Origin of the sequence: Streptomyces sp. NPDC016469, assembly GCF_040632905.1 — a bacterium.
Lineage (GTDB): Bacteria > Actinomycetota > Actinomycetes > Streptomycetales > Streptomycetaceae > Streptomyces.
Window position 1 is genome coordinate 1 of sequence record NZ_JBEYCQ010000043.1, and the last position, 48,337, is coordinate 48,337.

Here is a 48,337-nt window from a genome sequence, read left to right on the forward strand (position 1 = left end):
AGGCGCGCACACTACCACCGTCCTGGCATTCGAGCCGTCAACACCGGCCTACGATCGTCACACGAAAGCACTGCCGGGGTGCCTGCTCGCAGCGTAACTTAGCCACCGAACCTCATCGCCGCCCGCAGCCCGCAGCCCGACCGTCCGCGCCCAGTTGCCCATGCACCGCAGAACCGCACGAGGGGTCCCGTGACCGTCCATCCCAGCCTCCAGAACTACGCCGACGCCTGGACCCACTCCATCGAGTCGATAGCCGAGCTGGTGAGCCCGCTCGCCGAGGGGGAGTGGAACGGCCGCACGCCCTGCCCGAACTGGTCCGTGCGCGACATCGTCTCGCACATCATCGGCATGGAGTGCGAACAGCTCGGCGACCCGCGCCCGATCCACACCCTGCCGCGCGACCTGTTCCACGTGCAGAGCGATTTCGCCCGCTACATGGAGATGCAGGTCGACGTCCGGCGCCACCACACCGCGCCGGAGATGACCTCCGAGCTGGAGTACACGATCATCCGCCGCTCCCGGCAGCTGCGGAACGAGACGCGGGACCCGGAGACCATGGTGCGGGCGCCGCTGGGCGCCGAGCAGACCCTGGAGACGGCGCTGCGGATGCGCGCGTTCGACGTCTGGGTGCACGAGCAGGACCTGCGGACGGCCCTGGGCAGGCCCGGCAACCTGGACTCCCCCGGCGCCCCGGTCGCCCGCGACGTGCTGCTGCTGGGGCTGCCGAAGGTGGTGGCCAAGAGGGCCGGCGCACCGGCCGACTCCGCCGTGGTGCTGGACGTGCACGGGCCGCTGGAGTTCATGCGCACCGTACGGGTCGACGCCGAGGGGCGCGGTTCGCTGGACGTCGCCCCGTCGCTCGGGCCCGTCGTGACGCTGTCCATGGACTGGGAGACGTACCTGCGGCTGGCCTGCGGCCGGGTGCGGCCCGCCGCCGTCGCGGACCGGGTCAAGGCCGAGGGCGACCAGGAGCTGGCCGACGCCATCCTCCGGCACTTCGCCGTCACCCCGTAGCCCCCTGAGAGCCCCGGCACACAGCGGCGCCCGCCCCCGCGACGGGGGACGGGCGCGCCGCCGTTCACCGGGTCACGCCGGCACGTGCACCGCCTCCACCCGGCTGATCACGTGGTGGTCGCGCTCGCGGCGCGCGGCCCTCCCGCGCAGCCGCAGGATCTGCGTGACGCCCAGCGCCTCCAGGACGAAGACGGACGAGAACGCCACCCGGTAGTTGTCCCCGGTCGCGTCCAGCAGCACGCCGACCGCGAGCAGCGTGGTCATCGAGGCGACGAAGCCGCCCATGTTGACGATGCCGGACGCGGTGCCCTGGCGCTCCGGCGGGTTGGCCGGGCGGGAGAAGTCGAAGCCGATCATCGAGGCCGGGCCGCACGCCCCGAGCACCACGCACAGGACCACCAGCAGCCACATCGGCGCATGGTCCCCCGGGTGGAAGATGGTCACCGCCCACAGCGCGGCCGTCGTGCCGACCGTGCCGAGGGCGAGCGGGACGCGGGCCGCGTGGTGACGGGCGATCACCTGCCCGTAGACGAGCCCCAGCGTCATGTTCGAGAGCACCACGAGGGTCAGCAGCTCACCCGCGGTCCCCCGGCCGAGCCCCTGGTCCTCGACCAGGAAGGGCATCCCCCACAGCAGCAGGAACACCATCGCCGGGAACTGCGTGGTGAAGTGCACCCACATCCCGAGCCGGGTCCCGGGCTCGCGCCAGGAGGCGGCGATCTGCTTGCGTACGTACGCCCCGCCGGCGTGCTGCGCGGGCGGCGGCTCGTAGCCCTCGGGGTGGTCCTTGAGGAAGAGCAGGAGCAGCACCAGCACCACGACCCCGGCCAGCGAGCTGCCGACGAAGGTGGTCGTCCAGCCGAAGCCGTGCAGGGCGCGGGCGATGACCAGCGTGGAGATCAGGTTGCCCGCCATCCCGAAGAGGGCGGCGACCTGGCCGATCAGCGGCCCGCGCCGGGCCGGGAACCAGCGCGTCCCCAGCCGGAGCACGCTGATGAACGTCATCGCGTCGCCGCACCCCAGCAGCGCGCGGGACGCGAGCGCCGTGCCGTACGTGGGGGAGAGCGCGAAGCCGAGCTGGCCGAGCGTGAACAGGACGGCTCCGAGGGCGAGGACCTTCTTGGTGCCGAGCCGGTCGACCATCAGGCCGACGGGTATCTGCATGCCCGCGTACACGAGCAGCTGGAGGATCGAGAAGGTGGAGAGCGCCGAGGCGTTGACGTCGAACCGGTCGGCGGCGTCGAGTCCGGCGACGCCGAGGCTGGTCCGGAAGATGATGGCGACGAAGTAGACGGCGACCCCGACGCCCCAGACCCGGACGGCACGCCGGCCGCCGGGCGGGTCGCCGGGCAGGGGCAGGGTGGGCGCGGCGGCGGAACTCACCGGTCCTCACCCCGGACCAGCACCTTGACCCGGCCGACGTGGCGGCGCACGACCTGGGCGGCGGACTCCGCGTCACCGGACCTGATCGCCTCCAGCAGCTCGCCGTGCTCCGCGATGTTGGCGGCGATCCTGTCCGGGTGCGCCTCCATGACGGCGACGCCCATCCGCAGCTGGCGGTCGCGCAGCTGGTCGTAGAGGCGGGACAGGATCTCGTTGCCCGCGTGGCGGACGATCTCGGCGTGGAAGCAGCGGTCCTTGACGGAGACGGTGGCCAGGTCGCCGGCGTCGGAGAAGTGCCGCTGCTCCTCCAGGAGCGCTTCCAGCCGGCTGATCAGCTGCGGGGACGCGGGCACCGCCTTGCGGGCGGCGAACTCCTCGACCAGCAGCCGGGTTTCGACCACGTCCGCGATCTCCTGGGCGGAGACGGCGAGCACCAGGGCGCCCTTCTTCGGGTAGAGCTTGATCAGCCCTTCGACCTCAAGGCGCAGCAGCGCCTCGCGCACCGGCGTGCGCGAGACCCCCACGGCCTCGGCGAGGCCGCCCTCGGTCAGCAGGGTGCCGCCCTCGTAGCGGCGGTCCAGGACGGCGTCCTTGACGTGCGTGTAGACGCGCTCGGCGGCCGGGGGCCGCTTCGCGGGCGGAGTCGCGGGCGGAGTCGCGGGTGTGGAGCCGTGGGGCATGGAGGGGGCAGGTGCGGGGACAGGCATGCACACAGCATAGATACAACATGCACGCAAGTGTCGGCCCGTCCACGATGTGAACGACCGGGCTGGGCCGGCTACCGCCTGCGCGCCAGCAGCAGCGTCGTGCTCCCGTCCTCCTCGGCGATGTCCCTGACGTGCCGGAACCCCACTTTCCGCAGGGCCGCCAACGACGCCGCGTTCGGCTCGGCCACGGTCGCGTACACCTGGTCCAGGCCCAGCACCTCGAAGCCGTACGCGACGATCGTCCGCGCCAGTTCGGTGCCGAGGCCACGGCCCCACGCCTCGGGCGCCAGGGCGTAGATCAGCTCATGTCCCTCGACGGCCTTCGACGGCTTGATCTCCGCATGGCCGACCATCCGGCCGTTCCGGCGCACGGCCCAGACGTCGAAGGCCTCCGGCTCGTACACGTGCGTGAAGACGCGGGCGAACAGGGCGCGGTTGCTGTCCTCCGGTTCGGGGCCGTCGCCCATCCAGCGGGAGACCCGGTCGTCCGCGAAGAGGGCGACGAAGTCCTCCTCGTCGGCGGGCACATACGGTTCGAGGACCAGGCGCTCACTGCGCAGGGAAGGTGTCATGCCGGGGGAGGCTATCCCAGCCGCTACGCGGACGACCCGTCGTTTTCCACCAGCCGCAGCGTCGGACGCTGGGGCGCGAACTCGCCGAGGCCGAGCGCCGCCTCGCGCCAGTGCGCGGCCAGTTCGAGCAGGCGCTCCTCGTCCTGCCGGTAGTCCGGCCCCGGCACGTCCGGCACGGTCCGCCACAGGATCGTCGCGGCGAAGCGGACCGCGTGCAGCGCGGCCGTCGTATGCGCCTCGACCCCGTCCACACCCAGCTGCCGGAGCGCCTCCAGGCGCTCGGCGAGGGCGAGGAGCTCGCCGTATGCCCTGACGGACTCCTGCGCACGCACGACGTCGTCCACGATGACCTCCGGCCTCCGGGGCGCTCGGCGCACCTGTCGCTGCGGGTGCGTCGGGCCGGTTCGCCGGCCCCGGTGCCGGACCTCGCGCACAGGGGCTGGGATGTGACGCCGATGGTAGCCCCTGGCCACCGCGCTCCATCGCCTCGCGAACGCCGCAGACCGCCCCACCACCCCTGGATGTCGTAAAAAATCACCCACGCGTGGGCCCAACCAAGCGACGCGGTCGTTCGTCTTATCAGCGCGGCGGCACCCTCATGTGGCCGCCCTTCAGGGGCATTTGGAGCGTTCACTTTGAAACTCGGCATTAAGGGCATAAGGCGCGGCTCGGCGACCGTCACGGTGGCCCTCACCACGGGCGCCCTGATCGCGGGCGGCGCGTTCGCCTCCACGGCACAGGCCGCCGCGCCCAAGGCGCCCTACTTCGCCAAGGCGCGGGCCGCCGCGCCCAAGGCGCCCTCGATCGTCGCCAAGGGCGGCTTCGTGATGAACAACGGCACCGGAAAGACGCTGTTCACCAAGGCCGCGGACACCCGCCGCTCCACCGGCTCGACGACGAAGATCATGACCGCGCGCGTGGTGCTGGCCCAGAAGGGCCTGAACCTGGACTCCAAGGTCACGATCCAGAAGGCGTACAGCGATTACATCGTCTCCAAGGGCGCGTCCTCGGCGCGGCTGATCGTGGGCGACAAGGTCACCGTGCGCCAGCTGCTCTACGGCCTCATGCTGCCGTCGGGCTGCGACGCCGCGTACGCGCTGGCGGACAAGTTCGGTTCCGGCCAGACGCGCGCGGCGCGGGTGAAGTCGTTCATCGGCAAGATGAACAGCACCGCCAAGACCCTCGGCCTGAAGAACACGCACTTCGACTCGTTCGACGGCATAGGGAACGGGTCCAACTACTCGACCCCGCGCGATCTGACGAAGCTCGCGAGCAGCGCGATGAAGTACTCCACGTTCCGCACGGTCGTGAAGACGAAGTCGACCAAGCAGAAGGTCACGACGAAGAGCGGCGGCTACCGCTACATGTCGTGGACCAACACGAACAAGCTGCTGGGCACGTACAGCGGCGCGATCGGCGTGAAGACCGGCTCCGGCCCGGCGTCCAAGTACTGCCTGGTCTTCGCCGCGACCCGCAAGGGCAAGACGATGATCGGCACGGTCCTGACCTCGTCGTCGGAGACGAACCGCACGTCGGACGCGAAGAAGCTGATGGACTACGGCTTCAAGAGGTAAGCCTCTTGTACGAGGGAGGGCCCCGCACACCTGGTGTGCGGGGCCCTCCGCTCTTCCCGGCGTCAGCGCTCGGCCGGGACGAAGGCCGTTCCCTCCACGCCGCCGTAGCGGTCGATCTCGACCGGGGCCACCCTCGGCTCGGTCTCGCGGTCCTTGCCCGTGTTCCCGTCCAGGACGACCGGCCGTTCGCCCACCTCCCCGTACAGGGCGCCGTGCCAGAATCCGGTGACCCTCGGCACCGAGCGTCCGGAGTGGTCGGGCAGCACCCACTTGTGCCGGAACGTGGCGGGGTCGAAGACCACGATCCCGCGGTCCGACGCGCTGTACCCGTGCTTGGAGCAGGCGACCAGCGACCGGGCGTCGTCCAGGCACCGCCAGTCCCGGCTGTCGAAGCTCACCCGCGTCTCGCCGGTCACCGCGTCCACGACGACCGTCCGGTCGTCGAGGTTCGCGCTCAGCAACTCCGGTGCGGCGTGGGCGGGCTGCCGGGCGCCGGCCACGGTCCACCGCGGCTTCCCCGTCCGCGCGTCGACGCCCAGCAGCCTGCCCCGGGCGTACCCGGTCTCCTCGCCGCCGGCCACGACGCCCTCGGCGAGGTTCAGCGCCCGGTAGTCGCCCTTCTTCCAGCGGACGGCCCCGGTGGCGGGGTCGAGCGCGTACGTGGTGTCCGCGTCGGTGACGACCGCGATGCCGGCGTCCACCCCGACGACCTGCGGGGCGAGGTTGCCGTCGGCCCCGATCGGGTTGGCGGCGAGCCCGGTGGAGCTGGGGTCGGAGGGGATCTCGGCCGACCAGGTCTTCCTGCCGGTGGCGGTGTCGACGGCCAGCACCTCGATCACGTATCGGTCCGGCATGGTCCCCCCGCCCACGACCTTGCGGTTCCACGCGGCGTACGCGGTCTTCCCGTCCTCCGAGACGAGCGGCGGCACCCGCTCGCTCCCGAAGCCGCCCCGGTCGGCCTCGTTCTTCGTATCGACGTACCACTTGGTGTCGCCGGTCAAGGTGTCGACCGCCTCCAGCCCGTCCCCGGCGGCGATGTACGCGACCCCGTCCACCAGCCTCACCGCGGGGCGCAGCGCCTCACCGCTCGAGGTGCTCGGCTGCCCCGCACCCGTCAGCTCGACCTCATGGGTCCTGTTGAAGCGCACAGGCGGGTCGAACGCGCGCCGCGCCGGCTTCTTCACCTCTCCGCCGCCCTTGGACCCCTCGGCCGCCTTCGCGCCGTCCGAGCCGTCGCCGTCACCGCCCCCGCAGCCGGTCAGCGACACCGCCGCCAGTACGGCGCCCGCCGTGACGACCGCCCACCGGTGTGCCGTCCTTCTCCCGCCCATCGCTCCCCCTGGCCCGCTCGTCGTACTCTTCGCACTCTTTGCGATCACAACGACCTTAATGGCCCGACTCTTCGGGGGACGAGGTCCGGGCGTAAACCGGTGGCAGCCACCCGTCCCGCCCCGCTACCGTCCAGCCGGACCCCTGCCGTTCGCGGCGCGGGGCCGCATCTGCCGTCCCCTGGAAGGGCGTTCCGTTGTACATCGCGTGAGACCTCCCCACTGCTGATCTGTCGCGCGTCGCGCCTGTGCGCCGCGCTGCTTCCTGCTGCGGATTTCTCACACGGAAACCGGTGTACACCTGTGCTCATCCATTGGGCCGTCATGCCCACACGCCTGCCCCTCGTCCTGCGCCGCTGCCACGCCTGCGCGTCCGGCACCTTCCGGGCGCACGGCAAGTTCCGCGTGAACGCGAACCACAAGCTGCTCGACGCCTGGCTCCTCGCGCTCTGCACGGGGTGCGGGGACACCACCAAGGTCACGATCCTGGAGCGCGCGCACGTCCGCTCCGTACGCCCTGAACTGCTGGACCGGATGCACGCCAACGACCCGGCCCTGGCGGGCGAACTCCTGCGGGACGGCGTCGTGCGGCACCGCAACCGCATAGCCCTCGACTGGACGGGCGCGTGGCGCCTGGACACCGGGGGCGCGGATCACCTGGACCACGAGGTGGCCGAGGTGTCGGTCCGCTTCGAAGCCCCCGTTTCCGTCCGCCCGCTGCGCCTGATCGCGGACGGCTTCGGCCTCTCGCGGGGCGAGACGGAACGCCTGCTGGCCGAGGGGAACCTCGTCTCGGCGACGCGCCTGACCGGGCGGACGTCGACGGACTTCGGCTTTCTGCTGAAGCGGTGAGGCGGCGGGGGCCGGCGCCTCGCAGCACCGGCCCCCGCACCACCCTCAGTGCGCGGCCAGCCGCCCGACGAGCCCGATCGCGCGGGCCAGCAACGCGCGCTCCTCCTCGCTGAGTTCCGCGTCGATCGCGCGGGCCAGCCAGTCGGCCCGGCGCTCCCGCTCCTCCTCCAGGAGGGCGCGCCCGGCCTCCGACAGCTCGACCAGGCTCTTGCGGCCGTCGGTGGGGTGAGCGCGGCGCGTGATCAGCCCCTGGTCCATCAGCAGCCCGACCGCGCGCGCCATGGACTGCGGCCGCACCCGCTGATTGGCGGCGAGCTCGCTGGTGGTCATGGCGCCGTTGCGGTCCAGCTCGCCGAGCACGGCCACCTGGCCGAGCGGCATCTGGTCCTCAAGCTTCACGCGGCGGGTGAGCTTGCCCATCGCTGTGCGCAGCTCGGCGGCGATGGAGGCGGATTCCGGGAGGGGCATACCGCACTTTAACGCGGGGGCGGAAACAGGACAGCGGAGTGAACAGCGGAGCTGTTCAGCACAACTGATCAGCCTGACTGAACAGCATTGCTGTAGAGTCATCGACGCCGGGTCCCGCGCCACCGTCGTCGCAGCCGGACCGCGGCACGCGACAACGGGAAGGACTCCCATGACCGCCATCACCTCCGTCACCGGCCGCCGCGTCCTGGACAGCCGGGGCAACCCCACCGTCGAGGTGGACGTAGTCCTCTCGGACGGCTCGCTCGGCCGGGCCGCGGTCCCCTCCGGAGCCTCGACCGGCGCCCGCGAGGCCGTGGAGCTGCGCGACGGCGACCCCGCCCGCTGGCACGGCAAGGGCGTCGACCAGGCCGTGCGCCACGTCAACACCGAACTCACCGAGGCCGTCACCGGCCGGGACGCGGAGGACCAGGCCGGGCTGGACGCCGCGCTCGTCGCGGCGGACGGCACCGCCACGAAGTCCCGGCTCGGCGCCAACGCGATCCTGGGCGTCTCGCTGGCAGCCGCCAAGGCCGCGGCGGCTGCGCACCGTCTCCCGCTCTACCGGTACCTGGGCGGGTCGGACGCCCGGCTGCTGCCCGTCCCGATGATGAACATCGTCAACGGGGGCGCCCACGCCGACAATCCGCTGGACTTCCAGGAGTTCATGATCGCCCCGATCGGCGCGGAGACCTTCGCCGAGGCGGTCCGCATGGGCTCGGAGGTCTTCCACACCCTGCGCCGGGACCTGCTCGCCGCCGGCCACTCCACGGGCGTCGGCGACGAGGGCGGCTTCGCGCCCGCCCTCCGCACGGCCGAGGAAGCGCTGGACTTCGTCGTGGCGGCCGTCGAGCGCACCGGGTACCGGCCGGGCACGGACATCGGGCTCGTGATGGACCCGGCGACGTCGGAGTTCTTCCGCGACGGCGTGTACGACTACGCGGGCGAAGGCGTACGCCGCACCTCCTCGGAGCACGCGGACTACCTGGTGAAGCTGATCGACGCCTACCCCGTCGTGTCGGTCGAGGACGCGATGGCCGAGGACGACCTGGACGGCTGGCGGGAGCTGACCGCCCGCGTCGGCGACCGCTGCCAGCTCACGGGCGACGACGTGTTCTGCACGAACGACGCCCTGCTCCGCGAGGGCATCGCCTCCGGGGTCGCCAACTCGGTCCTGGTGAAGGTCAATCAGATCGGCACGCTGACGGAGGCGATGGCCACGGTGTCCACCGCGCACCGCGCCGGCTACACGGTCGTGATGTCGCACCGCTCGGGCGAGACGGAGGACACCACGATCGCGGACCTGGCGGTCGCCACGGGCTGCGGCCAGATCAAGACGGGTTCCCTGTCCCGTTCCGACCGCACCGCCAAGTACAACCAGCTGATCCGCATCGAGGAGGAGCTGGGCGCGAGCGCCCGGTACGCGGGCACGGAGGCGCTGCGCGCCCGCTAGGCCCTGTCCGGCGGAACTTCGCGGGCCCGCGACGCCTGGCACGCAGATCCGCCGGACGGGCCCTGGGCGCATGCGGGAAGACCCGCCCGGCGGGCGACTCGGCGGTGGCGGGTCGCATCCGCGGCGACTCCCTCATTCTGTTTCGACATGTGTCAACATAGACGTATGCCGAACACGAAGCCGCCCCTCCTGGGAGCCGACGCGGTGGTGCCGTGCTGCCCGCCGCTGGCCGAGCGCCCGATGACCGCCCCGGAGGCGGAGATGGCCGCGCGGATGTTCAAGGCACTGGGCGACCCGGTCCGCCTCCGGCTGTTCTCCGCCGTGGCCTCGCACGAGGGCGGCGAGGCGTGCGTGTGCGACATCTCCGACGTCGGCGTCTCGCAGCCGACCGTCTCGCACCACCTGAAGAAGCTGAAGGAGGCGGGGCTCCTCACCTCCGAGCGGCGCGGGACCTGGGTCTACTACCGCGTCGAGCCGTCCGTGCTGGCCGGCATGGGCCAGTTGCTCACGCTGCCCACCGCGGAGGGGGGCCGGTGAGCACGGCGATCGTGCCGATGACGGCGGAGCACGCGGAGCAGGTGCTCGCGATCTACGCGGCGGGTATCGCCGAGGGCAACGCCACCTTCGAGACCGAGGCCCCGTCCTGGCCCGCGTTCGACACCGGCAAGCTGTCCGCGCACCGCTTCGCCGCCGTGGACGGGGCGGGGGCGGTGCTGGGCTGGGTCGCGGCGAGCCGGGTCTCGGACCGGTGCGCGTACGCGGGGGTGGTCGAGCACTCCGTCTACGTCCACCCGGAAGCCCGCGGCCGGGGGATCGCCTCCGCGCTGCTCGAAGCGCTGACCGACTCCACGGACCGGGCCGGGATCTGGACCGTGCAGTCCGGCATCTTCCCGGAGAACACCGCCAGCCTCGCCGTGCACGAACGCGCCGGCTTCCGGGTGATCGGTACGCGGGAGCGCATCGGCCGGCACCACGGCGTCTGGCGCGACGTCGTCCTGGTGGAGCGCCGCAGCCCCGCGATCACCTGACCCCGGGGGAGCAGGCACGTACCGCCCCGGTGAACCCCGCCCCTCGGGGCACACGCCTCCCATGACCTCATTCCGGAGCGAAGCGAAGGGCCGCGTGCTCCTGGCCGGGTGCGCGCTGCTGGTGCTGACCGCCTGCGGCCACGGCCGCGCGGACGAGCGGGGAGCGGAATTCCGGACGGCCCCCCTCGCGTGGGACGCCCGCCTCGTCATCACCACCCAGGGCGGCGTACGGGTCGTCGGGACGGACGGCGACCACGTCACGGTGGACGACTCGGTCCTCGCCCACGGGGACGGGGACGGGGACACGTACACCCTCGACCTGCCCTGCGACGAGGGCGACGACCGGGCCAGGGACAACTGCGGCGGCATGCCCCTCGTACGCGTACCCGCCGGCGTCACGCTCACCGTACGGGCGCGCAACGCCGGGATCGACGTGAGCGATGTGGGGGGCGCGCTCAGCCTGAGCACCGTCAACGGCGACGTCACCGTGCAGGACTCCGGCGCGAAGGGCGCCCGCCAGCACCTGGTGACCCGGAACGGCTCCGTCCGCGCGACCGGCCTCCGGGGCCTCGACATCGGCGCCGAGACGGTCAACGGCGACGTCGACGTGCAGTGCGCCACCGCTCCGGACACGCTCGACGGTGTGACCCGCAACGGCTCCGCGCGCGTCACGCTTCCGGCCGACGCGCCCGCGTACGCGACCGACGCGCACACCGTCAATGGCCGCTCGACCTCGGACATCCCGGTCGCCGAGCGCTCGGACCACGCGCACCGGCTCACTCTGCGCACGGTCAACGGCGACACGGAGGCCCGGCGGGGATAGGGGGTCTCCGCCGGCCAGGACAGCGGGGACCATCGCCCGTATTCTCATAAAATGCGCTGTGTGGACATCGCGCCGTTCCCGCCCGCCGGGCCGGGGGCTGCGGGGTGAGGAACCCCGGAAGGCTTGAGGCGCTGCGGCTGGCGGGGCTGACCGCGGCGGCCGATCCCGGCATGGACCGCTTCGCGCGGCTGGTCACGCGCGTTCTGCGCGTCCCCGTGTCCCTGGTCTCGCTGCTGGAGGTGGACCGGCAGGTCTTCCCCGGCATGGTCGGGTTGTCCGGCCCCTGGGCAGCCCGGCGCGAGACGCCTCTGAGCCATTCCTTCTGCCAGCACGTCGTCGCGGACGGCGAGCCGCTGATTCTCAGCGACACCCGGACGCACCCCCGTACCTGCGCCAGCCTCGCCATCCCCGACCTCCGGGTGATCGCGTACGCCGGAATGCCGCTCACCGATGCCGACGGACACGTCCTGGGCTCGCTCTGCGCGATCGACCACCGGCCCCGGGAGTGGACGGCGGACGAGCTGCACGACCTCGAAGACCTCACCGCCGCCTGCTCGATGGAGCTGCGGCTGAGGATCGCGACGGAGCTGATCCAGCGGGACCGCGACCACGCCGCTCTCCTGCTGCGCGCCTCGGTCGAACTCGCCCACGCCCGCGACCTCACGGACCTGACCCGCCGCCTGCGCCACCTCTTCCAGGGGCCTGCCGAGCCCGCGTTCGTGGGTCTGCTCCTGGCCGACGGCCCGGGTCTGTGGCGGGTCATCGACCCGGACGACGTATGGCCGGTGGAGAGCGCCATCGACCGTCTCGACCGGGACGCGCCCTTCCCCAGCGCGCAGGCCATGCGCGAACAGCGCACCGTCTTCGTACCGGACCGCCCCTCGCTCCTGCGCGGTTTCGGGCCCGAGGCGGTCGCCGGGTACGACTCGCTGGGCCTCGAATCAGTCCTCTGCGTACCGCTGCCGAACCGGCACGGGGTACTTACGTGGTGCTGGTCCCGCCCCCACGTCCTGGCGCCCACCGAGGAGGCCGTCCTCACCACGGTGGCCGGGTACGTGAGCCAGGCGGTGGAGCGCACCCGCTTCGTGGCGAACCGGCTCAGCACCGCCGAACAGCTCCAGGCCGCGATGCTGACGGAGCTGCCGGAGGTGCCCGGCCTGGACATGGCGGCCCTGTACCTGCCCGCCGCCGACCAGGACATGGTGGGCGGCGACTGGTACGACGCCTATCCGCTGCCCACGGCCCTCATGCTGTCCATCGGTGACGTGATCGGCCACGACGTCCGGGCCGCCACCGTGATGGGCCAGATCCGCAGCATGCTCCGTCAGGCCAGCCTGGACGACCCGGCCCACTCGCCCGCCGCCGCCCTGCACGCCATCGACCAGGCCATCGACGTCCTGCCCCTGGGCGTGGGCGCCACAGCAGTGCACGCCCGCCTCGAACGCGACGCCGGCCGCTGGCGCCTGACCTGGTCCAACGCCGGCCACCCCCCGCCCCTCCTCCACACCCCGGACTCCGGCGTCACGCCCCTGTCCGACCACGACCTCCTCCTGCTCGGCACGTCGGACGACCCGTCCCGCCACGACCACACCCACGACCTGCCCCCGGGCAGCGTGCTCCTCCTCTACACGGACGGCCTGGTCGAACGCCGCGACGAGGACATCGACGCGGGCACCGCGCACACGGCCGCCGTGCTCGCCCGGCACGCGGACAAGCCCCTGCCCCTCCTCCTGGAAGCCCTCTCCACCGGCCTCGCGGAGGTCCCCCGCCGCGACGACGTGGCGGTACTCGTCATCCGGGTCGCACCGGACGAACGGTGACGGCACGCGCTTCCGGGCCCCGGGGGCCGTCCACGGGCGTGTTCTCCCTGGTCCACACCGCCAGCAGTCGCAGCGCCGTCTCGGACGGGGAGCCCTCCTCCACCGTGTGCGCGACGAGTGCCTGGTCCGGGTCGTCGGGGAGACGCAGCGTCTCGAAGCCGAGGTCCAGTTCACCGACCACCGGGTGGCGGTAGAGGTACCGGCCATGGGTCTTGTCCTTGAGCCGGTGTTCCGCCCACACCTCCCGGAACTCCGGCCCGGCGGCCGAGAGTTCCTCGATCAGCTCCACGGTGTCCGGGTCGCCCGGGTGCCGTCCGGCATCGAGCCGGAGGTACGCGGCCACGTCACCGGCCTTGCCGCGCCAGTCGGCGTACAGGCTGCGCATCCCCTCGTCCAGGAACACCAGGCGGGCGAGGTTCCGCCGGCGCGGCGGCAGCGCGCCGAAGTCGGTGATCAGCGCCGCCGCGAGGCCGTTCCACGCCAGGACGTCCGTGTTGCGCCCGACGACGTACGCCGGCACGTCCGCCGCCGAATCCAGCAGCCGGCGCAGCCCCGGCCGCACCCGCTGCGACCGGGACGCCTCCTCCCGCGAGTGGTCCGCCTCCGACCACGGCCGGGCCAGCCGGTACAGGTGGCCGCGCTCCACCTCGTCCAGGCGCAGGGCGCGGGCGACGGCGTCGAGCACCGCCTCGGAGAAGTGCAGGGTGCGTCCCTGTTCCAGGCGTACGTAGTGGTCCACGCTGACCCCGGCCAGCAGGGCCAGCTCCTCCCGGCGCAGTCCGGGCACCCGCCGCCGGCCGCCGTAGTCATGGAGTCCCGCGTCCTCCGGCCTCAGCCGGGCCCGGCGGGACCGCAGGAACTCACCCAGCTCCGCACGCCTGTCCAGTGCCATACGGCAAGTATCCCCGCCGCGTCCCGCGTGTCACCGCTCCAGCCTGGTCATGCCGTGCCCAGGCACCGGCTGCCACTGGGTGGGCCTCCGCCGGACCCCGAGAGTGGGGGTGCGCCGGACCGCTTCCGGTCCCGGCGTCCGCCTCACACACAGGGAGAACACCCGCATGACCCTCACCGTCGTCGCCGAGTGCCTGGCCGCCCCCGGCCGGGAGGACCGTCTCCGCACCGCGCTGGAGGCGATGATCGAGCCGTCCCTCGACGAGCCCGGCTGCCTCGCCTACCGCCCCTACACCGACCCCGACGACGGGGCCCGCATGGTGATCGTCGAGGAGTGGACGGACCCGCAGGCACTCGCCGAGCACTTCACCACCGCCCACTTCCGGCACGTGAAGGAGGTGCTCGACCTGATCCTCGCCGAGCCGATGACCATCCGGCGCCTGGTCGCGGCGCCCTCCGCGTGACGTGACGCCCCGGGGTTGTCAGAGGCGGCCGGCACCAGCCGCCTCCAGGGCCTCCGTCACCGCCCGCTCCAGTGCGCCTTCGGTGATCCAGCGGTTCTTCCCGCCGGCCAGGCACGCGACGGCCCGCCCGACCCATTCCGGGTCGCCGAGGAGCCGGAGCCCGCCCTCGTCGGTGAGCTTCCGCAGCAGGGCCTCCAGCCGGAGAGCGTCCACCGCCCGGTAGGGGCTCGTGTGCTGGTCGAAGCGCAGGTGGTGGTCCTCGTACGGGTCGCGCAGGGTCATGTGGAGCCAGCCCCCGTCGCGCTCGGCGACCATGCCCTTGAGCGTGTACGCGCCTCTAGTGGCCGTGTTCCGGGCGTGCTTGCCCCAGGTGATCCGGATGCCGGTCATGACCCTGGCCCAGGGGACCAACTCCCCCTCGGCGTCCGGCTCGTGCTGCTGGAACCCGTCGGGGCGCAACTCCACCCAGTGGGTTCCGGGCCGCGTGGCGTCCCCGATTCCCCAGCGTCCGCCGGTGAGTTCCAGTGGTCCCAGATCTGCGTGGTTCACCGTCATGCGGTCATTGCATCACGCGTTCGATGCGTGCCCACGAGAAGCCAATACGCGACTGTCAGCCCAGATACGGGTGCTCCCGCCCTTCCAGATAGTGGCCGAGGCGCAGCCGCTGTGTGTGGTGCATCGGCAGCGCGTCCACATCTCCGGGCGCGACGAAGCGCAGCTCGGTCGACTCGTCCGACAGCGTCAGCCGGCCACCGGTGATCCGGGCCGTGAAACACACGTTGAACTGCCGGCGCACCTCGCCGTCGCTGTACGCGATGACGTGTTTCGGGTCGGTGTACGTACCGACGAGCCCGGTGATCTCCACATCGAGCCCGGTCTCCTCCTTCACCTCGCGCACCGCCGTGCCGGGCAGCGAGTCCGCCCTGTCCATCCCGCCCCCGGGCAGCGCCCACAGCCCGTTGTCGCCACGGCGCTGAAGCAGGATGCGGCCGGCTTCGTCAGTGACGACCGCCGAGGCGGCGACGACGAGGCTGTTGGGCTCCGGGGCGTCCGGGTCGTCGTAGAACTCCTTGCGGCGTGCCATACGCTCAGCCTTCCTGAACGGGGGTGGCGGTGGACCGGACAGCGTCGAAGGACACCGCATACGTCGTGAACATGCCCCCGTCGCTCTGACGGCGCAGATGCCACAAGGGCGCGGCATAGGCGCTTACACCCCAGACGTGCGCGTTGACCAGAAGCTGGTCATCCGACCGGTACAGCGAGTTGTAAAGGGTCGTCGCGTGCGTACGCACATCGATGCCAGGGACGCCGACGAGGGGGCGAAAGTGCATCAGGGCCAGGCGGCAGCGCGACTCGATGCCGTGTCCGTACCGTTCTTCCCGGCCACGCCGACTGACGTGGTCGCTGTCCGCGTCACCCAGCGCGATTCGTACGGTGCAGCCGGCGGCTGCGCGCTCGCTGAGGAGGTCGTTCAGCCTGGGGTACGCCTCGTGCAGGTGTACGGCGGCGTAGACGAGGATGCGGGACTCGGCCGAGGTTGACCCACCGTTCCACGGACTTCGGGTCGACGCCGACCTTCTCGGCGAGGCTGCCGTGGGCGAAGCCGGCCGCAGCCGCGCCGGGGAAGTCGCGCTGCTGGTAGCCGAATGGGCGACCAGCGCGCTGATCCACGGCAGCCTGCGCGGTCGCCTCTTCCGGGTCCACCTCAGCGTCACCGGCGGAGCCATCCGCATCGAGGTCAGCGACCCGCGAGGGGAACGGCTGCCCGGACTCCGGGAGGCCGATCGGGACGAGTGCTACGGGCGCGGGTTCGTCATCGTGGACGCGGTGGCCGACCGGTGGGGCGTCGAGCCGCGTGCCGCCGGGAAGACCGTGTTCGCCGAACTCGCGCTACAGACGCGCCCGCACCGGCTCGGCACGAGCCGTCAGGCGTCCGACCGGACGACCACCACCCGCCGCCCACGCGTGTGACCCGCCCGGCTGTCGGCGTGCGCCTGGGCCGCCTCCGCGAGGGTGTACGACTTCTCGACGGGGATGTGGAGCCTCCCCCGCTCGATGAGGTCCACCGCCTCCGCGAGCGCGTCCGGCACGCTCCCGGCCACGCCGGAGAAGCGGACGCCGAATTCCGGCGCACCTAGATCGGCGATGGTGATCACCTTGTGCGGATCGCCCGTCAGCGCGACGAGTTCGGGGATCACGCCCGCGCCGGCCAGATCGAGTGCCGCGTCGACCCGGCCGAGCCGCCGCACCCGCTCGGCCCAGCCCTCCCCGTACGTCGTGGCCAGGGCGCCCAGGCCGCGCACGTAGTCCTGGTTCGCGGCACCGGCCGTGCCGATCACCTTGATGCCCCGGTCGCGGGCGATCTGGAGCACCGCCGACCCGACTCCCCCGGCCGCCCCGCTCACCAGCAGCGTCTCGCCCGGACGGACGCCGACCTGGCCGATGACGCGCAGAGCGGTCTCCACCACGGACGGATACCCGGCCGCCTCCTCGAACGTCAGCCCCTCGGGCATCCGGGCCCAGGCCGACAGCACGGCGAACTCGGCGTAGGTGTCGGCCCCTTCGCCGAACACGCGGTCGCCGATCGCCACGCCCTCGACGCCCTCACCGATCTCGTCCACGACCCCGGCGGCGTCCAGCCCGACTCCGGCGGGCAGCACGGTCGGATGAGCGCCCAGGACCTGGCCCTCGCGAACCCTCCAGTCGACGGGGTTCACGCCTGCTGCCCGCACGGCGATACGTATCCGGCCGGGGCCCGCGTGGGGCTCCTCGGCGTCGATGAGGCGCAGGACATCGGGGCCGCCGAACTCGGCGAAGCTCACTTTCTTCATGCCGGGGACCGTAACACTAACCGTTAGCTTTTTGGAACCGTTACGGATGCGTACCTGCTAGCGTGAGAGCATGACCGTGCAGTCCGGGCGCCGCGAGCGCAAGAAGGCCGCGACCCGCCAGAAGATCGCCGACACCGCCCTGCGGCTCTTCCTGGAACGCGGATACGAGGCAGTGGGCATCCGAGACATCGCTGCCGAGGCCGACGTGGCCGTCACCACGCTCTTCACCCACTTCGCCTCGAAAGAGGCCCTGGTCTTCGAACAGGACGCCGACTTCGAGCACCGCCTCGCGCAGGCGGTCACCGGCCGCGCACCGGAGGAACCGCTCATGCCCGCCCTGCGCCGCGAGATGCACGCCATGGTGCGGCACTGCACGGCGGACGGCGCCGCCCCCCTCTGGCGGATGATCGACGGGTCGCCCTCGCTGCGGGAGTACGAGGAGTCGATGAAGCTGCGGCACGCGGAGTCGCTGGCGACGGCCATCGCCGCCGACCCCCGGCTGTCCCGGACCCCGACGGCCTGCCGGACGATCGCCAGGTTCGTGGTCGACGCGCACGCGCTGGCCCGCGAGGCGGCCGATCCGGAGGCCGCGGTGGACGAGGTCTTCGGGATGATCGAAGCGGCCTGGGAGTCCACGGGCCCCTGAAGGACCCGGCCGCCACCGCCATCACCCCGCGATCTCGCGCCGCAGCGTGAACCAGGCTGTCGGGAACGGGTTCGTGCCGGGTGTCACGTCGGTCAGCCGCCATTCCGTGAACCGGGTTTCCAGCTCGTCGGCGGTGACGCCGGAAATCGGGTCGTCGAACACGTCGGGGCCGTACCCGAACATCAGGAGCGTCGCCCCCGGGGCGGCCCGCTCCGTGAGGCCGGCGGCATATGCGTCGCGGCGGTGCGCGGGGATGCCGCAGTAGCAGCTCAGGTCGAAGAACAGGTCGTACGGGCCGGGCGCGCCCAGCTCGCCGAGCCGGGTGACGTCCCCGCAGAGGATGTCGACGTCGACACCGGCCGCCTCGGCCCGCTCCCTCGCCCGCCGTACCGCGCGGTCGACCAGGTCGACGGCCGTCACCCGCCAGCCGTGCCGGGCGAGATACACCGCATTGGTGCCCATGCCGCAGCCGAGCTCCAGGGCGCGTCCCGGGCCGGGCGCACCGGCCCCCTCCACCAGGGCGACGAGCTCGGGCGGGGTGACGCCCGTGTCCCACGGCGGGGCACCGTCCCGGTAGTAGTCCTCCAGCATGCGTCGTACGGCGGCCTCCTGGTCGAGTTCGGCGGCCGTGCCGGGCTCACTCATCGCTCCTCCAGAATAATAGAGTTGAACTTTAGTGTTCGACTCTAGATATAGGCTCGGACCATGGACAGCGTCAAGGGACCCGGCTCGCGGAACGCCAAGCGCCCCGACGGGCGGGCGGAGCGTTCACGGCTCACCCGGGAGAAGATCGTCACGGCGGCACGGGAGCTGTTCGTCGCGCAGGGGTACGGGGCGACGAGCCTCCAGGAGGTGGCGGACCGCGCCGGAGTGGCCGTCCAGACCGTGTACTTCGTGTTCCGGAACAAGCGCGCGCTGTTCAAGGACGTCGTCGACACGACGATCGCGGGCGACGCCGAACCGGTCGCCACGATGAATCGGGACTGGTTCCGCGACGCGTGCGCCGAACGCACCGCCAGGGGTCAACTGAGCGCCCACGTCCGGGGCGTGCGCGAGATCCTGGGCCGGGTCGCACCGATCGTGCCGGTCATCGCGACGGCCTCCGCGACGGATCCGGAGATCGCCGCACAGTGGCCGGCGGGCCCGGACCCGCGTTACGTCGTCCAGCGCGCGGCGGCCGAGGCGCTGGTCCGTAAGCCCGACGTGCTCCCCGGCGTCGACGCGGACCGCGCCGCCGACCTGCTGTACGGACTGCTCAGCCCGGAGTTGTACCTGGTCCTCGTCCGCGACCGGGGCTGGACGCCCGACGCCTGGGAGGAGTGGGCCCGCACGACCCTGACCGCCCAGCTCTGCGGCGGGGCCGGGTAACCGCCCGGGCCGGGCGCCACGCCAGTCGTACGGCTCAACCGCCCTGCCCCGCGCTGCCGATCGGGCCGACCGTCACCGGGGAGCCGGACCCGTCCGTGACGGGCAGCGACGGCTTGCCCGGCCAGGCGAGGGTGACCGACTTCGTCTCGTTCGGCGGGGTCACCACCAGGCCGGTGATGCGGACGCCGGAGCCGCCCGTCTCGTTGAGCGGGTAGTTGACGGCGAAGGCGATCGTCTTCCCGTTCTTCAGGACGTACGGGTCTCCGGGCGCACCCTTGCGCTCGGCGGAGATCGAGCCCGCGTTGGTCTTGAGGTCGACGCCGGCGAACCCGGCGATCACGCAGTCCTGGCCGCTGCTGTTCTTCATCTCCACCGCGACGGTCCCGTCCGGGTCGCCGTCGATGTAGTTGTCGATCGCCCTGATCTTCAGCCCGTCGGTGCGGCACTTCGCGGCCTTGCCGCTCTGGTCGGCCCCGGCACCGGCAGCGCCGCCCTTCTCACCGGAACCCTTCCCGCTGTCCGCGTCCGAGCCGCCCGGGTCCGGCGCATCGGCGGACGGGGACGCGGTCGCCACGGTCGACGGGTCGGTCTGCGCCGCGGCATCGTCGTCGTTCTGGCAGGCCGTGAGCGAGAGACCCGCGACGACGGCCAGGGCGGCGAAGGTGGTCTTGTGAGCGCGCATCGTTTCGTCCTCGGTATCCGTTGATCGAACGCTTCCGATCAGCAAGAACCGTCCGGGACGGCGTTACGTTGCGCCCAACCGATGGCTGCTACGCCCCTGTTACACAGCCGGAGGACGTCGAATGACACAGCCGGAGGACGTCGAAAGGGGCCCGTGCGGACGTCGCGCGGGCCCCTCGTCAACGCGCACCTACGCCCAGGTGATCAGCCGCTTCGGCTGCTCCAGGATCGCGGCGATGTCCGCCAGGAACTTGGAGCCCAGCTCACCGTCGATCAGGCGGTGGTCGAACGACAGGGCCAGCGTGGTCACCTGACGGGGCTTCACCTTGCCCTTGTGGACCCAGGGCTGGAGCTTGATCGCGCCGACCGCGAGGATCGCGGACTCGCCCGGGTTGAGGATCGGCGTACCGGTGTCGACGCCGAAGACGCCCACGTTGGTGATGGTCACCGTGCCGCCCGCCATCGCGGCCGGGGACGTCTTGCCGTCCCGCGCCGTGGCGACCAGCTCGCCCAGGGACGCGGCCAGCTGCGGCAGCGTCTGGTCGTGGGCGTCCTTGATGTTCGGGACGATCAGGCCGCGCGGGGTGGCGGCGGCGATGCCCAGGTTCACATAGTGCTTCTGGACGATCTCCTGGTTGGCCTCGTCCCAGACCGCGTTGACCGCGGGGTTCCGCTTGATCGCGACCAGGAGGGCCCTGGCGATGATGAGGAGCGGGTTGACCCGCACCCCCGCCATGTCCTTGTCCTCCTTCAGCTCCGCCACGAGCTTCATCGTGCGCGTGACGTCGACGGTCACGAACTCGGTGACGTGCGGAGCGGTGAACGCGCTGCCGACCATGGCCTGCGCGATGGCCTTCCGTACGCCCTTGACCGGGATACGCGTCTCGCGGGCGCCGGCCGGGACGGGAGCGGAGGCCTGCGCGGGGGCCGCAGCCTCGACGGACGCCTCGGGCACCGAAGGCGCCGAGGGCACGGCCGGCGTCGCCGCCGCGTGCACGTCCTCGCGCGTGATGACACCGCCCGCGCCGGTCGGGGTGACCGTCGCCAGGTCGATGCCCAGGTCCTTCGCGAGCTTGCGGACCGGCGGCTTGGCCAGCGGGCGGGCCTCCGGGATCGCCGCCGTGCCCTGGCCGTTCAGCTCGGCCTGGACGGCAGCGGCCGCGGCGGCCGGGGGCGCGGTCTCGGTGCCCTTGCGGGCCCGGCGCTTCGTGGAGGACTCGGCCACGCCGTAGCCCACCAGGACGGGCTGGCGGCCCTTCGGCGCCTCGGCCTCGGGGGCCGGTGCGGTGGCGGCCTCGGGCTCCGAGGGCGCGGGACCGGAGTCGGACCCCGGCGCCACGTCCACCGCGATGATCACCTGGCCCACATCGACCGTGGTGCCCTCGGGGAAGCGCAGTTCGTGGACGACGCCGTCGAACGGGATCGGCAGCTCGACGGCGGCCTTCGCGGTCTCGACCTCGCAGACGACCTGGCCGTCGGTGACGGTGTCGCCGGGCTGGACGTACCACTTGAGGATCTCGGCCTCGGTCAGTCCCTCGCCCACGTCGGGCATCTTGAACTCACGGAAGCGAGCAGCGTTGGAAGTGTCGGTCATCGTGGTCACGCTCCTCTCCTCAGTACGCAAGCGAGCGGTCGACGGCGTCGAGCACCCGGTCCAGGCCCGGCAGGTACTCCTCCTCCAGCCGCGCCGGCGGGTACGGGGCGTGGTAGCCGCCGACCCGCAGCACGGGCGCCTCCAGGTGGTAGAAGCACCGCTCCGTGATGCGAGCGGCGATCTCGGCCCCGGAGCCGTAGAAGACGGGTGCCTCGTGGACGACGACCAGGCGGCGGGTCTTCTCGACGGACGCCTGGATGGTGTCGAAGTCGATCGGGGACATCGACCGCAGGTCCACGACCTCGACCGACTTGCCCTCCTCCTGGGCGGCCGCGGCGGCCTCCAGGCAGACCTTCACCATCGGGCCGTACGCGGCGAGCGTGAGGTCCGTGCCGGTGCGGGCGACGGCCGCCGCGTGCAGCGCGCCCGGGATCGACTCGGTGTCGACCTCGCCCTTGTCCCAGTAACGCCGCTTCGGCTCGAAGAAGATGACCGGGTCGTCGCTCTGGACGGCCTGCTGCATCATCCAGTACGCGTCCGACGCGTTGGACGGGGAGACCACCTTCAGTCCCGAGACGTGCGCGAACAGCGCCTCGGGCGACTCGCTGTGGTGCTCGACGGCGCCGATGCCGCCGCCGTACGGGATCCGCACGACGACGGGGAGCTTGATCTTGCCGAGCGCGCGGGCGTGCATCTTCGCGAGCTGCGTGACGATCTGGTCGTACGCGGGGAAGACGAAGCCGTCGAACTGGATCTCCACGACGGGCCGGTAGCCGCGCAGGGCGAGGCCGATCGCCGTACCGACGATGCCGGACTCGGCGAGCGGGGTGTCGATGACGCGGTCCTCGCCGAAGTCCTTCTGGAGGCCGTCGGTGATCCGGAAGACGCCGCCGAGCTTGCCGACGTCCTCACCCATGATGAGGACCTTCGGGTCGGTGTCGAGGGCCTTGCGCAGCGACTCGTTGAGCGCCTTCGCGAGGGACATCTTTTCCACGGCCATGGTTACTTGCCCTCCTCGGCGAACGAAGCCTGGTAGGCGGCGAACTCGGCGCGCTCCTCGTCGACGAGCGGGTTCCCGTCGGCGTAGACGTGGTCGAACATCGCCATCCGGTCCGGGTCGGGCATCGCCCGTACGGCCTCGCGGACGCGCTTGCCGAGCGTTTCGCTCTCCTCGTCCAGGGCGGTGAAGAACGCCTCGTCGGCCGCGCCCTGCTTCTCCAGGTACGTGCGCAGACGCAGGATCGGGTCCTTCGCCTCCCAGGACGCGCGCTCCTCGTCGGCCCGGTACTTCGTCGGGTCGTCCGAGGTGGTGTGCGCGCCCATGCGGTACGTGAACGCCTCGACCAGGGTCGGGCCCTCGCCGCGCCGGGCGCGCTCCAGGGCGGAGCGGGTGACGGCCAGGCAGGCCAGGACGTCGTTGCCGTCGACCCGGACGCCGGGGAAGCCGAAGCCCTGGGCGCGCTGGTAGAGCGGCACCCGGGTCTGCTTCTCGGTGGGCTCGGAGATCGCCCACTGGTTGTTCTGGCAGAAGAAGACGACCGGGGCGTTGTAGACGGCGGAGAAGGTGAACGCCTCCGCGACGTCGCCCTGGCTGGAGGCGCCGTCGCCGAAGTACGCGATGACGGCCGAGTCCGCGCCGTCCTTGGCCACGCCCATGGCGTAACCCGTGGCGTGCAGGGTCTGCGAGCCGATGACGATCGTGTACAGGTGGAAGTTGTTGCTGTTCGGGTCCCAGCCGCCGTGGTTCACACCGCGGAACATCCCGAGCAGGTTGGTCGGGTCGACGCCCCGGCACCAGGCCACACCGTGCTCGCGGTAGGTCGGGAAGACGTAGTCGTCGTCGCGCAGGGCCCGGCCGGAACCGATCTGGGCGGCCTCCTGGCCGAGCAGAGAGGCCCACAGGCCCAGCTCGCCCTGGCGCTGGAGGGCGGTGGCCTCGGCGTCGAAGCGGCGGGTGAGGACCATGTCCCGGTACAGGCCGCGCAGCTCTTCCGCGCTCAGGTCGATCGAGTAGTCCGGGTGCTCGACGCGCTCGCCCTCGGGCGTCAGCAGCTGTACGAGCTCGGGCGTCGTACCCTCCGGCGTCTTCGCGGGCGTTTTCGCGGCGCTGGTCCGCTTGCTGCTGCGTCGCGGTTTGCGCGCGGCAGCAGTGCTCTCCACGGTCACGTGCGTGCTCCTCCGTCGGTCCGGCCCCCGGGGTCTGCCGGGAGACCAGTGCGGCTCGCCTGTGTCCGTACCCGTGCACGGGGTGGGTGCCGCTCGGTCCGGGAAACAGGCGTGACAGGTGCCCCGGCGAGCGCCCTGTCCAAGGCACGTTACCCAGTGCGTCCCGTAACTGCGAAACCCTCCCTGACCTGCGATTTTGCTTGGATATCCAAGTAAATCGAGGAATTCGGGAAGTCTCGCTGGTCACAGCACTGATCACAGCCTCGCAGGCCGCCGGAACAACGGCACGTTATCCCGCCCGGCAGCGGCAGGGAAGGGGTGAGTGTGTGAGACTGCGATTGTGCGCGAAAAAGGAAAAATCACCGTATTCCTACTCGACGATCATGAAGTGGTCCGGCGCGGGGTCCATGAGCTGCTCTCGATGGAGGACGACATCGAGGTGGTCGGCGAGGCCGGTACGGCGGCCGACGCGCTGGTGCGGATTCCGGCGGTCCGCCCCGATGTGGCCGTGCTCGACGTACGGCTGCCGGACGGCAGCGGGGTCGAGGTCTGCCGCGAGATCCGGTCCCAGGACGACTCCATCAACTGCCTGATGCTGACCTCGTACGCGGACGACGAGGCCCTGTTCGACGCGATCATGGCGGGCGCCGCGGGCTATGTCCTCAAGGCGATCCGCGGCAACGAGCTGCTGGCGGCGGTACGGGACGTGGCGGCCGGGAAGTCGCTGCTGGACCCGGTCGCGACCGCGCGCGTTCTGGAGCGGCTGCGCGACGGGAAGCGCGGGCGGGACGACGAGAAGCTGGCGAACCTCACGGTCCAGGAGCGCAAGATCCTGGACCTGATCGGCGAGGGGCTGACCAACCGGGTGATCGGCGAGCGGCTGCACCTCGCCGAGAAGACGATCAAGAACTACGTGTCCAGCCTGCTGTCCAAGCTGGGCATGGAACGCCGCTCGCAGGCCGCCGCCTACGTGGCACGGCTCCAGGCCGAGAAGCGCTGAGAAGGACTTTGGTCCCGGGGAAACGGGGGCCCCGGCCTCTTATCCGGCCCACACGGCCTGGCCGACAGTGGAAGGCATGTCCACCGAGGAACTCCACGCGATCGACCTGCTCGGCCGGGTCCCCTACGGCCGGCTGGCGACCAGCATGCGGGCCCTCCCGATCCTGACCGTGGCCCGGCACATCGTCATCGACGGGCGGGTCGTGCTGCGCATGCACAGCGGGCTCGGCCACCACGGCGCCTGCGACGGCGCGGTCGTGGCCTACGGCGCGGACAACTTCAACACCGCCCCCGCCGGCACCGAGGACCTGTGGTCCGTGCAGTTCACCGGGCCCGCGCGGGTCGCGGAGCCGACCCCCGCCCAGCGCGAGCGCTTCGGGCCGCCGCCCGTCGAGGTCAACGGCGAGCCGTTCGCCCCCTCGTACCTCTGGCTCGAACCTCACTTCGTCACGGTGCACACTCTGGACTTCCACGCAAGCCGGCAGATCCGCAACGCAGCGTGATCTAACATCTGACGCGTGTCGCGCTCATCTGTCGCCTCCCCGCCGGTTCCGCCGGTCGGCGAGGTGCTTCGCCGTTACCCGGACGCCGGTGCGCCGCTCACCTGCGCCCCGCTCTCCCAGGGCCTGCTCAACCACGGTTACCGGGTGTCCACCACGCGGGGCTCGTACTTCCTCAAGCACCACTCGGACGACACCACCCGCGACCGCGCCACCATCGTCCGCCAGCACCGCGCGACCCGGCGCCTCCAGTCACTCGGAGTGCCCGTCGCCCCGCCCGTCCGGGCCCGCGACGGCGAGACCGTCACCGAGATCGCCGGCCGCTGCTACGCCCTCCACCCCTGGGTCGACGGCCTGCACCGGGGCGGCGCCCAGCTCACCCTCACCCAGTCGACGCGTCTCGGGACGCTCCTCGGAGCCGTACACACGGGTCTTGAGCGGGTCATGGGCTCCGAGCGCGATACGGGGACCGGCGGCGGGCGTCCGCCCGGTTACGCGAGCCCGGAGGCGGCCGACACCTTCGCGCTGATCGGCGACCTGCTCGCCGCCGCGCGCGGACGCGCCGGCCGGGACGCCTTCGACGAGCTCGCCGAGCACCGGCTGCGCGAGCGGCGCGCCCTGCTGGAACGGTACGCCGACCGCCGGCCGCCCGACCCGGGAGCGCCCGCGACCGGCTGGGTGCACGGCGACTTCCACCCGCTGAACGTGCTCTACCGCGGCGCCGACCCGGTCGCGATCCTGGACTGGGACCGGCTGGCCGTCCAGCCCCGGGCGGAGGAGGCGGTCCGGGCGGCGGCGATCTTCTTCGTGCAGCCGGCCGGGGCGCTGGACCTGGCGAAGGTGCGCGCCTACGCCCGGGCCTACCGGCGGGCGGCCGGGGCGGACGCCGCCGAGCTGGCTGCGGCGGTGCACCGGGTCTGGTGGGAGCGGCTCAACGACTTCTGGATACTGCGCTGGCGCTACTGCCTGAACGACCGGAGGGCCGACCCGCAGTTCCCCGCGGTGTCGGCCCTGGCGGTCTGGTGGACCCGTGAGTACGAGGCGGTGCGCGCGGCCTTCACGGGGTGAGCGGGGCTCAGTTGCCCGTGGCCGAGCCCGCCGTGCCGGTGCCCGTGGTCCCGGCGGAGGCGCCCTGGGCGGCGCCGCCCGGGGCGCCCTCCGAACCCTCGGCCGCGCCTTCGCTGGTCCCGGCGTCGGTGCCCTCGCTGGTACCCGTGTTGCCGCCGTCGCTGGTGCCGGTGTTGCCGCCCTCGGTGGTCGTGCCGGTGTCGCCGGTGTCCCCCGCGCCGCCGCTGCCGGAACCGTTGCCGCTGTTCCCGCCGGAGCCGTTGCTGCTGCCGCCGTTGTCCGAGCCGCCGTTGTCCGTACCGCCCGTGCCCGGCTGGGGCGAGGTGGCGGACGGGGACTCGGAGGTCTCGCTCGGGGTGGGCGAAGGCGACCAGGTGTCGTCGTCCCAGCCGCCGCCGGTGCTGTCGCCCGGCTGCTGGGTGTCGTCCTGGGTCTCGTCGGGGGTCGGGGTGGGGGAGTCCTTCGTCGGCGTCGGCGTGCTGGAGGTCTCCGTGGGCTGCTTCTCGTGCTTCTGTCCGCCGCCGTTCGCCGCGTTGAGCGCGATGGCCACGCCCGCGCCGATCGCGATCAGGGCCAGCACGACGAACAGCCACAGCTTGCCGCGGCCGCCGCCCTGCCGGGTGCTGCCCCCGTCGTAACCCCCGTCGTCCGGGTTCATCGGCGGCAGGATCGGGGACTGCGAGGTGTCACCGTGCTGCGGGTAGCCGCCCATGGCGCGGGTGGCGCCGGTCATGCCGCCGGGCGGGGTGCCCGGTCCCTCGTTCAGGACGACCGGGCCGGTGTTCCACGTACCGGTGTGGCCGCCCTGCACCTGGAGCATCTGCAGCCCGTACTGGACCAGGCCGCGCATCTCCTCGGCGCTCTGGAAGCGGTCGTCCGGGTCCTTCGCCAGCGAGCGCATCACGAGCCCGTCCAGCTCCGGCGGCACCGATTCCAGGATCTGCGACGGCGGGACCGGGGTGTCCTGCACGTGCTGGTACACCACGGACAGCGGCGTCTCGCCCGTGAACGGGGGACGCAGCGCCAGCAGTTCGTACAGCAGGCAGCCGGTGGCGTACAGGTCGGAGCGGTGGTCGACGGCCTTCCCGAGCGCCTGCTCGGGAGAGAGGTACTGCGGCGTGCCCATGACCATGCCGGTCTGCGTCATCGTGGACTGCGCGCCGTGCAGCGCGCGGGCGATGCCGAAGTCCATCACCTTGACCGCGCCGGAGTTCGTGATGATCACGTTGGCGGGCTTGATGTCGCGGTGCACGATGCCGTGCTGGTGCGAGTAGGCCAGCGCCTCCAGGACCCCGGAGACGATGATGAGCGCCTGCTCCGGCGGCGGGGCCTCGGCGTTGATCAGCAGGTCGCGGATGGTGCGGCCCTCGACCAGCTCCATCACGATGTACGGGACGGTCTGGCCGGCGACGGTGTCCTCGCCGGAGTCGTACACCGCGACGACCGCGTGGTGGTTGAGCCCGGCGACCGACTGCGCCTCGCGTGTGAAGCGGGCCTTGGAGACCGGGTCCTCGGCGAGGTCGGAGCGCAGCAGCTTCACCGCGACGGTGCGCCCGAGCCGGACGTCCTCCGCCGCGAACACCTCGGCCATGCCGCCCCGGCCGAGCCGGTGGGTCAGCCGGTACCGTCCGTCGCCGACGACTCCGCCGATGCCCCAGGAATCGGTGCCATCCGGAACTCCGCCGCCGTTTGCTTCGGGTTCGGGTGCCATCAGTCCTCGCCGTCGTATCTGTCCGCGTCTGTCCGCGCGTCCGCGCGTCGCGGGGTCTCACGGTGCCTTGCTGCGTCGCCGGCTGCACTGCCGGCCGCATTGCCCCGTCACGCTACAGCCTCGGTAGGACAGGCCGATTCGGCGCCGGACCGGCCATCCAATCGGCTGGCGCGCCGCCGACGCAAATTCCATGCTGGTCCTGTAACGCTTCCGAGACGCTTCCGGCGCGTACGGTCACGGAACGGGCACCCGGCTTGACGTGTCGTACCCCTCGGGCAGACTTGGCCAGTAATTACGGATCATCGCGTGAGTCGCGCGCCGAGTTCCCGGGAGTCGCGCGCCGAGGGGGAAGCAAGTCATGAGCCACGACGGCGCACACGGTTCGCAGGGTCGGTACGCGGGCGGTTCCGTCGCCGGCGGCCGCTACCAGTTGCGCGACCTGCTCGGCGAAGGCGGGATGGCGTCCGTATACCTGGCGTACGACTCCGCTCTCGACCGTCAGGTCGCGATCAAGACGCTCCACACCGAGCTGGGCCGCGAGCAGTCGTTCCGCGAGCGCTTCCGCCGCGAGGCCCAGGCCGTGGCCAAGCTCCAGCACACCAACATCGTCTCGGTGTTCGACACGGGCGAGGACGAGCTCGGCGGCGCGCTGATGCCGTACATCGTCATGGAGTACGTCGAGGGGCAGCCGCTCGGCTCCGTGCTCGCGGCGGACATCCGCGCCCAGGGCGCGATGCCGGCCGACAAGGCGCTCAAGGTGACCTCGGACGTGCTGGCCGCGCTCGACACCAGCCACGAGATGGGCCTGGTGCACCGGGACATCAAGCCGGGCAACGTCATGGTGACCAAGCGCGGTGTCGTGAAGGTCATGGACTTCGGTATCGCCCGCGCCATGCAGTCGGGCGTGACGTCGATGACGCAGACCGGCATGGTCGTCGGCACCCCGCAGTACCTCTCCCCCGAGCAGGCCCTCGGCCGCGGGGTGGACGCGCGCTCCGACCTGTACTCGGTCGGCATCATGCTCTTCCAGCTGCTGACCGGCCGCATCCCGTTCGACGCGGACTCCCCGCTCGCCATCGCGTACGCGCATGTGCAGGAGGAGCCGGTCGCCCCGTCCACGATCAACCGCTCGCTGACCCCGGCGATGGACGCCCTCGTCGCCCGGGCGCTCAAGAAGAACCCGAACGAGCGCTTCCCGAGCGCGGCGGCCATGCAGGACGAGATCGCGCGCGTGCTGAGTGCGAGCGGCCGGACCGGTGCCCCCGTGATCGTCGGTGACGGCGGCGCCCCGGCCAACAGCGGTTCCGGCGTCGGCTCGGCGGTCTTCCCGCCGGTGGACCAGTCCGCGCCGGCCCCGCAGAGCGTCCAGACGCCGTACCAGCCCGGCCCGTACCAGCCCCAGCCCGGCCCGTACGGCCCGGCGACGCCGGCCCCCGCCACCAACCCGTCGTACGGCTACCCGCAGGCGCCCGCCCCGGCCTACCAGAGCCCGGGGCCGCTCCAGCACCAGACGCCCTCGCCGTACACGATCTCCCCGCAGACGACGTCGGCCCCCGCCTCGGGCGGCGGCTCCAAGCGGAACATGCCGGTGATCATCGGCTCGATCGTGGTCGCGCTGGTCGCCATCGGCGGCCTGATCACGGTCATCGCGCTCAACGGCGACGACAAGGGCGGCGGGGAGGCCAAGGCCGGTGAGTCCCCGTCCGGCGAGCACCGCGATCCGGAGCGGAACCGGACGATCGACACCGAGAAGTGCACGGCCGCGTCGGAGGACACCGACGATCCGAACAAGGTCGACGCTCCGAATTTCATGTACAAGGACATCCTCTCGGTGCGCGCGTGCGCGGACGCGGCGGGCTGGACGCTCAAGGTGAAGAAGGTCCCGGGCAACGCGTACGCGGAGGACCAGGTCATCAATCAGTTCCCGTCATCCGGAGCCGCGGTTTCCGAGACCGGCGCCCACTTCGAGCTGGAGATCGCGACGGGCGACCCCGCGTAGTTCCCGCGCCCTCGGCCGGGACCCATCCGTACGCCTCACCCGGGATGCCGGTCGTGCCGTCCCGTGTGACGGTGACCGCATGGCCTCAGGACAACTCTCCGCGCGCTCCTCGCGGGGCGTGGCCTGCCTGGCGCTGACGGCGGCCGCGACCCTGGGGGCGGCGGCTCCGGACGCCTCCGGGCGGCCCTCGCCCTCTCCCACGTCCAGCAGTTCGCCGCATGCCGGGGAGGCGCAGTCGCCACTCGCCGGGTGGCCCGCCGGGGCGGGGCGGCAGCGGCCCGGGCGGTCGGCCGCTGAAGTGGCGCGGCAGGACGCGCAGGAGGACCGGGAGCCGCGGCCCTCGCCCTCCGAGTCGGCCGCCGTGCCGGTCTTCACCCCGAACCCGGCCGACTTCCGCGATCCGCCGGAGGGGCGGCAAGCCCTGACCGGGGCGACCGTCGAGCGGGTGCAGCAGATGTCGCTGGGCGCGGGAATCGCCCTGGTCGGGCTGGGTCTCGGCTTCCTCGCGCTGCGGATGCGCCGCGCCCGCTGACCGTACGGTCTCCTTCCGAACCGCTTCCGCGGCGACTTGCGGTGATCAACATACTCGGTATACATACTCAGTATGTCGATCCGTCACGGGCTCCTCGCCCTCCTGGAGCGCGGGCCGCGTTACGGCTCCCAGCTCCGCACCGAATTCGAGTCGCGCACCGGCTCCACCTGGCCGCTCAACGTCGGGCAGGTGTACACGACTTTGAGCAGACTGGAGCGCGACGGCCTGGTCGTCCAGGACGGCGAGGACGACCAGGGCCACGCCCTCTACTCGATCAGCGACGCCGGGCGCACCGAGCTGCGGGCCTGGTTCGAGACACCGGTCGACCGCAGCAACCCGCCCCGCGACGAGCTGGCCATCAAGCTGGCCATGGCGGTCGGGGCACCCGGCGTCGACATCAAGGCCGTCATCCAGGCCCAGCGCCACCACACGGTGAAGGCCATGCAGGACTACACCCGCCTCAAGGCGCGGTCCCTCGCCCAGGCCCCCGCCAACCGCGACGAGGTGGCGTGGCTGCTCGTCGTGGAGCAGCTGATCTTCCAGGCCGAGGCCGAGGCGCGCTGGCTGGACCACTGCGAGGCCCGGCTGATCCGCCTCGCCGAGGCCGCCGCCACGGAGCCGGAGGAGAGCCCGTCCCCGGGCCCGGCCGCCCGCACCACCGCCCGGCCCGCCCGGTCCCGCACGCGCCGCTGAGTCCGGCGCCCTCTACATCCACCGTTCCGAGAGGGAACCATGTCCCTGCACGTCCCGTCTCCATCCGCCCCGCCCCTGCCGGTGGACGCACCGGTGCTCGAACTCCGCTCGCTCACCCGCACCCACGGCACCGGCGTCGCCGAGGTGCACGCGCTGCGCGGCATCAGCCTGTCGGTGCACGCCGGTGAGCTCGTCGCCGTCATGGGCCCGTCCGGCTCCGGCAAGTCCACCCTGCTCACCCTCGCCGGCGGTCTCGACACCGCGAGCGGCGGCCAGGTGATCATCGAGGGCCAGGACATCTCCACGCTCGGCCGCAAGGGCCTCGCCGCCCTGCGCCGCCGCAGCGTCGGCTACGTCTTCCAGGACTACAACCTGATCCCCGCCCTGACGGCCGCCGAGAACATCGCCCTGCCCCGCGAGCTCGACGGCGTCTCGGTCCGCAAGGCCCGCAAGGAGGCCCGCGCCGCGCTGGAGGAGATGAACCTCCTGGAGATCGCGGACCGCTTCCCGGACGAGATGTCCGGCGGCCAGCAGCAGCGCGTCGCGATCGGCCGCGCCCTGGTGGGGGACCGGCGCCTGGTCCTCGCCGACGAGCCGACCGGGGCGCTCGACTCCGAGACCGGCGAGGCCGTCCTGGCGCTCCTGCGCAACCGCTGCGACCAGGGTGCGGCCGGGGTGATGGTCACGCACGAACCGCGTTACGCGGCCTGGGCGGACCGGGTCGTCTTCCTCCGGGACGGTTCGATCGTGGACCAGACGCTGACGGCCGGGGCCGACTCGCTGCTGGCCGCCGGGGGAGCCGAGTGAGCCTCTTCACGGGGTGGCGCGCCGCCCTCCGGATAGCCCGCCGCGACGCCCTGCGGGCCAAGGGCCGCAGCGCCCTGGTGGTCGCGATGATCGCGCTGCCGGTCCTGGGCGTGACGGCCGCCGACATCACGTATCGCAGCGCGGACCTGAGCCCGGCCGAGCAGCTGACGGCCGAGATCGGCTCGGCCGACGCGGTGTACAGCGACGTGGGCCTGGGGCCGATCCAGCAGATGCCCGACGGCACGATGTACGACAGCGCGAGCGGCAAGGCGCCCTCCGAGGAGCCGCCGCCGGTCGACATGCGCACCGCGTTCCCGAAGGGCGTACGGGCGATCAGCGAGCAGTCGGTGCGCACGACCGTCACCACCTCGTACGGGATCGCGAGCACCGAGATCATCGAGCTCAAGACCTCGGACCGGATGGCCCGGGGGCGGATCGATCTCGTCGGGGGCGCGTTCCCGCGCGGCCCGGGCGAGCTGGTGGCCACCGAGGAGTTCCTGGAGTCGGCGGGCCTGCACGTGGGCTCCGACGTCACGGTGACGACCTCCGGCAAGAAGTACACGATCACCGGCGCGGTCGAGCTGCCCGCCGACCTGGACGCGAAGGCGCTGTACGCGGAACCGGGCGCGGTGATCGCCCCCTGGGCGGCCCTGGCGAAGCACGACAAGAAGGTGCCGGAGCCCCAGCCGGGCGACACCCGGTGGCTGGTCGAAGGGGCCGGGGAGGCCGGAATCGTCTGGAAGGACGTGCTGGCCGCCAACAAGGCCGGTGCCCTCGTGTCCTCCCGGCAGGTCTTCGACAACCCGCCGCCGGACTCCGAGGTCCCGCTGCTGCGGACGAACCCGCAGTACGCCTCCGACCGAAGAGTCACGTCCGACGAGACCAGCACCGCCCTGATCACCGTCGTCGCGATGGCGCTCCTGGAGGTCGTGCTGCTGGCCGGACCCGCGTTCGCCGTCGGCGCCCGCCGCTCCCGGCGCCAGCTGGGCCTGCTCGGCACGTGCGGCGGGGACCGGAGCCAGGTCCGCGCGGTCGTCCTCGGCGGCGGTCTCGTCCTCGGCGGCGTCGGCGCGGTCGCCGGTGTCGTGACCGGCCTGCTGCTGACGGTGGTGTTCCGGCCGCTGATCGAGGGCTGGGCCGGTCACCGCTTCGGCTCCCTCGTGCTGCACCCGGCCGAACTCCTGGTCATCGCCGTGCTCGGCCTGGTCACCGGCCTGCTGGCGGCGTTCGCCCCGGCGATCGTGGCCGGCCGGCAGTCCGTGCTGGAGTCCCTGACCGGCCGGCGCGGGGTGCGCCGCAGCTCCCGGGTGCTGCCGATCACCGGCGCCTGCGTGCTCGCGCTCGGTGTGCTCGTCGCCGTCTACGGGGGCACCGGCGGCGACTCCGCGATGGTCGCCGGCGGCTCGGTCGTCGCCGAGCTGGGCCTGCTGGCCTGCATCCCGGTGATCGTCGGGCTGCTGGGCAGGCTCGGACGCAGGCTCCCGCTCTCACCCCGGATGGCGCTGCGGGACGCGGCCCGCAACCGGGGCCGTACCGCTCCGGCGGTGGCCGCCGTCATGGCGGCGGTCGCGGGCTCCGTCGCCATCGCGACGTACATGGCCAGCAACCTGGCGGAGTCCGACTACGACTACATGCCCATGCTGACCGAGGGAACGATCGCGCTGACGGCCGGTGACACCGAGACCGCCGAGCGGCTTCCGGCGGCCCGCGCCGCCGTCGAGCACAACATGGCGGTGACCGGCGGGCGTGCCGACATCTCCCGCGTCTGGGCCGGCAGCGACTGCACCGTCTACTACGAGGACGAGAACGGCGGCTGCGGCTCCCTCTCGATGGTCAAGCCGACCGGCAAGGACCACACCTGCCCGCTCGACACCAAGGGCGCCAAGGAGCTGGCCGCCCGGCTCTCCGCCGACGAGCACCGCGCGATGATGCGGACCCCCGCCTGCGTGGACGTACACAACTCCACCGGGACCTTCAGCTACGACTCCGACAACATCGTCATCGGTGACGCGGCCCTGCTCGACACGTATGTGAAGCTCCGCGACCCGGCTGCGGCCGCCGCCCTGAGGGCCGGCACCCCCGTCCTGCTCAACGAGGCGTACGCGGAGAACGGCGAGGTCACCCTCAAGGCCGTCCACCGGTTCAACGCCAAGGACAAGGAGAACCGCAAGCTGCACCCCGGCCCGGCCCGGAAGACCACCGACCGGCTGAAGGTGTACGTGGCGAAGGCGGAGTACGCCACCACACCCGGGATTCGCATGATCCTCCCGCAGCGGACCGCCGAACGCCTCGGCCTCTACACGCAGCCGCTCGGCAGTGTGTACGCCGTCAGCCACGAGCCCACGGACGCGGAGAGCCAGCGGACCTCGGCGGCCATCGACCAGGCCGGGGGCGGTCTCTGGGTGCAGACCAACTCGGGGGCGAACGAACGGGACGACACGATCCTGCTGATCCTCACCCTGTTCGCCGGAGTGGTGACGGTGGGTGCCGCGGCGATCACGACCGGCCTGGCCAAGGCGGACGCGGAGGCCGACCTCACCACGCTCAGCGCGGTCGGCGCGCCCCCGCGCGTGCGGCGCTCGCTCTCCGGCTTCCAGTGCCTGGTGGTGGCGCTGACCGGGGTGCTGCTCGGGACGGCGGCGGGTCTGGTGCCCGCCGTGGCGCTGCGGCTGGTCGATCTGCGCGAGGCGATGGAGTACATGCGCGAGCAGCCCATGGAGTCCGCGTACACGCCGATCGTGCTGCCCTGGGCGACCATCGGCCTGCTGGCCGTGGCGGTCCCGCTGCTGGCGGGCGGCCTCGCGGCGGTCTTCACCCGCTCCCGGGTGGCCCTGGCGAGGCGGGCCGGCTGAGAAGCTGAGCCGTTCGGTGCCCCCGAAGGCGGTGGATCAACCGTTTCCGGGGGCACCACAGTGTTGAACACCGTGTGTGCGAGACAATGGCGGCATGGAGATGCCGAGGAATGAACGGTCGCAGGAGCACCCCCAGGTCCTCGTAGTGGGGCAGGACGGAATGGCGATCGGCGGCGGTGGCACGGACGACGAGTCGCGGGAGGTCCCGGTGACGGAGATGGTCGAGCAGCCCGCGAAGGTCATGCGGATCGGCAGCATGATCAAGCAGCTCCTGGAGGAGGTCAGGGCCGCACCTCTCGACGAGGCGAGCCGAGTGCGCCTCAAGGAGATCCACGCCGGTTCCGTCAAGGAGCTGGAGGACGGCCTCGCGCCGGAGCTGGTGGAAGAGCTGGAGCGGCTGTCCCTGCCGTTCACCGAGGACTCGGTCCCCTCCGAGGCGGAGCTGCGGATCGCCCAGGCCCAGCTCGTGGGCTGGCTGGAGGGCCTTTTCCACGGCATCCAGACCGCGCTGTTCGCCCAGCAGATGGCGGCCCGCGCCCAGCTGGAGCAGATGCGCCGCGCCCTGCCGCCCGGCAGCGGTCCGGAGGAGGACGGCGGGATCGACCCGAACGGCCCGGTCCGCTCGGGGCCGTACCTGTAACCGACCACGTAACGAGGGGCCCGGCACACCGCGGTGAGCCGGGCCCCTTCCGTTTGCCCGCGTGCGCTCAGGCCGCTGTCGGCGGCTGGAGCAGCACCTTGCCGATGTGGCTGCTGGACTCCATGACGCGGTGGCCCTCCGCCGCGTCCGGCATCGGCACCGTGCGGTCGACCACCGGCTTCACGACGCCCTCCTCGATGAGCGGCCAGACGTGCTCGCGGACCGCCGCGACGATCGCCGCCTTCTCGGTGAGCGGTCGCCCACGCAGCGAGGTCGCCGTAACGGCCGCCCGCTTGTTGAGCAGCATGCCGAGGTTCAGCTCGCCCCTGGCGCCGCCCTGGAGCCCGATGATCGCGAGCCGGCCGTTGACGGCGAGCGCCTGCACGTTCCGGTCGAGGTACTTCGCGCCCATGATGTCGAGGATGACGTCCGCACCCGCCCCGGCCGTGGTCTCGCGGATCTCCTCCACGAAGTCCTGCTCGTGGTAGTCGATCAGGATGTCCGCACCCAGCTCCGCGCAGCGCGCCAGCTTGTCGGGGCTGCCGGCCGTGACGGCGACCCGTGCGCCGACGGCCTTGGCGAGCTGGATCGCCATCGTGCCGATGCCGCTGGACCCGCCGTGCACCAACAGGGTCTCGGCGGGCCGCAGATGGGCCACCATGAACACGTTGGACCAGACCGTGGCCGTCACCTCGGGCAGCGCCGCGGCCCGCACGAGGTCGAGGCCCTTGGGTACGGGGAGGAGCTGGCCCGCCGGGACGGCGACCTTCTCCGCGTAACCGCCGCCCGCGAGGAGCGCGCACACCTCGTCGCCGACGGCCCAGCCGGTGACCCCGGGCCCGAGGGCCGAGACACGGCCGGAGCACTCCAGGCCCGGGTAGGGGGCCGCTCCCGGCGGCGGGTCGTAGAAGCCCTGCCGCTGGAGCACATCGGCCCGGTTGACCGCGCTGGCCACGACGTCGACGAGGACTTCGCCGTCGCCGGGGACGGGATCGGGCACCTCGGCCCACACGAGCGCCTCGGGGCCACCGGGTTCGGGGATCGTGATCGCATACATGGCCGCGAGGCTACTCCGTGGGCGGGGCGGTCTCAGGAACGCGGCATGCCCTGGTGCGGCGGGTGGGTGGGCGGCTCGTTCGAGGCGCGGACGATGGTGATGAGGCGGTCCGTCAGCTGCAAGGGGCTCGCCGACGGGTCGTCGTAGCCGAGGAGCCGGTGGCCCCGCAGCACGTTGACGACGAGGTCGTCGGTCTCCCGCACGTTCTTGCCGACCTCGCTCTTTATCACCGGCCGTTCGACCAGATCGAGGCCGCTGCCCTGCTGGATGAGGTCCTCCATGACCGTGCCCGCGCTGGGGCTGAGCACGGAGAGGCCGAGCAGCCGGCCCGCCGCACTGGCACTGGTGATGACGGCGTCCGCGCCGGACTGCCGCAGCAGCGGGGCGTTCTCCTCCTCGCGGACCGCGGCCACGATCTTCGCGCTCCGGTTGAGCTGGCGAGCGGTCAGGGCGACCAGCACCGCGGTGTCGTCGCGCTGGGTGGCGATGATGACCTGACGGGCCTTCTGGAGCTCGGCCCGCAGCAGCACGTCGCTGCGCGTGGCGTCCCCCACGACACCCGTGAAGCCCTCGGCGTTGGCGACTTCGATCACCTTGGTCGCCGGATCCACGATGACGATCTGTTCCTTGCTCAGCCCGGTGGCGCACAGGGTCTGAATGGCCGAGCGGCCCTTCGTGCCGAACCCGACGACGACAGTGTGGTCACGCAAGTTGGTTCTCCAACGCTTCAGCCGGAAGTCTTCCCGGGTCCGCTCCGTGAGGACCTCAAGGGTGGTGCCGACCAGGATGATGAGGAAGAGCACACGCAGCGGTGTCACGAGCACCACGTTGATGAGGCGGGCTCCGTCGCTGTACGGGGTGATGTCGCCGTACCCGGTGGTGGAAAGAGTGACCGTCGCGTAGTACACCGCGTCCAGCAGGTCGACCTTGCCGTCGGCCGCGTCGTGATATCCGTCCCGGTCGATCCAGACGATGAACACCGTGATGGCCAGGACCATCAGAGCCATCATCAGCCGCTTGGCCACCTGGCGCGCCGGCCCGTCCACGACCCGGCGCGGAAGCATCACGCGGGTGGGAACGACCTGTTCGTCGGCCCGCCTGGCCATCGCGTCTTGGCCGGGAAGTTTCACGTGAAACACCCTTCAGTCCACGGCGTCGCCGAGGCCCACGGTAGATCGAGGATCTCCACCTCGGTGCCGGACCGTACCCCGCCCGGCTCCACGACGGCCAACCCGTCTGCGGCGGCGATCCCGCGCAGCATGGCGGGACCGTTGTAGTGCAGTGGTACGACGTGCTCTGCCCCGCCCGCGGTTCCGGGTTCTCCGGCCGCCCGGTGGACCACGGGCACCAGCCGGGTGTCATGCGGATGCCCGTGCACATCGTCGCGCACGGCCACCCGGTAGGCGTCGTCGGGGGTGCGGCCGCCCAGTCCGCCGAGGAGCGGCCCGGCCAGGGTGAGCAGTCCGGAGACGGCGGCCAGGGGGTTGCCGGGCAGTCCGACGAGCCAGGGACCGGCGGAGGGGAGCCGGGCCAGCAGCATCGGATGGCCGGGCCGCACCGCGACCCCGTCGACCAGGAGCTCGGCCCCGATCCGGTCGAGGACGCGGTGGACGTGGTCGACGGGCCCGGCAGCCGTGCCGCCGGTCGTGATGATCAGGTCGGCGTCGGAGCCGGTGAGCGCCTTCCCCAGGGCCTCCGCGTCGTCGCCGAGGCGCCGCGGTGGGGTGACCTCGGCGCCCAGTGCGTGCACCCAGGGCCCGATCATGGGGCCCAGCGCATCGCGGATCAGCCCGTCGTGCGGCAGCCCGGCGGTCAGCAGTTCGTCGCCCAGCACCAGGACGTCGACGCGCGGACGGGCCCGGACGGGCAGCTCGTCGTACCCGGCGGCCGCGGCCAGTCCGAGCACGGCGGGCGTGACGACCGTGCCGGCGGGGAGCAGGGTCTCCCCCGACCGGCACTCCTGGCCGCGCGGCCGGATGTCCTGCCCCTGGCTCACGGACCGCTGCGCGTGCAACAGCCCCTTGGTCTCGTCGGCGTGCGCGTGCTCGCTGCGGATGACGGCGGTGGCCTCGGCGGGGATACGGGCGCCCGTGGCGATGCGCACGGCCGCCCCGTCGGGCAGCGGGGCGGGCGCACCGTGACCGGCGAGGATGCCGGCGCCGTCCCGGACCCGCCAGGGCCCGGGCCCGGCAACGGCCCATCCGTCCATGGCCGAGGTGTCGAAGGACGGCAAATCGGTGAGCGCGACCAGCGCCTCCCCCAGGACCCGCCCCAGCGCCGTGCCGAGCCCGAGCCACTCGGTGCGCACGGCACCGCGCTGTCCGGCCCGCGCGGCGACGGCCCGGGCCACCCGCCAGGAGACGTGGCCGCGCCGGGGGGCGGCGGGGGAACGGTGCCCCGGCCGGTCCCCGGCGGACGCGTCGGGACCACGGCCCTCCGGGCGGTCCGTGGGGTCGGCGCCGGTCAGCGCCGCGCCGTCGGGCCGAGGCTCCGACGGCGCGGCGGCGTGGGTGCCCGGGGCGGGCGGGGTGTCCGACCAGTCGTCGTGGAGGTGGGTGAGCCAGTCGCCCGGCAGGGGGGTGGGCTGATCGCTCGGCGGCCCGGTGGTGGGCCTGCCGGACGGCGCGTCCGCCGGGCGGGGCGCCTGCCGGCTCACAAGCGCCAGGGCCTGGGCGACGGCCCGCTCCTCATCGGCCCGCGCCTCATCGGCCCGCGCCTGCGCGTCGGGGGCGGCGCGGGGGCCCGTGGCGGCGCGGGGGTCGCCCCCGGCGAGAGGGTCGCCCTCGGCGCAGGGGTCCGCGGCGGCCCGGGAGTCACCCCCGGCGCAGGGAGCCGCGGCGGCCTGGGTGTCGCCCCCGGCGCGGGGACCCGCGGCGGCCCGGGAGTCGCCTCCGGCGAGAGGGTCGCCCCCTGCGCAGTCCGCGGCGGCGCGGGAGCCGCCCCCGGCGCGGCGGCCCGTGGCGGCCCGGGAGTCGCCCCCGGCGAGAGGGTCGCCCCCGGCGCGTCGGTCAGCCCCGGCGCGCGCCTCGTCCACGCGAGCGGCGTCGCCGCCGTGGGCGCCGGAACCCTCCGGCTTCCCGGCCCCCTCGGAGCGTCCGACATCGCAAGGGCCTTCGGGAGCACCGGCGCCTCCGGCGCCCACGGGCCGGGTCACGGTGTCTCGTTCTCGTCCGCCCACCGGAGCGCGAGCGCGGTCGCCTTGCGGGCGGCCTCCGCCACTGCCTCGGGCCCTCCGCCGTCGCCGCTCGCCTTCGCCGCCGCGTAGCCGACCAGGAAGGTCGTCAGGGGCGCGGCGGGCCGGGCGACGCCATGGGCGGCGTCACGGGCGAGGTCGAGCAGGAGGCCGGTGTCGACGTCGAGGTCGATGCCGAGTTCTTCCTTGACTGCGGTGATCCATTCGTCCAGCACCGTCCCATGTTCTCTGATTCGGGCCCGGGCCGAAGCGATGTCCTCCCAGGTGTCGCAGTCGAACGAGGCGAGGGGGTCCGCCGCCACCCGGCACAGCGTCAGCTCCCGCGTGAGCAGCCTCAGCGGCAGCCCGCCCAGTCCGCCGTGCTCGGCGGCGAGCAGGGCCAGTTCGCGGCGGAGCGGCTCGCCCCGGTACACGGCGACGAGCGGCTGGTCGCGCCCGTCCTCGTCGGAGCACAGAGCCCCCTCGACGCCCTCCCGCCCCGAGGCCGCCACCAGTTCCGCGACCGTATCGGCGCCCAGGAACGGCAGATCGGCGGAGAGCACGAGCACCCGCTCCGCCGAGGTGTGCCGTACCCCGGCACCCAGCGCGGCCAACGGCCCTCCGCCGGGGGGTACTTCGCGCGCCCAGGTCACCGCACGGGTGGTGGGCCGCCGGTCCCCCACCACCACGGTGGTCCCGGCGCCGGGACAGGCGGCGAGGACCCGGTCGAGGAGCGGACGACCGCCCACCCGCACGGCGGGCTTGTCGGCACCGCCCAGCCGCTTGGCGGCCCCTCCGGCGAGAACGATGGCGTCGTAGGCGGTCATGCCCCGAGTATGCGGGCCCGGTCACCTCTCCGGACGGCCGGGCCCGCATCGGCAAGAGGCCCCTACACGCTCCGCAGCAACAGGGCCGGCCGCTCCACGCAGTCCGCCACGTACCGCAGGAAGCCTCCGGCGGTGCCGCCGTCGCAGACCCGGTGATCGAAGGTCAGGGAGAGCTGGACGACCTGGCGCACGGCGAGCTCGCCCTCGTACACCCACGGCTTGGGGACGATCCGGCCGACGCCCAGCATCGCGGCCTCGGGGTGGTTGATGATCGGCGTCGAGCCGTCGACCCCGAAGACTCCGTAGTTATTGAGCGTGAACGTGCCGCCGGTCAGCTCGGCCGGCGTCAGCGATCCCGTTCTGGCCGCCTCGGTCAGCCGGGCGATCTCGGCACCGATCGACTCCGTGGTACGGGCGTGGGCGTCCCGTACCACGGGGACGACCAGGCCCCGGTCGGTCTGCGCCGCGAAGCCGAGGTGGACCTGCGGCAGCCGGACGATCTCGCGCGCCTCCTGGTCCACCGTGGAGTTCAGCTCCGGGTAGCGGGCCAGGGCCGCCGTGCAGATGCGGGCGAGAAGCGCGAGCACCGACACCTTGGGCGCACCGGCCCCGGCGGCACCGTTCATCGCGGCGCGCGCGGCCATCAGCTCCGTCGCGTCGGCGTCGACCCAGCAGGTGGCGTCGGGGATCTCCCGCCGGCTGCGCGCCAGCTTGTCGGCGACCGCTCCCCGTACACCCCGCAGCGCGACCCGCTCACCGGCAGGCGCGGAGGGAGCGGCGGCCACCGGAGCGGGCGCCTCGGCGGCCGACCGGATCGCGGACTCGACGTCGGCGCGCAGGATCAGCCCGTCAGGGCCCGATCCGGCGAGCCGGCGCAGATCCAGGTCGTGCTGGCGCGCGAGCCTGCGGACCAGCGGCGACACGACCGCGACCGGCCCCGGCGCGGGGTCGGGCACGGAGATCGGGGTCGGGGTCGGGGTCGGGGTCGGCGCCGGGGCCGCAACCCCGACGGACACCACGGGCGCGGCGGCCGCCGCCTTCAGCCCTTCCGGCCGGACCCGCCGACGCCGCACGGGCGGTGCCCCGGTCCCGTACCCCACCAGCACGTTCCCGGACCCGGAATCCTCCGTACCGGAATCCGCGCTCGCACCGTCCCCGGCGGATTCCACGGGTGATCCGACGGCCACCGTCAGCAGCGGCGCGCCCACCGGAAGCTCGGCGCCCTCGTCGCCGAAGCGGGCGGTCACCACGCCCCCGTACGGGCAGGGCACCTCCACCATCGCCTTGGCCGTCTCGACCTCGACCACCGGCTGGTCGATGGCGACGACGTCCCCGACCTCCACCAGCCAGCGCACGATCTCGGCCTCGGTCAGCCCCTCACCGAGATCCGGAAGCCTGAACTCAAGAACCCGAGGCATCAGTTGTCCGCCTCCCACTGGAGCCGCGCGACGGCGTCGAGGACCCGGTCCACACCGGGAAGGTGGTGCCGCTCCTGCATCGGCGGCGGGTAGGGGATGTCGAACCCGGCGACCCGCAGCACCGGCGCCTCCAGGTGGTGGAAGCACTGCTCGGTGATCCGGGCCGCGATCTCGCCGCCGGGCCCGCCGAAGCCGGTGGACTCGTGGACGACGACCGCGCGCCCGGTGCGCCGGACGGAGGCGGTGACGGTCTCGTCGTCGAACGGCACCAGCGAGCGCAGGTCGACCACTTCGAGGTCCCAGCCCTCCTCGACCGCCGCCTGCGCGGCCTCCATGCAGACGGGCAGGGACGGCCCGTACGTGATCAGGGTCGCGCTGCGGCCGGGGCGGCGCACGACGGCCCGGCCGATGGGCTCCACGGCGGTGGGGTGCTCCGGCGACCAGTCCGCCTTCGACCAGTACAGCCGCTTCGGCTCCAGGAAGACCACCGGGTCGTCCGAGGCGATCGAGGCCCGCAGCAGCCCGTACGCGTCCTCGACCGTGGCCGGGGTGACGACATGGAGACCGGGGGTCGCCATGTAGTACGCCTCCGAGGAGTCGCTGTGGTGCTCGACGCCCCCGATGCCGCCGCCGTAGGGCACCCGGACGGTGATCGGGAGCGGCATCGCGCCCCCGGTCCGGTTCCGCATCTTGGCGACATGGCTGACGAGCTGCTCGAACGCCGGGTACGCGAACGCGTCGAACTGCATCTCGACCACGGGCCGCAACCCGTACATCGCCATGCCGACCGCCGCGCCGAGGATGCCCGCCTCGGCGAGCGGGGTGTCCGTACAGCGCTCGTCGCCGAACTCCTTGGCCAGCCCGTCGGTGATCCGGAAGACCCCGCCGAGCGTCCCGACGTCCTCCCCGAGGACGTGCACCGTGGGGTCCTCGGCCATCGAGTCGCGCAGCGCGCGCCCCAGCGCCTGCGCCATGGTGGCGGGCTTGGCCTTCGCCGTCCGCTCCCCGGCCGTCACCGCTGCCGTGGTCATCGCCCTGCTCCCCCGTCTTCCGTGCCGTGCTGGTCGTTCTCCGCGGCCAGCTCCTGGCGCAGCCGGGCCGCCTGCTCCCGCAACTGCGCCGTCTGCTCCGCGTACACATGGGTGAAGAGGTCCATCGGGTCGAGCACCGGGTCCGCGTTCATCCGCTCCCGCAGCGCCGCGGCCATCCGCTCGGCGGCGGCCCGCGCCCCTTCCACCCCGTCGTCGTCGAGCAGGCCTCGCCCGGTCAGCTCGCGCTCCATGAGCTGGACGGGGTCGTGGTCCCGCCACGCCTCGACCTCGCTGTCGCCGCGATAGCGGGTCGCGTCGTCGGCGTTCGTATGGGCGTCCATGCGGTACGTGACCGCCTCGACCAGCGTCGGACCGCCGCCGCTCCTGGCCCGCGCGACCGCCTCGGAGAGGACCTGGTGCACCGCCGCCGCGTCGTTGCCGTCGACCAGTCGGCCGGGCATGCCGTACCCCACGGCCTTGTGGGCCAGGGACGGCGCCGCCGTCTGCTTGGCCAGCGGTACGGAGATGGCGAAGCCGTTGTTCTGCACGAGGAAGACCACCGGGGCCTTCCAGACCGCCGCGAAGTTCAGCGCCTCGTGGAAATCGCCCTCACTGGTGCCCCCGTCGCCGACCATGGCCAGCGCGACCACGTCGTCACCCTTCAGCCGGGCCGCGTGGGCCAGCCCCACGGCGTGCGGCAACTGGGTGGCGAGCGGGGTGCACAACGGGGCGATGCGGTGCGCGCGCGGGTCGTAGCCGGTGTGCCGGTCGCCCCGCAGCAGCGTCAGCGCCTCGACCGGGTCGAGGCCGCGGGCCACCGCCGCGAGCGTGTCGCGGTAGCTGGGAAAGAGCCAGTCCCGGTCCTCCAGGACCAGGGCGGCCGCGATCTCGCACGCCTCCTGGCCCGTGCTCGACGGGTAGACCGCCAGCCGGCCCTGCTTCGTCAGGGCTGTCGCCTGGGTGTTGTACCGCCGCCCCCGCACCAGCTCCGCGTAGAGCCGCCGCAGCAGCTCGGGATCGGCGTCGGCCACCGCGTCCGTACCGAGGACCCGGTACGGCTCCGGGTCCGGGAGCAGCGGCGCGGGATCGGTCAGCGGCTTCCAGGCCGGGGGCGGCGTGGGCCGGTAGGCGGCCGCGCCGGGCAGCTCTTGGACCGTCATGACAGGCACCTCCGAGCATCGAGGGGTGTCGACATATGGTGATATATCGAAAACGCCGTGAAGCACACGTGTGGCGTGCCTCACCTACCGATTGTTCGGTCGTGAGCGCATTTTGGCTACAGGCACCGCCAGCCTGTGGACAAACGGTTTTCCACAGCCTGGGATGGGGGCAGGTCGTCCATGACGGGGAGGCGCGGGAACATGCCAGCTGAACAAATGGCCGACGGGGCCGAGGGGCCGGGCCAGGTTCCACCGGCACGCCCGCTCGATTCCGTCGACCACGCCATCCTGCGACTGCTCCAGACGGACGGACGCGCCTCGATACGGTCGGTGGCCGACCGCGTCCACGTATCGCGCGCGAACGCGTACGCCCGGATCAACCGGCTCATCGAGGACGGCGTGATCCGGGGCTTCGGCGCACGGGTGAACCACGAGCGGGCGGGGCAGGGCGCCTCCGCGTACATCACGCTAAAGATCGTCCAGAATTCCTGGCGGACCGTCCGCGAACAGCTCCAGGCGCTGCCGGGAGCCACCCATATCGCGCTCGTCAGCGGCGACTTCGACGTCCTGCTCCTGGTGCACACGCCGGACAACCGCACGCTGCGCGAGCTGGTGCTGACCCGCATTCAGGCCATTCCGGAAGTGCTCTCCACACGGACGCTGCTGGTGTTCGAGGAAACGGACCTGGACCCTGGCCCGGACCGCTCCACGGAGCTCGCCTGAGCGGATAGGGGCAGGTCAGGAACCGTATTTCGCGAGGAAGTCGCGCACAGTGGCCCAGCGCGTGTCGTCGTAGAGCAGCGCCACCCCGTGTGCGCTCTCGTCCCGGACGTAGACGAGCCTGTGCTCGGACGATTTCGTGCTCTTCCTGTCCATCTCCTTCACACCGTCGGCGAAGTCGGCGTCCAGCTCGCCGACCATGTACAGCACGGGGGAGGTCAGCTCGCGCACGGCACCCTCGGCGTTCATGTTCGCGTACTGCGTCGGAGCGGAGAGCGCGACGACGGCGGCGGGCTGCGGCTTCAGCCGGGGGGCCGCGGCGAGCACGGCGGTGCCGCCCTTGGAGGCGCCCATCAGCAGGAGCTTCTTGGCGCCCTTGTCCCGCAGGTAGCCGGCGGCGCCGATGATCTCGGGGACCTCGGGCCCGGTCGAGTTGACCGCGAGCACGCGGTAGCCGGCCTTGCTCAGCATGTCGGCCTTGTCCTTCCACTGACAGGCCGTGCCGTCGGACTGGTGCGCGAGCACGATCCCGGCGCCCGAGCCGCCGCGCGGCGCGTACGCACCGGTTTCGGAACCGTCGTCGCTGGTGAAGGTGATCGACGCCTGCTCGGCCTCTTCCGGCGTCAGACAGCCGAAGTCGTCCGGCTTCCCGGCCGATACGCCACCGCCGCCGTCGTCGCCCTTGCCGTCCTCGCCGTCCGACGAACAGCCGGCCAGTGAGGCCGTGACGAACAGTGCGGCGGCGGCACAGAGAAGTGCGGGCACCCGGAGGGCAGCGGTCATGGGCGCGATAGTGGTCGGGGCTTTTGCCGTAGTCAACGGCGGTCGGGACCGGCCTTCATACCGTCGAAGGCCAGCCGCACCACCGTGTCGGCGAGGCGGTCCCCGTCCGCGCCTCCGTCGGGCAGCGGCCGGTACCACTCCACGAGCGAGTTCACCATCCCGAACAGCAGCCGCGTCGCAAGCCGTATGTCCACGTCAGAGCGGAGATCGCCGTCCGCGACGGCCGCCTTCAGCAGTTCGGCGACCCGCTGGTCGAACTCGCGCCGCCGCTCCAGGGCCCAGCGCTCGGTCTTCGTGTTGCCCCGCACCCGCAGCAGCAGCGTGACGTAGGGGAGTTCGGCTATCAGCACCTCGACGGTGCGACGGGTGACGTACTCGACCCGCTCGATCGCACTGCCCCGCGTCGCCCCGGCCTCGCCGAGGATCTCGAACAGCCCGTCGAGAGCCCGGCTGACCGCTCGGCGCAGCAGCTCTTCCTTGCCCGAGACATGGTGGTAGATGGACGACTTGGAAATCCCGGCGGCCTTGGACAGGTGCTCCATGGACGTGCCGTCGTAGCCGCGCTCGTTGAACACACGGACGGCGACGGTCAGCAGAGTCTCCGGTGTGTACGTGTCCCGCTTGGCCGTGGTCATGTCCGCGATCCTCCCCTACGAGTTGTCCACAGGTTTCGTGGGCCCCCTTGTCCCGACCGATCGTTCGGTTACTCTAACTCTGTCCGCCCGTCCCTGCCCAGCTCGATGAGGAGTTGGTCCGTCATGGCCGCCGAGCTCTCCCCGCACCTGCTGTCCGAGAAGCACCGCCCCACGCTGGACCGGGCCCTCGAAGCGATCCGCACGCGTGACTACTGGTCCCCGCACCCCGAGCACCCGAAGGCGTACGGAGAGGGCGGCGCTCCGGGAAGCCTCGGCGCCGCCGAGGGCAAGGCCGCCTTCGACGCCGTGCTGGGCAGCCGCCTCGACCTCGGGCAGCCGGGCACCGACGGCTGGACGGGCGGGGAGGTCTCTCCGTACGGCCCCGAGCTCGGCGTCGAGTATCCGCACGCGGATCTGGACGTGCTGCTTCCGGCGATGCGCGCGGGCATGCCGGCCTGGCGCGAGGCGGGCCCCGAGACGCGGGCCCTGGTCTGTCTGGAGATCCTGGCGCGGATCAGCTCCCGCACCCATGAGTTCGCCCACGCCGTGATGCACACCAGCGGCCAGGCGTTCATGATGGCGTTCCAGGCCGGTGGGCCGCACGCCCAGGACCGCGGCCTCGAAGCCGTCGCCTACGCCTACGAGGAACAGCTCCGCGCGCCCCGGACGGCCGACTGGTCGAAGCCGCAGGGCAAGCGGGACCCGCTCGCCCTGCACAAGACGTTCATCCCGGCGGGCCGCGGCATCTCGCTGCTGATCGGCTGCAACACCTTCCCCACGTGGAACGGCTACCCGGGCCTCTTCGCGTCCCTCGCCACGGGCAACCCGGTCCTGGTCAAGCCCCACCCCCGCGCGGTGCTCCCGCTGGCCCTCACGGTCCAGCTGGCACGCGAGGTGCTCGCCGAGGCCGGCTTCGACGCCAACCTCGTCGCCCTGGCCGCCGAGCGCCCGGGCGAGGGCATCGCCAAGACGCTGGCGGTCCGCCCCGAGATCAAGATCATCGACTACACGGGCTCCACGGAGTTCGGCGACTGGCTGGAGACCCACGCCCGCCAGGCCCAGGTCTATACGGAGAAGGCCGGAGTCAACACCATCGTCGTGGACTCCACGGACGACTACCGCGGCATGCTCGCCAACCTGGCGTTCTCGTTCTCCCTGTACAGCGGCCAGATGTGCACCACCCCGCAGAACGTGCTCATCCCCCGCTCCGGCATCACCACGGACGCCGGCGACAAGTCGTACGACGACGTGGTCGGCGACATCGCCGCCGCCGTGACCGGCCTCCTGGGCGACGACGCCAGGGCGAACGGCCTGCTGGGTGCCCTGGTCAACCCGGACGTGAAGGCCCGCCTGGAGTCGGCGGCCCGGCTGGGGGAGGTGGCGCTCCCGTCCCGTGAGGTGGCCAACCCGGAGTTCCCGGACGCCACCGTCCGCACCCCCGTGATCGTCAAGCTCGACGCCGCCAAGACGGACGGCGAGGCCCCCTACCTCTCGGAGTGCTTCGGCCCGGTCTCCTTCGCGGTCGCGGTCGACTCGACGGCGGACGCCCTGGAGCTGCTGCGCCGCACGATCCGCGAGAAGGGCGCGATGACGGTCGGCGCGTACACGACGTCCCCGGAGGTGGAGCGCGCGGTGGAGGACGTCTGCCTGGACGAGTCCGCCCAGCTCTCCCTGAACCTCACCGGCGGCGTGTACGTCAACCAGACGGCAGCGTTCTCCGACTACCACGGCTCAGGCGGCAACCCGGCGGCCAACGCGGCCCTCTGCGACGGCGCCTTCGTCTCCAACCGCTTCCGCACGATCGAGGTACGCCGCCAGAATTGAGGCCGCCTCGGCGTGCATCCCAGGCGCCCGGCGCGAATCCCACCCTCACCGCCGTGCATCCCGCCCTCACCGGCGTGAATCCCAGCCTCGCCGGCGTTTGAGGCGCGGGGTCCGGGGCGGAGCCCCGGTTACGGGAAGGGGCGGGTAGGGGAAACGGCCCGCCGCAGGCGCGCCCCCCCCCCCCGGGGGGGGGGGAGGGCGCCGGCCAGCGCAAGAGACAGAAGAAACGAGGGAAGAACACCCACCGCG

Annotated in this window: 48 protein-coding genes and 1 pseudogene; 23 read left to right on the plus strand and 26 right to left on the minus strand. The window is 72.4% G+C overall.

Annotated elements, in window-relative coordinates; genetic code table 11:
- The first annotated feature begins 189 nt into the window (after positions 1 to 189).
- Positions 190 to 1,014 carry a maleylpyruvate isomerase family mycothiol-dependent enzyme gene (locus ABZ565_RS32140; protein ID WP_361034790.1) on the plus strand — a complete coding sequence of 275 codons (825 nt, stop codon included), beginning with the start codon at positions 190 to 192 and terminating at the stop codon, positions 1,012 to 1,014.
- 72 nt (positions 1,015 to 1,086) lie between these two features.
- On the opposite strand, the gene ABZ565_RS32145 is transcribed toward ABZ565_RS32140, so the two are convergent.
- From ABZ565_RS32145 to ABZ565_RS32160, 4 genes are all read right to left on the minus strand, one after another.
- Positions 1,087 to 2,397, minus strand: a complete 1,311-nt coding sequence (locus ABZ565_RS32145) for an MFS transporter (protein ID WP_361034793.1) — start codon at positions 2,395 to 2,397, stop codon at positions 1,087 to 1,089.
- Positions 2,394 to 3,077: a GntR family transcriptional regulator gene (locus ABZ565_RS32150; RefSeq protein ID WP_361034920.1), complete on the minus strand. Its 684-nt coding sequence runs from the start codon at positions 3,075 to 3,077 to the stop codon at positions 2,394 to 2,396. Before ABZ565_RS32150 ends, ABZ565_RS32145 begins: the two co-directional genes overlap by 4 nt.
- A 98-nt stretch (positions 3,078 to 3,175) precedes the next feature.
- Positions 3,176 to 3,676 (minus strand): GNAT family N-acetyltransferase, encoded by a 501-nt coding sequence (locus tag ABZ565_RS32155; RefSeq protein ID WP_361034796.1) that lies wholly within the window; start codon positions 3,674 to 3,676, stop codon positions 3,176 to 3,178.
- 23 nt (positions 3,677 to 3,699) lie between these two features.
- A complete protein-coding gene (locus ABZ565_RS32160; RefSeq protein WP_361034799.1) occupies positions 3,700 to 4,020 on the minus strand; it encodes a hypothetical protein in 321 nt (106 codons plus the stop codon).
- Between the two features lie 291 nt (positions 4,021 to 4,311).
- Between ABZ565_RS32160 and ABZ565_RS32165 the strand changes: the two genes are divergently transcribed.
- A complete protein-coding gene (locus ABZ565_RS32165) occupies positions 4,312 to 5,250 on the plus strand; it encodes a serine hydrolase (RefSeq protein ID WP_361034801.1) in 939 nt (312 codons plus the stop codon).
- A 62-nt stretch (positions 5,251 to 5,312) separates the two neighbouring features.
- Here ABZ565_RS32165 and ABZ565_RS32170 read toward each other — a convergent pair whose 3' ends face one another.
- Positions 5,313 to 6,581, minus strand: a complete 1,269-nt coding sequence (locus ABZ565_RS32170; RefSeq protein ID WP_361034804.1) for a PQQ-binding-like beta-propeller repeat protein — start codon at positions 6,579 to 6,581, stop codon at positions 5,313 to 5,315.
- A gap of 300 nt (positions 6,582 to 6,881) precedes the next feature.
- Here ABZ565_RS32170 and ABZ565_RS32175 point away from each other — a divergent pair, with 300 nt between their 5' ends.
- Entirely contained in the window at positions 6,882 to 7,430 is a 549-nt protein-coding gene (locus ABZ565_RS32175) for a DUF1062 domain-containing protein (RefSeq protein WP_361034807.1), read from the plus strand.
- Positions 7,431 to 7,475: 45 nt separating this feature from the next.
- Here ABZ565_RS32175 and ABZ565_RS32180 read toward each other — a convergent pair whose 3' ends face one another.
- Positions 7,476 to 7,898 carry a MarR family transcriptional regulator gene (locus ABZ565_RS32180; protein WP_361034810.1) on the minus strand — a complete coding sequence of 141 codons (423 nt, stop codon included), beginning with the start codon at positions 7,896 to 7,898 and terminating at the stop codon, positions 7,476 to 7,478.
- Between the two features lie 169 nt (positions 7,899 to 8,067).
- Here ABZ565_RS32180 and eno point away from each other — a divergent pair, with 169 nt between their 5' ends.
- The 5 genes from eno to ABZ565_RS32205 all read left to right on the plus strand — a co-directional run bounded on the left by eno (position 8,068) and on the right by ABZ565_RS32205 (position 13,019).
- On the plus strand, positions 8,068 to 9,348 hold the full coding sequence (eno, locus tag ABZ565_RS32185) for a phosphopyruvate hydratase (RefSeq protein WP_361034813.1): 1,281 nt from the start codon (positions 8,068 to 8,070) through the stop codon (positions 9,346 to 9,348).
- Positions 9,349 to 9,513: 165 nt separating this feature from the next.
- Positions 9,514 to 9,885, plus strand: coding sequence for a metalloregulator ArsR/SmtB family transcription factor (locus ABZ565_RS32190; protein ID WP_361034816.1), 372 nt, complete (start codon positions 9,514 to 9,516; stop codon positions 9,883 to 9,885).
- A gap of 17 nt (positions 9,886 to 9,902) precedes the next feature.
- Complete coding sequence (locus ABZ565_RS32195; RefSeq protein WP_361034923.1) at positions 9,903 to 10,376, plus strand: N-acetyltransferase family protein; 474 nt, start codon at positions 9,903 to 9,905, stop codon at positions 10,374 to 10,376.
- 61 nt (positions 10,377 to 10,437) lie between these two features.
- The gene (locus tag ABZ565_RS32200) at positions 10,438 to 11,199 is read left to right on the plus strand and encodes a DUF4097 family beta strand repeat-containing protein (protein WP_361034820.1); all 762 of its coding nucleotides are present in this window, start codon (positions 10,438 to 10,440) and stop codon (positions 11,197 to 11,199) included.
- Positions 11,200 to 11,303: 104 nt separating this feature from the next.
- Entirely contained in the window at positions 11,304 to 13,019 is a 1,716-nt protein-coding gene (locus tag ABZ565_RS32205) for a SpoIIE family protein phosphatase (protein WP_361034823.1), read from the plus strand.
- Here the strand turns inward: ABZ565_RS32205 and ABZ565_RS32210 are convergent.
- Complete coding sequence (locus ABZ565_RS32210; RefSeq protein ID WP_361034826.1) at positions 12,991 to 13,911, minus strand: helix-turn-helix transcriptional regulator; 921 nt, start codon at positions 13,909 to 13,911, stop codon at positions 12,991 to 12,993. The genes ABZ565_RS32205 and ABZ565_RS32210 overlap by 29 nt on opposite strands.
- 166 nt (positions 13,912 to 14,077) lie before the next feature.
- On the opposite strand from ABZ565_RS32210, the gene ABZ565_RS32215 reads away from it, so the two are divergent.
- On the plus strand, positions 14,078 to 14,374 hold the full coding sequence (locus ABZ565_RS32215) for a putative quinol monooxygenase (RefSeq protein ID WP_361034829.1): 297 nt from the start codon (positions 14,078 to 14,080) through the stop codon (positions 14,372 to 14,374).
- Between the two features lie 18 nt (positions 14,375 to 14,392).
- On the opposite strand, the gene ABZ565_RS32220 is transcribed toward ABZ565_RS32215, so the two are convergent.
- The 3 genes and pseudogenes from ABZ565_RS32220 to ABZ565_RS32230 all read right to left on the minus strand — a co-directional run bounded on the left by ABZ565_RS32220 (position 14,393) and on the right by ABZ565_RS32230 (position 16,045).
- Positions 14,393 to 14,929, minus strand: coding sequence for a hypothetical protein (locus tag ABZ565_RS32220; RefSeq protein WP_361034832.1), 537 nt, complete (start codon positions 14,927 to 14,929; stop codon positions 14,393 to 14,395).
- 55 nt (positions 14,930 to 14,984) lie between these two features.
- On the minus strand, positions 14,985 to 15,458 hold the full coding sequence (locus ABZ565_RS32225) for an NUDIX domain-containing protein (RefSeq protein ID WP_361034835.1): 474 nt from the start codon (positions 15,456 to 15,458) through the stop codon (positions 14,985 to 14,987).
- Positions 15,459 to 15,462: 4 nt separating this feature from the next.
- Positions 15,463 to 16,045: pseudogene (locus ABZ565_RS32230) on the minus strand (hypothetical protein).
- Between ABZ565_RS32230 and ABZ565_RS32235 the strand changes: the two are divergent.
- A complete protein-coding gene (locus ABZ565_RS32235) occupies positions 15,968 to 16,345 on the plus strand; it encodes an ATP-binding protein (RefSeq protein ID WP_361034838.1) in 378 nt (125 codons plus the stop codon). The pseudogene ABZ565_RS32230 and the gene ABZ565_RS32235 sit on opposite strands and share 78 nt — an antisense overlap.
- On the opposite strand, the gene ABZ565_RS32240 is transcribed toward ABZ565_RS32235, so the two are convergent.
- Positions 16,300 to 17,205, minus strand: a complete 906-nt coding sequence (locus ABZ565_RS32240) for an NADP-dependent oxidoreductase (protein ID WP_361034841.1) — start codon at positions 17,203 to 17,205, stop codon at positions 16,300 to 16,302. The genes ABZ565_RS32235 and ABZ565_RS32240 overlap by 46 nt on opposite strands.
- Positions 17,206 to 17,275: 70 nt before the next feature.
- Here ABZ565_RS32240 and ABZ565_RS32245 point away from each other — a divergent pair, with 70 nt between their 5' ends.
- Positions 17,276 to 17,851 carry a helix-turn-helix domain-containing protein gene (locus tag ABZ565_RS32245; RefSeq protein WP_361034844.1) on the plus strand — a complete coding sequence of 192 codons (576 nt, stop codon included), beginning with the start codon at positions 17,276 to 17,278 and terminating at the stop codon, positions 17,849 to 17,851.
- 21 nt (positions 17,852 to 17,872) lie between these two features.
- Here ABZ565_RS32245 and ABZ565_RS32250 read toward each other — a convergent pair whose 3' ends face one another.
- Positions 17,873 to 18,496, minus strand: coding sequence for a methyltransferase domain-containing protein (locus ABZ565_RS32250; protein ID WP_361034847.1), 624 nt, complete (start codon positions 18,494 to 18,496; stop codon positions 17,873 to 17,875).
- A gap of 60 nt (positions 18,497 to 18,556) precedes the next feature.
- On the opposite strand from ABZ565_RS32250, the gene ABZ565_RS32255 reads away from it, so the two are divergent.
- On the plus strand, positions 18,557 to 19,219 hold the full coding sequence (locus ABZ565_RS32255) for a helix-turn-helix domain-containing protein (RefSeq protein WP_361034850.1): 663 nt from the start codon (positions 18,557 to 18,559) through the stop codon (positions 19,217 to 19,219).
- A 34-nt stretch (positions 19,220 to 19,253) separates the two neighbouring features.
- Here the strand turns inward: ABZ565_RS32255 and ABZ565_RS32260 are convergent, their stop codons facing one another.
- The 4 genes from ABZ565_RS32260 to pdhA (ABZ565_RS32275) all read right to left on the minus strand — a co-directional run bounded on the left by ABZ565_RS32260 (position 19,254) and on the right by pdhA (ABZ565_RS32275) (position 23,660).
- Positions 19,254 to 19,901, minus strand: a complete 648-nt coding sequence (locus tag ABZ565_RS32260) for a DUF4232 domain-containing protein (RefSeq protein ID WP_361034853.1) — start codon at positions 19,899 to 19,901, stop codon at positions 19,254 to 19,256.
- A 189-nt stretch (positions 19,902 to 20,090) separates the two neighbouring features.
- A complete protein-coding gene (locus tag ABZ565_RS32265; RefSeq protein ID WP_361034856.1) occupies positions 20,091 to 21,503 on the minus strand; it encodes a dihydrolipoamide acetyltransferase family protein in 1,413 nt (470 codons plus the stop codon).
- A gap of 10 nt (positions 21,504 to 21,513) precedes the next feature.
- Positions 21,514 to 22,494 (minus strand): alpha-ketoacid dehydrogenase subunit beta, encoded by a 981-nt coding sequence (locus tag ABZ565_RS32270; protein WP_361034859.1) that lies wholly within the window; start codon positions 22,492 to 22,494, stop codon positions 21,514 to 21,516.
- A 2-nt stretch (positions 22,495 to 22,496) separates the two neighbouring features.
- Positions 22,497 to 23,660, minus strand: coding sequence for a pyruvate dehydrogenase (acetyl-transferring) E1 component subunit alpha (gene pdhA, locus ABZ565_RS32275; protein WP_361034862.1), 1,164 nt, complete (start codon positions 23,658 to 23,660; stop codon positions 22,497 to 22,499).
- 340 nt (positions 23,661 to 24,000) lie between these two features.
- Here pdhA (ABZ565_RS32275) and ABZ565_RS32280 point away from each other — a divergent pair, with 340 nt between their 5' ends.
- The 3 genes from ABZ565_RS32280 (at position 24,001) to ABZ565_RS32290 (ending at position 26,227) form a co-directional block, all read left to right on the plus strand.
- The gene (locus tag ABZ565_RS32280) at positions 24,001 to 24,660 is read left to right on the plus strand and encodes a response regulator transcription factor (protein WP_361034865.1); all 660 of its coding nucleotides are present in this window, start codon (positions 24,001 to 24,003) and stop codon (positions 24,658 to 24,660) included.
- Positions 24,661 to 24,736: 76 nt separating this feature from the next.
- Positions 24,737 to 25,162, plus strand: coding sequence for a pyridoxamine 5'-phosphate oxidase family protein (locus ABZ565_RS32285; RefSeq protein ID WP_361034868.1), 426 nt, complete (start codon positions 24,737 to 24,739; stop codon positions 25,160 to 25,162).
- Between the two features lie 63 nt (positions 25,163 to 25,225).
- A complete protein-coding gene (locus tag ABZ565_RS32290; RefSeq protein ID WP_361034926.1) occupies positions 25,226 to 26,227 on the plus strand; it encodes a phosphotransferase in 1,002 nt (333 codons plus the stop codon).
- 7 nt (positions 26,228 to 26,234) lie between these two features.
- Here the strand turns inward: ABZ565_RS32290 and ABZ565_RS32295 are convergent, their stop codons facing one another.
- On the minus strand, positions 26,235 to 27,938 hold the full coding sequence (locus ABZ565_RS32295; protein WP_361034871.1) for a protein kinase: 1,704 nt from the start codon (positions 27,936 to 27,938) through the stop codon (positions 26,235 to 26,237).
- 358 nt (positions 27,939 to 28,296) lie between these two features.
- Between ABZ565_RS32295 and ABZ565_RS32300 the strand changes: the two genes are divergently transcribed.
- The 6 genes from ABZ565_RS32300 (at position 28,297) to ABZ565_RS32325 (ending at position 35,461) form a co-directional block, all read left to right on the plus strand.
- Positions 28,297 to 29,937: a protein kinase gene (locus ABZ565_RS32300; RefSeq protein ID WP_361034874.1), complete on the plus strand. Its 1,641-nt coding sequence runs from the start codon at positions 28,297 to 28,299 to the stop codon at positions 29,935 to 29,937.
- 79 nt (positions 29,938 to 30,016) lie between these two features.
- Positions 30,017 to 30,469: a hypothetical protein gene (locus tag ABZ565_RS32305; protein WP_361034877.1), complete on the plus strand. Its 453-nt coding sequence runs from the start codon at positions 30,017 to 30,019 to the stop codon at positions 30,467 to 30,469.
- Positions 30,470 to 30,541: 72 nt separating this feature from the next.
- Positions 30,542 to 31,162: a PadR family transcriptional regulator gene (locus ABZ565_RS32310; protein WP_361034880.1), complete on the plus strand. Its 621-nt coding sequence runs from the start codon at positions 30,542 to 30,544 to the stop codon at positions 31,160 to 31,162.
- Between the two features lie 39 nt (positions 31,163 to 31,201).
- On the plus strand, positions 31,202 to 31,969 hold the full coding sequence (locus ABZ565_RS32315) for an ABC transporter ATP-binding protein (RefSeq protein ID WP_361034883.1): 768 nt from the start codon (positions 31,202 to 31,204) through the stop codon (positions 31,967 to 31,969).
- Positions 31,966 to 34,821: an FtsX-like permease family protein gene (locus ABZ565_RS32320; protein WP_361034886.1), complete on the plus strand. Its 2,856-nt coding sequence runs from the start codon at positions 31,966 to 31,968 to the stop codon at positions 34,819 to 34,821. Before ABZ565_RS32315 ends, ABZ565_RS32320 begins: the two co-directional genes overlap by 4 nt.
- A gap of 94 nt (positions 34,822 to 34,915) precedes the next feature.
- Positions 34,916 to 35,461 carry a bacterial proteasome activator family protein gene (locus ABZ565_RS32325; protein WP_361034889.1) on the plus strand — a complete coding sequence of 182 codons (546 nt, stop codon included), beginning with the start codon at positions 34,916 to 34,918 and terminating at the stop codon, positions 35,459 to 35,461.
- Between the two features lie 67 nt (positions 35,462 to 35,528).
- Here ABZ565_RS32325 and ABZ565_RS32330 read toward each other — a convergent pair whose 3' ends face one another.
- The 7 genes from ABZ565_RS32330 to pdhA (ABZ565_RS32360) form a co-directional block, all read right to left on the minus strand.
- Positions 35,529 to 36,518: an NAD(P)H-quinone oxidoreductase gene (locus ABZ565_RS32330; protein WP_361034892.1), complete on the minus strand. Its 990-nt coding sequence runs from the start codon at positions 36,516 to 36,518 to the stop codon at positions 35,529 to 35,531.
- 32 nt (positions 36,519 to 36,550) lie between these two features.
- Positions 36,551 to 37,624 (minus strand): potassium channel family protein, encoded by a 1,074-nt coding sequence (locus ABZ565_RS32335; protein WP_361034929.1) that lies wholly within the window; start codon positions 37,622 to 37,624, stop codon positions 36,551 to 36,553.
- Between the two features lie 20 nt (positions 37,625 to 37,644).
- Positions 37,645 to 39,183, minus strand: coding sequence for a molybdopterin-binding protein (locus ABZ565_RS32340; protein ID WP_361034932.1), 1,539 nt, complete (start codon positions 39,181 to 39,183; stop codon positions 37,645 to 37,647).
- 485 nt (positions 39,184 to 39,668) lie between these two features.
- The gene (locus ABZ565_RS32345; RefSeq protein WP_361034895.1) at positions 39,669 to 40,517 is read right to left on the minus strand and encodes an NTP transferase domain-containing protein; all 849 of its coding nucleotides are present in this window, start codon (positions 40,515 to 40,517) and stop codon (positions 39,669 to 39,671) included.
- A 62-nt stretch (positions 40,518 to 40,579) separates the two neighbouring features.
- On the minus strand, positions 40,580 to 41,935 hold the full coding sequence (locus ABZ565_RS32350; protein WP_361034898.1) for a dihydrolipoamide acetyltransferase family protein: 1,356 nt from the start codon (positions 41,933 to 41,935) through the stop codon (positions 40,580 to 40,582).
- On the minus strand, positions 41,935 to 42,966 hold the full coding sequence (locus ABZ565_RS32355; protein WP_361034901.1) for an alpha-ketoacid dehydrogenase subunit beta: 1,032 nt from the start codon (positions 42,964 to 42,966) through the stop codon (positions 41,935 to 41,937). The genes ABZ565_RS32350 and ABZ565_RS32355 overlap by 1 nt, the downstream gene beginning before the upstream one ends.
- Positions 42,963 to 44,126 carry a pyruvate dehydrogenase (acetyl-transferring) E1 component subunit alpha gene (pdhA, locus tag ABZ565_RS32360; RefSeq protein ID WP_361034904.1) on the minus strand — a complete coding sequence of 388 codons (1,164 nt, stop codon included), beginning with the start codon at positions 44,124 to 44,126 and terminating at the stop codon, positions 42,963 to 42,965. The genes ABZ565_RS32355 and pdhA (ABZ565_RS32360) overlap by 4 nt, the downstream gene beginning before the upstream one ends.
- A gap of 201 nt (positions 44,127 to 44,327) precedes the next feature.
- Here pdhA (ABZ565_RS32360) and ABZ565_RS32365 point away from each other — a divergent pair, with 201 nt between their 5' ends.
- Positions 44,328 to 44,849, plus strand: coding sequence for an Lrp/AsnC family transcriptional regulator (locus ABZ565_RS32365; protein WP_361034907.1), 522 nt, complete (start codon positions 44,328 to 44,330; stop codon positions 44,847 to 44,849).
- Between the two features lie 15 nt (positions 44,850 to 44,864).
- On the opposite strand, the gene ABZ565_RS32370 is transcribed toward ABZ565_RS32365, so the two are convergent.
- Positions 44,865 to 45,629: a hypothetical protein gene (locus ABZ565_RS32370; protein WP_361034910.1), complete on the minus strand. Its 765-nt coding sequence runs from the start codon at positions 45,627 to 45,629 to the stop codon at positions 44,865 to 44,867.
- Between the two features lie 32 nt (positions 45,630 to 45,661).
- Positions 45,662 to 46,264, minus strand: coding sequence for a TetR/AcrR family transcriptional regulator (locus ABZ565_RS32375; RefSeq protein WP_361034913.1), 603 nt, complete (start codon positions 46,262 to 46,264; stop codon positions 45,662 to 45,664).
- Positions 46,265 to 46,387: 123 nt separating this feature from the next.
- On the opposite strand from ABZ565_RS32375, the gene paaN reads away from it, so the two are divergent.
- On the plus strand, positions 46,388 to 48,088 hold the full coding sequence (paaN, locus tag ABZ565_RS32380; RefSeq protein WP_361034917.1) for a phenylacetic acid degradation protein PaaN: 1,701 nt from the start codon (positions 46,388 to 46,390) through the stop codon (positions 48,086 to 48,088).
- Positions 48,089 to 48,337: the final 249 nt, after the last annotated feature.

Excerpts from the sequence above, each read along its gene's own strand:
- ABZ565_RS32150 (WP_361034920.1), bottom strand. The coding sequence starts at position 3,077 with ATGCCCCACGGCTCCACACCCGCGACTCCGCCCGCGACTCCGCCCGCG.
- ABZ565_RS32155 (WP_361034796.1), bottom strand. The coding sequence starts at position 3,676 with ATGACACCTTCCCTGCGCAGTGAGCGCCTGGTCCTCGAACCGTATGTG.
- ABZ565_RS32170 (WP_361034804.1), bottom strand. The coding sequence starts at position 6,581 with ATGGGCGGGAGAAGGACGGCACACCGGTGGGCGGTCGTCACGGCGGGC.
- ABZ565_RS32180 (WP_361034810.1), bottom strand. The coding sequence starts at position 7,898 with ATGCCCCTCCCGGAATCCGCCTCCATCGCCGCCGAGCTGCGCACAGCG.
- eno (WP_361034813.1), top strand. The coding sequence starts at position 8,068 with ATGACCGCCATCACCTCCGTCACCGGCCGCCGCGTCCTGGACAGCCGG.
- ABZ565_RS32190 (WP_361034816.1), top strand. The coding sequence starts at position 9,514 with ATGCCGAACACGAAGCCGCCCCTCCTGGGAGCCGACGCGGTGGTGCCG.
- ABZ565_RS32195 (WP_361034923.1), top strand. The coding sequence starts at position 9,903 with ATGACGGCGGAGCACGCGGAGCAGGTGCTCGCGATCTACGCGGCGGGT.
- ABZ565_RS32200 (WP_361034820.1), top strand. The coding sequence starts at position 10,438 with ATGACCTCATTCCGGAGCGAAGCGAAGGGCCGCGTGCTCCTGGCCGGG.
- ABZ565_RS32210 (WP_361034826.1), bottom strand. The coding sequence starts at position 13,911 with ATGGCACTGGACAGGCGTGCGGAGCTGGGTGAGTTCCTGCGGTCCCGC.
- ABZ565_RS32215 (WP_361034829.1), top strand. The coding sequence starts at position 14,078 with ATGACCCTCACCGTCGTCGCCGAGTGCCTGGCCGCCCCCGGCCGGGAG.
- ABZ565_RS32220 (WP_361034832.1), bottom strand. The coding sequence starts at position 14,929 with ATGACGGTGAACCACGCAGATCTGGGACCACTGGAACTCACCGGCGGA.
- ABZ565_RS32225 (WP_361034835.1), bottom strand. The coding sequence starts at position 15,458 with ATGGCACGCCGCAAGGAGTTCTACGACGACCCGGACGCCCCGGAGCCC.
- ABZ565_RS32240 (WP_361034841.1), bottom strand. The coding sequence starts at position 17,205 with ATGAAGAAAGTGAGCTTCGCCGAGTTCGGCGGCCCCGATGTCCTGCGC.
- ABZ565_RS32245 (WP_361034844.1), top strand. The coding sequence starts at position 17,276 with ATGACCGTGCAGTCCGGGCGCCGCGAGCGCAAGAAGGCCGCGACCCGC.
- ABZ565_RS32250 (WP_361034847.1), bottom strand. The coding sequence starts at position 18,496 with ATGAGTGAGCCCGGCACGGCCGCCGAACTCGACCAGGAGGCCGCCGTA.
- ABZ565_RS32255 (WP_361034850.1), top strand. The coding sequence starts at position 18,557 with ATGGACAGCGTCAAGGGACCCGGCTCGCGGAACGCCAAGCGCCCCGAC.
- ABZ565_RS32260 (WP_361034853.1), bottom strand. The coding sequence starts at position 19,901 with ATGCGCGCTCACAAGACCACCTTCGCCGCCCTGGCCGTCGTCGCGGGT.
- ABZ565_RS32270 (WP_361034859.1), bottom strand. The coding sequence starts at position 22,494 with ATGGCCGTGGAAAAGATGTCCCTCGCGAAGGCGCTCAACGAGTCGCTG.
- ABZ565_RS32285 (WP_361034868.1), top strand. The coding sequence starts at position 24,737 with ATGTCCACCGAGGAACTCCACGCGATCGACCTGCTCGGCCGGGTCCCC.
- ABZ565_RS32295 (WP_361034871.1), bottom strand. The coding sequence starts at position 27,938 with ATGGCACCCGAACCCGAAGCAAACGGCGGCGGAGTTCCGGATGGCACC.
- ABZ565_RS32300 (WP_361034874.1), top strand. The coding sequence starts at position 28,297 with ATGAGCCACGACGGCGCACACGGTTCGCAGGGTCGGTACGCGGGCGGT.
- ABZ565_RS32305 (WP_361034877.1), top strand. The coding sequence starts at position 30,017 with ATGGCCTCAGGACAACTCTCCGCGCGCTCCTCGCGGGGCGTGGCCTGC.
- ABZ565_RS32310 (WP_361034880.1), top strand. The coding sequence starts at position 30,542 with ATGTCGATCCGTCACGGGCTCCTCGCCCTCCTGGAGCGCGGGCCGCGT.
- ABZ565_RS32315 (WP_361034883.1), top strand. The coding sequence starts at position 31,202 with ATGTCCCTGCACGTCCCGTCTCCATCCGCCCCGCCCCTGCCGGTGGAC.
- ABZ565_RS32325 (WP_361034889.1), top strand. The coding sequence starts at position 34,916 with ATGGAGATGCCGAGGAATGAACGGTCGCAGGAGCACCCCCAGGTCCTC.
- ABZ565_RS32330 (WP_361034892.1), bottom strand. The coding sequence starts at position 36,518 with ATGTATGCGATCACGATCCCCGAACCCGGTGGCCCCGAGGCGCTCGTG.
- ABZ565_RS32335 (WP_361034929.1), bottom strand. The coding sequence starts at position 37,624 with ATGGCCAGGCGGGCCGACGAACAGGTCGTTCCCACCCGCGTGATGCTT.
- ABZ565_RS32345 (WP_361034895.1), bottom strand. The coding sequence starts at position 40,517 with ATGACCGCCTACGACGCCATCGTTCTCGCCGGAGGGGCCGCCAAGCGG.
- ABZ565_RS32350 (WP_361034898.1), bottom strand. The coding sequence starts at position 41,935 with ATGCCTCGGGTTCTTGAGTTCAGGCTTCCGGATCTCGGTGAGGGGCTG.
- ABZ565_RS32355 (WP_361034901.1), bottom strand. The coding sequence starts at position 42,966 with ATGACCACGGCAGCGGTGACGGCCGGGGAGCGGACGGCGAAGGCCAAG.
- pdhA (WP_361034904.1), bottom strand. The coding sequence starts at position 44,126 with ATGACGGTCCAAGAGCTGCCCGGCGCGGCCGCCTACCGGCCCACGCCG.
- ABZ565_RS32365 (WP_361034907.1), top strand. The coding sequence starts at position 44,328 with ATGCCAGCTGAACAAATGGCCGACGGGGCCGAGGGGCCGGGCCAGGTT.
- ABZ565_RS32370 (WP_361034910.1), bottom strand. The coding sequence starts at position 45,629 with ATGACCGCTGCCCTCCGGGTGCCCGCACTTCTCTGTGCCGCCGCCGCA.
- ABZ565_RS32375 (WP_361034913.1), bottom strand. The coding sequence starts at position 46,264 with ATGACCACGGCCAAGCGGGACACGTACACACCGGAGACTCTGCTGACC.
- paaN (WP_361034917.1), top strand. The coding sequence starts at position 46,388 with ATGGCCGCCGAGCTCTCCCCGCACCTGCTGTCCGAGAAGCACCGCCCC.